48 protein-coding genes and 10 pseudogenes (2 of these 58 cut by a window edge) are annotated in these 57,671 nt (G+C 47.9%); 37 read left to right on the top strand and 21 right to left on the bottom strand.

The genetic code is table 11. The features are described from left to right. The 14 genes and pseudogenes from ADH66_RS12745 to ADH66_RS12680 all read left to right on the top strand — a co-directional run. Positions 1 to 1,067 carry the 3' portion of a recombinase family protein gene (locus ADH66_RS12745; protein WP_066540054.1) on the top strand. The gene continues 559 nt to the left of window position 1, outside the view, so only the last 1,067 of its 1,626 coding nucleotides appear in the window; the start codon falls outside the window, past its left edge; the stop codon is at positions 1,065 to 1,067. Between the two features lie 13 nt (positions 1,068 to 1,080). Continuing rightward, on the top strand, positions 1,081 to 2,217 hold the full coding sequence (locus ADH66_RS12740) for a hypothetical protein (protein ID WP_157130687.1): 1,137 nt from the start codon (positions 1,081 to 1,083) through the stop codon (positions 2,215 to 2,217). Then, positions 2,218 to 3,063 (top strand): hypothetical protein, encoded by an 846-nt coding sequence (locus tag ADH66_RS12735; protein WP_066540059.1) that lies wholly within the window; start codon positions 2,218 to 2,220, stop codon positions 3,061 to 3,063. After that, positions 3,063 to 3,947 (top strand): phosphoadenosine phosphosulfate reductase family protein, encoded by an 885-nt coding sequence (locus tag ADH66_RS12730; protein WP_084384490.1) that lies wholly within the window; start codon positions 3,063 to 3,065, stop codon positions 3,945 to 3,947. Before ADH66_RS12735 ends, ADH66_RS12730 begins: the two co-directional genes overlap by 1 nt. Then, positions 3,937 to 4,377, top strand: coding sequence for an XF1762 family protein (locus ADH66_RS12725; RefSeq protein WP_236757036.1), 441 nt, complete (start codon positions 3,937 to 3,939; stop codon positions 4,375 to 4,377). The genes ADH66_RS12730 and ADH66_RS12725 overlap by 11 nt, the downstream gene beginning before the upstream one ends. Positions 4,378 to 4,389: 12 nt before the next feature. Beyond that, positions 4,390 to 5,094 carry a DUF1281 family ferredoxin-like fold protein gene (locus ADH66_RS12720; protein WP_066540062.1) on the top strand — a complete coding sequence of 235 codons (705 nt, stop codon included), beginning with the start codon at positions 4,390 to 4,392 and terminating at the stop codon, positions 5,092 to 5,094. A gap of 15 nt (positions 5,095 to 5,109) precedes the next feature. Continuing rightward, entirely contained in the window at positions 5,110 to 5,808 is a 699-nt protein-coding gene (locus tag ADH66_RS12715; RefSeq protein ID WP_066540064.1) for a DUF3849 domain-containing protein, read from the top strand. A 9-nt stretch (positions 5,809 to 5,817) separates the two neighbouring features. Next, on the top strand, positions 5,818 to 6,477 hold the full coding sequence (locus ADH66_RS21085) for a DUF3846 domain-containing protein (protein WP_084384491.1): 660 nt from the start codon (positions 5,818 to 5,820) through the stop codon (positions 6,475 to 6,477). 44 nt (positions 6,478 to 6,521) lie between these two features. Continuing rightward, positions 6,522 to 6,749 carry a hypothetical protein gene (locus tag ADH66_RS12700; protein ID WP_066540067.1) on the top strand — a complete coding sequence of 76 codons (228 nt, stop codon included), beginning with the start codon at positions 6,522 to 6,524 and terminating at the stop codon, positions 6,747 to 6,749. Between the two features lie 67 nt (positions 6,750 to 6,816). Next, positions 6,817 to 7,620, top strand: coding sequence for a hypothetical protein (locus ADH66_RS12695; RefSeq protein ID WP_066540070.1), 804 nt, complete (start codon positions 6,817 to 6,819; stop codon positions 7,618 to 7,620). 478 nt (positions 7,621 to 8,098) lie between these two features. Beyond that, positions 8,099 to 8,545 (top strand): annotated as a pseudogene (locus ADH66_RS21080) (CHAP domain-containing protein); the annotation flags it as partial. A gap of 14 nt (positions 8,546 to 8,559) precedes the next feature. Continuing rightward, positions 8,560 to 9,609, top strand: a complete 1,050-nt coding sequence (locus tag ADH66_RS12685) for a hypothetical protein (protein WP_407922898.1) — start codon at positions 8,560 to 8,562, stop codon at positions 9,607 to 9,609. Between the two features lie 21 nt (positions 9,610 to 9,630). After that, on the top strand, positions 9,631 to 9,798 hold the full coding sequence (locus ADH66_RS20090) for a hypothetical protein (protein ID WP_157130688.1): 168 nt from the start codon (positions 9,631 to 9,633) through the stop codon (positions 9,796 to 9,798). 127 nt (positions 9,799 to 9,925) lie between these two features. Continuing rightward, entirely contained in the window at positions 9,926 to 10,774 is an 849-nt protein-coding gene (locus tag ADH66_RS12680) for an Rpn family recombination-promoting nuclease/putative transposase (RefSeq protein WP_066540083.1), read from the top strand. A gap of 274 nt (positions 10,775 to 11,048) precedes the next feature. Here ADH66_RS12680 and ADH66_RS12675 read toward each other — a convergent pair whose 3' ends face one another. Beyond that, positions 11,049 to 12,344, bottom strand: a complete 1,296-nt coding sequence (locus ADH66_RS12675; RefSeq protein ID WP_084384493.1) for a recombinase family protein — start codon at positions 12,342 to 12,344, stop codon at positions 11,049 to 11,051. Between the two features lie 188 nt (positions 12,345 to 12,532). Between ADH66_RS12675 and ADH66_RS12670 the strand changes: the two genes are divergently transcribed. The 4 genes and pseudogenes from ADH66_RS12670 to ADH66_RS21815 all read left to right on the top strand — a co-directional run bounded on the left by ADH66_RS12670 (position 12,533) and on the right by ADH66_RS21815 (position 15,405). Continuing rightward, the gene (locus ADH66_RS12670; RefSeq protein ID WP_066540086.1) at positions 12,533 to 13,354 is read left to right on the top strand and encodes a ParA family protein; all 822 of its coding nucleotides are present in this window, start codon (positions 12,533 to 12,535) and stop codon (positions 13,352 to 13,354) included. Continuing rightward, on the top strand, positions 13,311 to 14,240 hold the full coding sequence (locus tag ADH66_RS12665; protein ID WP_066540091.1) for a ParB/RepB/Spo0J family partition protein: 930 nt from the start codon (positions 13,311 to 13,313) through the stop codon (positions 14,238 to 14,240). Before ADH66_RS12670 ends, ADH66_RS12665 begins: the two co-directional genes overlap by 44 nt. A gap of 44 nt (positions 14,241 to 14,284) precedes the next feature. Then, positions 14,285 to 14,695: pseudogene (locus ADH66_RS21820) on the top strand (ArdC family protein); the annotation flags it as partial. Between the two features lie 26 nt (positions 14,696 to 14,721). Then, positions 14,722 to 15,405 carry a defense against restriction DarA-related protein gene (locus tag ADH66_RS21815; protein ID WP_066540096.1) on the top strand — a complete coding sequence of 228 codons (684 nt, stop codon included), beginning with the start codon at positions 14,722 to 14,724 and terminating at the stop codon, positions 15,403 to 15,405. Positions 15,406 to 15,429: 24 nt separating this feature from the next. On the opposite strand, the gene ADH66_RS20685 is transcribed toward ADH66_RS21815, so the two are convergent. Together ADH66_RS20685 and ADH66_RS20080 are read right to left on the bottom strand one after the other, a co-directional pair. Further along, positions 15,430 to 15,594 (bottom strand): hypothetical protein, encoded by a 165-nt coding sequence (locus ADH66_RS20685; protein ID WP_207652992.1) that lies wholly within the window; start codon positions 15,592 to 15,594, stop codon positions 15,430 to 15,432. Positions 15,595 to 15,628: 34 nt separating this feature from the next. Next, the gene (locus ADH66_RS20080) at positions 15,629 to 15,841 is read right to left on the bottom strand and encodes a hypothetical protein (protein ID WP_157767214.1); all 213 of its coding nucleotides are present in this window, start codon (positions 15,839 to 15,841) and stop codon (positions 15,629 to 15,631) included. Positions 15,842 to 15,995: 154 nt separating this feature from the next. Here ADH66_RS20080 and ADH66_RS12650 point away from each other — a divergent pair, with 154 nt between their 5' ends. The 9 genes and pseudogenes from ADH66_RS12650 to ADH66_RS12615 form a co-directional block, all read left to right on the top strand. Next, complete coding sequence (locus tag ADH66_RS12650) at positions 15,996 to 16,352, top strand: TnpV protein (RefSeq protein WP_084384494.1); 357 nt, start codon at positions 15,996 to 15,998, stop codon at positions 16,350 to 16,352. Positions 16,353 to 16,411: 59 nt separating this feature from the next. After that, positions 16,412 to 16,567, top strand: coding sequence for a hypothetical protein (locus ADH66_RS20075; RefSeq protein ID WP_157130691.1), 156 nt, complete (start codon positions 16,412 to 16,414; stop codon positions 16,565 to 16,567). Positions 16,568 to 17,708: 1,141 nt separating this feature from the next. Beyond that, positions 17,709 to 18,047: pseudogene (locus tag ADH66_RS19595) on the top strand (sensor histidine kinase); the annotation flags it as partial. 123 nt (positions 18,048 to 18,170) lie between these two features. Continuing rightward, positions 18,171 to 18,581: an ester cyclase gene (locus tag ADH66_RS12635; RefSeq protein WP_016316885.1), complete on the top strand. Its 411-nt coding sequence runs from the start codon at positions 18,171 to 18,173 to the stop codon at positions 18,579 to 18,581. Positions 18,582 to 18,593: 12 nt separating this feature from the next. Continuing rightward, the gene (locus ADH66_RS20345; RefSeq protein WP_162288734.1) at positions 18,594 to 18,797 is read left to right on the top strand and encodes a hypothetical protein; all 204 of its coding nucleotides are present in this window, start codon (positions 18,594 to 18,596) and stop codon (positions 18,795 to 18,797) included. A gap of 180 nt (positions 18,798 to 18,977) precedes the next feature. Continuing rightward, complete coding sequence (locus tag ADH66_RS12630) at positions 18,978 to 19,643, top strand: ABC transporter ATP-binding protein (RefSeq protein WP_066540107.1); 666 nt, start codon at positions 18,978 to 18,980, stop codon at positions 19,641 to 19,643. 14 nt (positions 19,644 to 19,657) lie between these two features. Beyond that, on the top strand, positions 19,658 to 22,024 hold the full coding sequence (locus ADH66_RS12625) for an ABC transporter permease (RefSeq protein WP_066540109.1): 2,367 nt from the start codon (positions 19,658 to 19,660) through the stop codon (positions 22,022 to 22,024). A gap of 187 nt (positions 22,025 to 22,211) precedes the next feature. Beyond that, a pseudogene (locus ADH66_RS12620) lies at positions 22,212 to 22,694 on the top strand (response regulator); the annotation flags it as partial. After that, positions 22,687 to 24,177 (top strand): annotated as a pseudogene (locus tag ADH66_RS12615) (recombinase family protein); the annotation flags it as partial. The pseudogenes ADH66_RS12620 and ADH66_RS12615, both read left to right, overlap by 8 nt. Positions 24,178 to 24,317: 140 nt before the next feature. Here ADH66_RS12615 and ADH66_RS12610 read toward each other — a convergent pair. Both ADH66_RS12610 and ADH66_RS12605 read right to left on the bottom strand, forming a co-directional pair. Next, positions 24,318 to 24,755: pseudogene (locus ADH66_RS12610) on the bottom strand (recombinase family protein); the annotation flags it as partial. Beyond that, a complete protein-coding gene (locus ADH66_RS12605; protein WP_066540115.1) occupies positions 24,756 to 24,953 on the bottom strand; it encodes a hypothetical protein in 198 nt (65 codons plus the stop codon). Between ADH66_RS12605 and ADH66_RS21510 the strand changes: the two genes are divergently transcribed. Next, positions 24,927 to 25,166: a tweety protein gene (locus tag ADH66_RS21510; protein ID WP_081645077.1), complete on the top strand. Its 240-nt coding sequence runs from the start codon at positions 24,927 to 24,929 to the stop codon at positions 25,164 to 25,166. The two genes, ADH66_RS12605 and ADH66_RS21510, sit on opposite strands and share 27 nt — an antisense overlap. Positions 25,167 to 25,194: 28 nt before the next feature. On the opposite strand, the gene ADH66_RS12595 is transcribed toward ADH66_RS21510, so the two are convergent. Beyond that, on the bottom strand, positions 25,195 to 26,310 hold the full coding sequence (locus ADH66_RS12595; protein ID WP_456236483.1) for a VapE domain-containing protein: 1,116 nt from the start codon (positions 26,308 to 26,310) through the stop codon (positions 25,195 to 25,197). A 14-nt stretch (positions 26,311 to 26,324) separates the two neighbouring features. On the opposite strand from ADH66_RS12595, the pseudogene ADH66_RS12590 reads away from it, so the two are divergent. Beyond that, a pseudogene (locus tag ADH66_RS12590) lies at positions 26,325 to 26,528 on the top strand (DUF4368 domain-containing protein); the annotation flags it as partial. A gap of 26 nt (positions 26,529 to 26,554) precedes the next feature. Here ADH66_RS12590 and ADH66_RS12585 read toward each other — a convergent pair. Together ADH66_RS12585 and ADH66_RS12580 are read right to left on the bottom strand one after the other, a co-directional pair. Further along, positions 26,555 to 27,283, bottom strand: coding sequence for a DUF6017 domain-containing protein (locus ADH66_RS12585; protein ID WP_066540120.1), 729 nt, complete (start codon positions 27,281 to 27,283; stop codon positions 26,555 to 26,557). Positions 27,284 to 28,042: 759 nt separating this feature from the next. Next, positions 28,043 to 28,800: pseudogene (locus ADH66_RS12580) on the bottom strand (IS5 family transposase). A 525-nt stretch (positions 28,801 to 29,325) separates the two neighbouring features. Here ADH66_RS12580 and dndB point away from each other — a divergent pair. Genes dndB through ADH66_RS12555 form a run of 5 tightly spaced genes read left to right on the top strand, consistent with a single transcriptional unit; the run spans position 29,326 to position 35,357 of the window. After that, positions 29,326 to 30,369, top strand: a complete 1,044-nt coding sequence (dndB, locus tag ADH66_RS12575) for a DNA sulfur modification protein DndB (protein WP_066540123.1) — start codon at positions 29,326 to 29,328, stop codon at positions 30,367 to 30,369. Beyond that, positions 30,362 to 31,834, top strand: a complete 1,473-nt coding sequence (dndC, locus tag ADH66_RS12570; protein ID WP_066540124.1) for a DNA phosphorothioation system sulfurtransferase DndC — start codon at positions 30,362 to 30,364, stop codon at positions 31,832 to 31,834. Before dndB ends, dndC begins: the two co-directional genes overlap by 8 nt. An 11-nt stretch (positions 31,835 to 31,845) precedes the next feature. After that, positions 31,846 to 33,831: a DNA sulfur modification protein DndD gene (gene dndD, locus ADH66_RS12565; RefSeq protein ID WP_066540130.1), complete on the top strand. Its 1,986-nt coding sequence runs from the start codon at positions 31,846 to 31,848 to the stop codon at positions 33,829 to 33,831. 3 nt (positions 33,832 to 33,834) lie between these two features. Then, the gene (gene dndE / locus ADH66_RS12560) at positions 33,835 to 34,224 is read left to right on the top strand and encodes a DNA sulfur modification protein DndE (RefSeq protein WP_066540131.1); all 390 of its coding nucleotides are present in this window, start codon (positions 33,835 to 33,837) and stop codon (positions 34,222 to 34,224) included. Continuing rightward, complete coding sequence (locus ADH66_RS12555) at positions 34,224 to 35,357, top strand: cysteine desulfurase family protein (protein WP_066540133.1); 1,134 nt, start codon at positions 34,224 to 34,226, stop codon at positions 35,355 to 35,357. Before dndE ends, ADH66_RS12555 begins: the two co-directional genes overlap by 1 nt. Before the next feature lie 211 nt (positions 35,358 to 35,568). Here the strand turns inward: ADH66_RS12555 and ADH66_RS12550 are convergent, their stop codons facing one another. The 13 genes and pseudogenes from ADH66_RS12550 to ADH66_RS12490 form a co-directional block, all read right to left on the bottom strand. Continuing rightward, positions 35,569 to 36,687 (bottom strand): hypothetical protein, encoded by a 1,119-nt coding sequence (locus ADH66_RS12550; protein ID WP_066540135.1) that lies wholly within the window; start codon positions 36,685 to 36,687, stop codon positions 35,569 to 35,571. Positions 36,688 to 36,718: 31 nt separating this feature from the next. After that, positions 36,719 to 37,036 (bottom strand): hypothetical protein, encoded by a 318-nt coding sequence (locus ADH66_RS12545; protein ID WP_066540137.1) that lies wholly within the window; start codon positions 37,034 to 37,036, stop codon positions 36,719 to 36,721. Positions 37,037 to 37,218: 182 nt separating this feature from the next. After that, entirely contained in the window at positions 37,219 to 37,884 is a 666-nt protein-coding gene (locus ADH66_RS12540) for a hypothetical protein (RefSeq protein ID WP_066540139.1), read from the bottom strand. Continuing rightward, positions 37,871 to 41,038 (bottom strand): hypothetical protein, encoded by a 3,168-nt coding sequence (locus ADH66_RS12535; protein WP_066540141.1) that lies wholly within the window; start codon positions 41,036 to 41,038, stop codon positions 37,871 to 37,873. The genes ADH66_RS12540 and ADH66_RS12535 overlap by 14 nt, the downstream gene beginning before the upstream one ends. Further along, a complete protein-coding gene (locus ADH66_RS12530; RefSeq protein WP_066540144.1) occupies positions 41,035 to 41,835 on the bottom strand; it encodes a hypothetical protein in 801 nt (266 codons plus the stop codon). Before ADH66_RS12530 ends, ADH66_RS12535 begins: the two co-directional genes overlap by 4 nt. A gap of 13 nt (positions 41,836 to 41,848) precedes the next feature. Next, positions 41,849 to 44,365: a helicase-related protein gene (locus ADH66_RS12525; RefSeq protein ID WP_066540146.1), complete on the bottom strand. Its 2,517-nt coding sequence runs from the start codon at positions 44,363 to 44,365 to the stop codon at positions 41,849 to 41,851. Beyond that, positions 44,358 to 47,582: an SNF2-related protein gene (locus tag ADH66_RS12520; RefSeq protein WP_066540149.1), complete on the bottom strand. Its 3,225-nt coding sequence runs from the start codon at positions 47,580 to 47,582 to the stop codon at positions 44,358 to 44,360. Before ADH66_RS12520 ends, ADH66_RS12525 begins: the two co-directional genes overlap by 8 nt. A gap of 161 nt (positions 47,583 to 47,743) precedes the next feature. Then, positions 47,744 to 50,644 (bottom strand): hypothetical protein, encoded by a 2,901-nt coding sequence (locus ADH66_RS12515; protein WP_066540151.1) that lies wholly within the window; start codon positions 50,642 to 50,644, stop codon positions 47,744 to 47,746. Between the two features lie 3 nt (positions 50,645 to 50,647). Then, positions 50,648 to 53,923 (bottom strand): UvrD-helicase domain-containing protein, encoded by a 3,276-nt coding sequence (locus tag ADH66_RS12510; RefSeq protein ID WP_066540155.1) that lies wholly within the window; start codon positions 53,921 to 53,923, stop codon positions 50,648 to 50,650. 83 nt (positions 53,924 to 54,006) lie between these two features. Beyond that, positions 54,007 to 54,252 carry a helix-turn-helix domain-containing protein gene (locus ADH66_RS12505; RefSeq protein ID WP_066540158.1) on the bottom strand — a complete coding sequence of 82 codons (246 nt, stop codon included), beginning with the start codon at positions 54,250 to 54,252 and terminating at the stop codon, positions 54,007 to 54,009. Positions 54,253 to 54,387: 135 nt separating this feature from the next. Next, positions 54,388 to 55,200: pseudogene (locus ADH66_RS12500) on the bottom strand (relaxase/mobilization nuclease domain-containing protein); the annotation flags it as partial. Positions 55,201 to 55,280: 80 nt separating this feature from the next. Further along, a pseudogene (locus tag ADH66_RS12495) lies at positions 55,281 to 55,606 on the bottom strand (DNA topoisomerase); the annotation flags it as partial. Further along, the gene (locus ADH66_RS12490) at positions 55,570 to 55,884 is read right to left on the bottom strand and encodes a CHAP domain-containing protein (RefSeq protein WP_407922897.1); all 315 of its coding nucleotides are present in this window, start codon (positions 55,882 to 55,884) and stop codon (positions 55,570 to 55,572) included. The gene ADH66_RS12490 and the pseudogene ADH66_RS12495, both read right to left, overlap by 37 nt. Between ADH66_RS12490 and ADH66_RS12485 the strand changes: the two genes are divergently transcribed. The 3 genes in view from ADH66_RS12485 to ADH66_RS12475 are tightly spaced (at most 32 nt apart) and all read left to right on the top strand, a layout consistent with a single transcriptional unit that may run on beyond the window. Next, positions 55,859 to 56,524, top strand: coding sequence for a hypothetical protein (locus ADH66_RS12485; RefSeq protein WP_066540165.1), 666 nt, complete (start codon positions 55,859 to 55,861; stop codon positions 56,522 to 56,524). The two genes, ADH66_RS12490 and ADH66_RS12485, sit on opposite strands and share 26 nt — an antisense overlap. Positions 56,525 to 56,556: 32 nt before the next feature. Beyond that, entirely contained in the window at positions 56,557 to 56,877 is a 321-nt protein-coding gene (locus ADH66_RS12480) for a DeoR family transcriptional regulator (protein ID WP_236757034.1), read from the top strand. Positions 56,878 to 56,894: 17 nt separating this feature from the next. Beyond that, positions 56,895 to 57,671: the 5' portion of a ParB N-terminal domain-containing protein gene (locus ADH66_RS12475; RefSeq protein WP_207652991.1), read on the top strand. The gene runs 72 nt beyond the window's last position; only the first 777 of its 849 coding nucleotides appear in the window; its start codon is at positions 56,895 to 56,897; its stop codon lies off the right edge, out of view.

The following is a 57,671-nucleotide window of genomic DNA, read 5'->3' as shown; positions in this document are numbered from 1 at the left end:
TGTTCGGTTTCACAAAAGACAGCAATGGTGAGATCGCTGTTGATGAGGAACAGGCCCAAGTTGTACGCATGATCTACAATGACTACCTGGACGGCATGACCCCCGGAGACATAAAGAAAAAGCTGGAACGCCTGCATATAAAGACATCCTTCGGCCGCGATACATGGAACACTACGGTGATCTTGAGCCTCCTGCAAAATGAGAAATACATGGGCGACGCTCTACGGCAAAAGACTTTCAAGCCCAGCCTGTTTTCTAATCGGAGCAAAGTCAACAACGGCGAGCTGCCCAAGTTTTACGTCAGCGACTGCCTACCGGTAATCGTCGAGCCTGACCTTTGGCAGCAGGTGCAGGAGGAAGTGGCCCGGCGCAGGGCAAAACGAGCGTCCACTGAGAAAGCCAAGAATCCGCTGGAGGGTCGGCACCGTGGGAAATATGCCCTGAGTGATATCCTCATCTGCGGCAAATGCGGCTCACCATACCGGCGCACTACCTGGGCAAAGAAAGGTAAGAAGAAAATCGTCTGGCGGTGCGGTACCCGGTTGGATTACGGTACTCAATTCTGTAACGAATCTCCTACTATAGAGGAAAGGTCGCTCCATACCGCCATCGTCAACGGCATCATGAACCAGTACATAAACGTCAGCGCCGATATGGAGCTGCTCAAGGCGAACCTTGACCGGGCGCTGGCCCCGCAGGTGCCGGGCGGAGAGGCGGATATCCGGACTAGGATATCCGAGCTGACCCAGCAAAAGCAGGACTTGGTAGCCCGGTGCATGGAAGAAAATGACATTACAAAATACGAACTGCTCCTAACGAAGATCGTCGAGGAACTGGAGCAGCTCAACCAGCGGCTGAAAGGTATAGAAAGCCAGCAAAAAGACCGGGCGGTCACGGAAACCCGTATGGCTGAGATCAGCGAACTGCTAAAGCAATTTGCCGACAGCGGCCTGCAATACGATGATGTCCTGACCCGCAGGCTGGTGTCTGCCATCCGTGTGAAGTCGGATGAAGAAATAGAGATCACATTTAAGGACGGCAAGACAAGAACCGAAATGATTGAGTAACATGGAGGTGGATATGGGAACTATTAACGTGCAAATCAGCACCTATGAGGGCAATACGTCACTGATTTTCCCTATGGAGGACAGTGTGCTGGCAGACAAGCTGCAGGCAATAGGCTGCGGTAGCGAGGTACCGATTTCCAGCGTTATCTGGCCATCGGGTCTGAATATGCTGAACGGTCTGATTGTCAGCGCCGATGAACTGAACTTTCTTGCGAAAAGCATAGAGCGTTTTGATGACAGCGAATACGACCAGTTCATGGCGTCTGCGAGCCTTGAGAAAAGCCCTGACCTGGAGAGGCTTATCAACCTGTCATTCAATATCAACCACTACACGGTTATCCGCGATGTTTCCGACCTGGCCGGGATAGGCGAGTACCATCTGATGAACATTCGGGGAAGCCTTTCTAAGATAGAACTGGAAACTATCAACTTCGCGCAAGTGGGCCGCGAGCTGCTGTCTTCCGGCAAGGGAATCCCCACAGAATACGGACTACTGTTTGAGAATGAGGAAGTACCGTTTCAGCAGGTATATGACGGCACCACATTCCCGCCATATCTCTATAGGGGCAACGAGGTCGCTGTCGTAAATATGCACTATCAGGGAAAAACTGAATACCTATACCTACCAGAGGAAGATATCTCCATTGAGAAAGCCCTGAAACGCTTGGGCGCACCCTGTCTCAGTGACTGCACCATGGAGATAGAAATGTTTAACTGCCCGGATAAGTGCTGGCGGGACAGACTGGAAACCAACTTTGAAATAGCGGGTCTGCGTGAGGCCAATTTCCTTGCTGAAGTTCTCGCCCGGCCTGACATAGACCTTTACAAGCTCCAGTGTGTTACGGATTATGCGGAGGTAGTCGCCGGAGATGAGATACAAAAGTTAGCAGACCATCTGGACGATTTCATTGTAATCAAGGGTGCGGAAACATATGTTGATGTTGGCGAATACATTACCCAGCATGAGTTGGAGTACGCGGTTGGCGAGAATATGCCGGACTTTGTGGATTACTCCAAGTTAGGAGAGTTCATCATGCAGGAGCGCAATGGAGAGTTTATGGGCGGCTGCTTTGTCTGCATGGAGGCTGGCTGCGATTATACACAAATTATGTGCGAAAATCCTCATGACATGGAAATGGAGGGAATATAGATGTTCAATGCAAAGCTGATAAACAAAAGCAGGGAATCCGGCACAATCCCCCTGCCCCAAGACCAATCTATATTGTGCTCGGCAATCGCCTCGCTGGGCGCAAAATTGTGGCCGGAGTACATCCCGATGGCTGGTACAGCCGATAAGGTGTGGGGGGAGCTTATCCCCAACAGCGAAATCGGTAAACACATGATGCACCTGTTCCCGGAGGAGTACACCCTGGACGATGCCAACGACATGGCGCATATCGTCACCCAGGCAAGTGACCTTATCAAGAATGAATTGGAGCAGAATATCATTCATGACCAGTACCGCAACGCCACGGAACTGCGCGCCGATATTCACCAAATGACTTACGATGCTGGTACCGTCAGCAAGACCTATTACTTTCCCCTCACCGGGAAGATTTGGGATAACGAATACGAGGAAGAGCTCCCTGCCGGGAAACGCTTCCTGCTGGGCCAGGAGGATGAAATTCGGGATAGCTTTTCCCGGTATACCCACCGTGATATTGACAATATGTCCGCGTACTACAACGACGCTGGCGCGGACAAGCTGCTCCTGGCTGATTGGGGCTTTGAGGTGCTGGACGATGAGTTGTACGGCAAGGTAGATGTCCGACTGACCGAGCCTATGACAGAGGAAGAAGAAAACGAACTGCGGGAATGGATCCATGGCCAGAACAGCGACGGCCTAGGGGAAGGGTATGAGCAGCAGGAGATCCCTACCGACCGGGGGAACCTTTACGTTTCATTTTGGGACAGCGGCACCGGCTATTTTATCAGGGACAGCGAGGAGATGGACGAGTACCTGGGGCATAGCGGCCTGCAGTTTGGGGGAATGTGATGGAACACCTTGACCCGGAGCAGGCAGCTATCCAACGTCTCAAGATGGCGGCAGAATTGAGTGAGAAATACTACCAGGAGCCAATGACTGTCTGCTACAGCGGCGGGAAGGACTCGGAGGTATTGCTAGAGCTGTGCAGACGGGCCGAGGTGCCTTTCCATGTAGTCCACAACCTGACTACCGCCGACGCTCCGGAAACGATATATCACGTCCGAAAGGTTTTCTACAGGCTGGAACTGGCAGGTATCTCCTGCACGATTAGTAAACCATTTTATAGAGGCCAGCGCACCAGTATGTGGCAGCTCATACCCCTCAAGGGAATCGCTCCGACAAGGCGAGTTCGCTACTGTTGTCAAATCTTGAAAGAAAACAGCAATCAGAATCAATGTGTTATTCTTGGTGTTCGCAAGCAGGAGAGCAGCGCCAGGTCGGATTCCGCGGTGGCCGAACTTCCCGGCAGAAACCGAAGTGAGCGTGTTACCTTCGACATGGACAACGGAGATACCAGGATCATCGCTCCCTGTCAGATGAAGGCCACAATAAAGATACATCCCATCGTTGACTGGACTGATTCCGAGGTATGGCAATTCCTGCGGGATGCGAAGGTGGATGTCAATCCTGTGTACGCCATGGGCTTCAGCAGGGTGGGCTGTGTAGGCTGTCCGATGGCCGGGAAGAACCGCTACACAGAATTTCAGCGGTGGCCCAAATATGAAATGCTGTATCGCCGGGCCTTTGCCAGAATGGTGGAGGCCCGGCGCAGCATAGGCAAGGATGGGCCATGGAATAGTGCGGACGAAGTGTTCCGGTGGTGGATGGAGGATAGGAACTTGGATGGACAGATGGACATCTTTGGCGGGGAGGTGGGAGCGTTTGAGCCTTGATATCGTCCCCATCACATTGAAAGAAGCCAACCAGTTTGTCGCTGACCACCACCGGCACCATGGGCCGGTCACGGGCCACAAATTCTCCATAGCCGTGTCAGACGGTGTAGGAATAGTAGGGGTAGCCATTGTTGGCCGCCCGGTTTCCCGCTATCTGGATGACGGCTGGACGCTGGAGGTCACACGCCTCTGCACAGACGCCACAAAAAACGCCTGCTCCATGTTATACGCAGCGGCATGGAGAGCAGCCCATTCAATGGGCTACAAAAAGCTGATAACATATATATTGGAAAGCGAAACCGGAGCCAGTCTCCGGGCCGCAGGATGGAAGTGTGTAGGTCAGGCAGGAGGTTTGCGCTGGACGGGTAAGCGCAGGCCGGAGGTCGACCTTTATCCGGCACAGATGAAACTGCGGTTTGAAAAAGAATAAGGAGGGCGTAATATGCCAAATTACGTTGCAAATATCGTTACCTTCGATGGCGACGAAAAGAGGATAAAGGATATGCTGCTGGCGGTGCAGAACGATGAGTTCGGTACCGGCAGCATTTCTTTTAACAAGATCATCCCCATGCCTCCGGAGCTGGATATGGAGTCCAGCAACAGGAGCAAGGCTGGTTTGCGGGCCTATCAGGACTTTGTCGCGGCTTATTCCTTGGGCCGTGACTTCTCCAAGGAGGATCTTCTTCATATCCCAGGAAAGGCCGAAGATGCTTACCTTCGTAGGCACTCCGGCATAGACAGGGAAACCTGGAATTTGGGCCGTCAGGCTTTCCAGAACATTCAGAAATACGGTTCGCCGGATTGGTACGATTGGCGCTGGGAACACTGGAACACCAAGTGGGATGCCGGCGGTTATGAGGAAGGCAAAGACTACAGCCAATGTGATAAACTGGCCTTTCGGACGGCCTGGCGGGAGCCTGCCCCTGTCATACAGAAATTATCGGAAATGTACCCTGACATCGAGTTTACCCACCAGTGGGCGGAGGAACAGATGGTTGTAAACTGTGGCACGGCTAAATATAAGGCAGGGGTGCAGACCGAGTGTGAGCAAGTAGAGGGGTATGATGAAAGGATGGATTTCTCGGTGGAAGTCTGGTACCAGTATGAACACAATGGACTTCCCCAGGAGCAGGAGCAGACAATGTGATCAGGAGGTCAGAAAATGTACATATATCCATACTCGCTGGAATACGCAATCAAGTATAACGAGCGCGACCTGTGGCGGGAAAGCTACCAAGCAAACTGCGACTGCGCCCGAGCTATTGAGAGCGCCATCAATGAAAACTATGACGGTTCCCGGCTGGCAGACGACTGCAGAAAGGCCGTCCTCGGAGAGTACGGCCTAGACCGTGTGAACTGGGTGCTGGCCAATACCATTCACGAAAAAGAGCAGGACGGACGTATCTCCCGGGGAAATAAAGAATGGGCCAAGGGTTTCCATATTCCGCAGGACACAACACAGTATCAGTTTGTGGTGGACAGCCATCCGGGGCTTCTCAACATTTTTGTAAATGAAGTGCGCCGCGACTGGCAGGCGCTGGGGCTGTTTGATGAAAGCCATTGCACCGGCAAGACCGAGGACTATACCGGCAAGCTGCTGGTATTGAAACCCACGGTACTCAAGGACGAGTACAAGACACCGGACTTCCAACTGTTTCTTGCCGATGGAGGTTTCGGCTGTTCGCCCACGGCCAGGGGCCGCAAGGTTTATGGGCGATTTTTGAAAGATGGCGAAGAAACGCACTATGACCGTCAGGATTTCCTGGGTGTACTGAAGGACGAGCATCTGCCCGATTGGGCCAGGGAGAAGCTGACCGAGTTGCAGGAGCAGATCCAAGAGGATGTACCCCAAATGACATAGGAGGGTAATGTGAGAATCAAAATCTATCAAATCAATTTTGACCGTGACACTGCCAGGGCGAAGTTTATGGGCTTGAGTCAGTTAAAGGACGATGTGGACTCCAGCAGCTACGACGAGGTGTTCAGCGGCGATGTGGACTGCGGGAATCTGGAGGATGTGTTTGCTAGATTCAATACTGAGGGCCACCCTCTGCACCGGGGCCATTCGCTTTCCGTTTCTGATGTAGTGCTGACGGAAAACGGCGCGTTCTTCTGCGACACCATCGGCTTTAAGGAGATCGACTTTGACGAGAGTAAGACCCACAAGCCGGACGGCCTGCTGAAGATAGTCTATGTGGAGACGAACCGCCCTCCCTTTGTCAGCGAGGTAAGCAATGACTTGAAGTCCTTGCAGCGGGCTGTAGACGGGCACATAGCACCAGTCTATTTGGGTGACGGCACAATCCTAATGTGCAACGATGAGGCCAAGCTGATAGGCATGGATGGGAACCGTAGGCTGGGTGATTCCACCATAGCCGGGCCATTCTTCATTGTGGGCGAGGACGGCGAGGACTTTCGATCTCTGACGGACGATGAGATCCAGCGGTACATGAAGCGTTTTGCGGAACCGGAACAAATCAGCCAGCAGGAGGTGGAGGGCGATATGGGCTTCATTAGCTGCACATATTAAAATGGTCAAAAATGAAGTGCTGAACGCAAGCGGGGTGATGCGTATTGTCTGAATATGAAGAATATCAGCTTCGATGGATGATCGACCACGGATATTCTCTGCAAGACCTAATGAATGAGTTGGATAAATATCAACTTCAAGACCGGACAATGTCCGTATCAGAACTCTTTGGTGACTGGGAATATGAATCAGGATTTCAGTCAGAGATTTGGGCTTGCGAAGATGAATGGCTTGAGTGCGAAGGTGCAAATGAGATGGAACAGTCAATGTAACATGAAATGACAAGGCAGTGCTTTCGCGGCACTGCCTTTCATAATAATAAAGCAGAGGAGGACAAACATGCCCAATCCAAACAGCAAAGGCATAAGCGTTCACGTTGACCGTGAGCTTCATGCCGAAATCACAGCGTATCTGCAAGAAAACAACATGAAGATGGGGGATTTCATCGCCCTGGCAGCGCAGAATCTGCTGCGGCCTCCGTCCATGGATATTGACCCCGAACTCCAGTCTGAGATCGACGCATATCTGGAGGATCACGACATGGCTATGGATGAATTTATTGCCATGGCCGTGGAGGATAAGTTACACCCAAAAACACCGGAAGTGGAGGTAAAAACAGTGGGCAACACAAGAACGCTGGCATTTCAAGTGCCGGAGGAACTTTTCCAGCGCATCAAGGACTACTTGAAGCGCACTGGTATGACCCAGAGGGCTTTCGTCATCGGCTTGATCGAGGAAGAACTCGAGCGCGACGAGGAACTGCTGAGAAAGCAGCAGGAGGACGTTCAACAAGACGAGGAAGAACAACAAGACGAGGGGCTTTCCGAGGGCGGTGAGGCCCCTGTGAGCGAGGATTTCTCGGAGAAAGGGTACGGGGACGAGCCGGAGGAAAGCCCCATCGTGGGCGATTCTGAGGGCAGTTTTGAACCGGAGGATGAGGAAGATTATGAGGAAATAGAGGATGCGGAATTCCCCGAAGAAACAGAGCAGGACACGCCCGCTCCCGGATACATAGAGGGCGAGTTGGGCGCTGCGGTTGAGGTCGCGCCCGACTTCGATTACAGTCAGGATGAGTCCTCCGGCTTTCCTGAACCCGATGAGGAAGAAGAAAATGAGGACTATGGTATGAACATGGCGATGTAAAGGGGGACAGCCTATGAGCGCAACAATCGGCGCGGCGCTAAAAAAGGTAGCGGTCGCGCTTCTCTTGGACAAGAAAAATTGGGAGAAAATCGCCTGCCTGCTGCTGGCGGTTTTCATGATTGTGTTCTTCCCGGCAGTAGCACTGGCGGCGGTTACCAGCATGGAGGATGTGGACTTCACCAGCCCGGAGGTGCAGACAAAGGTCATTCTCAGTCTGACCGAGGAACAGATCGACGAGCTGACGCTGGTCGAGGATACTGTGAAGGCCCTGCATACTGCGATGTCGGGCAGGACACCGGAGCAAATCAAGGCGGCAGAGGTGCTATATGTTCTGGCTTTATCTGAGTATGCAAAGGAACCCGGCTTTGTGGCAAAACTGGCAGGCTGCTTTGCAGACGATCAGACGGATGAGCAGCTGATAGCTGAAGTCAATGCGGCTTTTGGTACCAATCTCGACCCGGAGGACTTCTCAGCCATCATGAACTACGCCAACCACCAGCTGGTAGAGGTTGCAAAATCTCAGCTTGGCAACGTGGGGGGCGAGCCATACTGGAGCTGGTATGGGTATGGTGGCCGGGTCGAGTGGTGTGCTTGCTTTGTGAGCTGGTGTGCTGATCAGTGCGGGTATATAGACCGTGGGATCATTCCAAAGTTCGCTGGCTGCGGAACAGGCGTGGACTGGTTCAAGGCCAGGGGCCAATGGCTGGACGGCAGCGCTACCCCCGCGCCAGGGAATATCATCTTCTTTGACTGGCCGGATGATTACGGCGTCATGGACGGCAACTCAGACCATGTTGGCATCGTGGAGAAGGTCGAGGGCGGCAGGGTGTACACCATTGAAGGGAACTCCGGCGACGCCTGCCAACGCAACAGCTACCCGGTAGGTAATTACCAGATCCTTGGATATGGAACGCCGATGCTATAAGACTTGGAGGAAAAATGCCGGAAGGAAAACATAGAACAATGTACTATCCCATAAATGAAGATTCTGCCAGGCGCGCCAAGGAGATGAATAGTTTCTCAGACTACAGGCCCGGTAGTGCCACAGAGGAATACCGCCACTCTGTAGATGAGGCCGCCGCTCTTGCAGAACGCCAAAAAGCTCGGGTCGACCCCATGTACCATGAGAAAATCGACCGCCTTTTGGACACATACGCCCGGAAACTGGCAGAGAATATGAATGAGGGTTTCGCAATAGACGCTCGTGTCCCCTCCATTCTGATTGCTGGGGGCAGCAACTTCCCGGTCAGGAAGAAGGAAAAGCAGAACGCCGCCCGGGATCGCAATATGGACGAGTGGCGGCAGGTGCAGGGGTTGTTGGACAAGATCCGCAGCACCGGCATGGGCGGCATCAGCGCCGACGATCCCCGGGCCATTGCGAAACTGGAGAGCAAGCTGGCCAGCTTGGAAAGCACCCAGGAGAAGATGAAGGCGGTGAACGCCTACTATTGCAAGCACAAGACCTTGGACGGTTGTCCTGACATCTCTGAGGATGTGATCCGCAAACTGGAGTCTGGCATGGCGAGTTCCTGGCACTATGAGGACAAGCCCTATCCCTCCTGGGCGCTGTCCAATAACAATGCGGAGATCCGGCGAGTAAAAGAACGCATTGCCTTGCTGACTCGTCAAAAAGAGGAAGGGTTTACCGGCTGGGGTTTTGACGGCGGCAGGGTAGAGGCTAACACGGCTGACAACCGCCTGCAAATCTTCTTCGATGAAAAGCCGGACGAGGAAGCACGCTTGGCGTTGAAAAGCAACGGTTTTCGATGGGCTCCCAGCGTGGGGGCTTGGCAGCGCCAGCTGAACGATAATGCCATTTACGCGGCGGACAAGCTTGACTGTATCCGGCCATTGACTGGTGAAAGCCCGTCTGAGCTGCAAAGACGTGTGAGAGTGGAGCAGCAGACAGACGTTAGTGAGCCGGAGCCTATTCCTGACAAGGACAACGTCGAGGAAGTGGAGCAGGATGGCGGGATGCAAATGTACTGAGAATAATAGGAGGTTCAAGCCATGGATAATATGAAGACAATGACAATTCAGCTGCCCGAGGAAACCTACCAGCGCATGAAGGACTACCTCAAACGGCACCAGGTTAGGCAAAAGGACTTTGTCACCCGGTTGATGGCAGCGGCGCTGGAAAACGAACCCGGCCCTGCGCGGGAGGCATACAATGAGTAAACAAAAACAGTTGCTTTTTTCGCCGGATTCGGGTATAATGTACACAGCAGGAATCAGCTGCAAAAGGCAACGCTTTGCGGCTGTGTATACGTTCGAGATATAATATAGTGGAAAGAAGGTGGTTCCCGTGAGCGTCAGCATAGCAGATATCAATCTCTCCAATGACCTGGTCTTTGGGGAAGTAATGCGTCAGCCGGAGAACGTCAAGCCCTTCCTGGAGGCGGTGCTGGAAAAGAAAATCGCGGAGATCACCTACATTGAAAAACAGCAGGACATCAAGGACGGTATCCATCTGCACGGCATCCGGCTGGACGTGTCGCTTGCTGACGGGGCCGGAACGCAGTACGATGTGGAGATGCAGACAGGCCGAGCCTATGATCTAGAGCGGCGCATCCGGTTTTACCAGAGCAGCATAGACCGTAAGACCCTGGAGCCAGCAGAGAGTTACCGGCAGCTCAGAGAGAGCTATGTGATCTTCGTCTGCACCGACGACTACTATGGCCGGGGTTTGGCGCTTTATAAGCGCAAGAGCGTTATCGAGGGTGCGGAAGATTTGGCATACAAAGACGGTTCCCACGCTTACATTTTGAATGCGGCGTTTACCGTCAAGAATCTTAGTGAGCCGGCGCTGGAATTTTTGCGGTATATCAACGCGAGATATCGTAATTTGCCGATAGATATTTCAGATTCAGACTATCTGACAAGGATAGACCGGGCGGTAGAGGACATAAAGGCCGACAAAGGGAAGGTGGAGAGGCTTATGACGTTGGCGGCGAAGCTGGAGGATGTGCGGATTGACGCCCGCAGGGAAGGATTCGAAGCTGGTGTAGAAAAAGGTATAGAAAAAGGCTCACACGATGCCCAGATTGGTATGGCGAAAAGATTGCTCACCAAAGGCGGTATGACCCTTGCTGAGATAGCGGATATCTGTGTCCTTGATTTGGATGAAGTCAAAAAAATCGCGGAAGATGAATAGATCATCATCCTGCGAAACGATTGGTCACATAAGGGGCATCTTTTAAGGCAGAGTTAATATGACGGTTTTTCATAACGGTGCAAACCCGCATAAATACTGGCTTTTTTACCTTCGAAACGGCGTTTGGCATCTTTTAAGCATGGTAAAGCCATGTCGAGTGTTCATAACGCAACTGAACACTCCTATGTAAAGGAACAGTCGAAAGGCTGTTCCTTTACTATTTCTATGAGGCGGTGTGCCCCGGTGGAGCGGCTTTCGGGCTGCTTCGTTTTCTTTACCCGGCCTTGCCAACAAGATACTCAATCGCCATACCCTGGCGGCTGTCCAGCACCACGTTTTCCGGGTATTCCTCTACCTCCGGTAAATCCAAGGTGCCGATAAAATTATAGTGGATTACGATTCTCTGTGTCCTATCCTTACCCTTTCCCTGAATGTGGTACACGTCAATCCTCTCCACAAGCTCATGCAGGATAACGGGTGTCAGCGTCCTCATCTCCATGAACTTCCGCACCGCTCTCAGAAACTGCTCCTTGCAGAAAGCCCGGTCATCTTCCTTGTCGCACTGGCGCTGCAATTCTGCAATGTCCTTTTTGAGCTGCTGCTGTTCCTCATCGTATCGCTGGGACATTTTCATGAAACGGTCATCAGATAGCTTACCCGCCACATTATCCTCGTAGATATGCTCAAAAAGCCGGTCAACCTCTTGGTTCCGGGCAATCAGCTCCTGGAGATGCTGCCGCCTGTTGCGGCTCTCCCGCTCGTAATCCTTGGTGGTTTTCTGAGCCAGGAGTTCGGCAAATTCATCCTCATGGTTTTTCAGATAGCTGACCATCCGGTTAAGTTCCAGTAGTACCACCTGCTCCAACGAATCGGCCCGGATATAGTGGGTTTCATTGCAAGTACCCCTGTTGCCCCGGTAATTGGAACAATTAAAATACTCAATAGCGCTGTTGGGGTGGTTGACGTTGAAGTGCAGCTTATGGCCACAGTCGGCACAGTACAGCAGGCCGGCAAACATATTCTTCTCGGCGTTCTTGGGTTGGCGGCGCTTCGTCCCTTCCCGGATTTTTTGCACCTGTTCCCATGTAGCTGGGTCGATAATGGCTTCATGATGATTCTCAAAAACAGCCCGGTTTTCTTCCGGATTTATCAAGCGGCGCTTGTTTTTGAATGACCTGGAGTAGGTCTTGAAGTTGATCAGCGTACCGGTATACTCCCGGAGGGTGAGGATTTTTGTCACAGTCGATTTGCACCACTTGCAGAGGGTTTCCTGGCTATTTTTGCCGCCCTTGCGGATACCTTTGCTCGCCCAATACTGAGCAGGGGTCAAAATGCCATCCTCCTGCAATAACCGGGCCGTGGTTTCAATCCCCTTTCCCTCGATGCAGAGCCGGTATATCCTTCGGACTATCTCGGCGGCTTCGTCGTCAATAATCCACTTCCGGGGGTTATCCGGGTCTTTCTTGTAGCCGTAGGGCGGTGGGCACATGGGGTCGCCAGCGTTGCCACGCAGCTTCTTGGAACTGCGTACTTTGCGGCTGATGTCTTTGGCATACCACTCGTTGAACACAGGTTATTGGGGAAAGGGAAAGCAAACAGGCAAAAATCCAGTATTCATGCGGGTTTGCGGCGAGATGGCTCTCAAAAGCTAACCTCACAAAAGACAGATTATTGCACAATCACATATCGTTTCTAAGGGAGAATGTTGATTCCGGTCACATTCTCCCTTTTTTCATACCAAGAAACGAGGTGATTATCTTGAACACGCAAATCATCGCCATCGCCAACCAAAAGGGAGGTGTGGGCAAGACCACAACCTGTGCCAACTTAGGGATTGGACTGGCGCAGGCCGGAAAGAAAGTGCTACTCATTGACGGGGACCCGCAAGGGAGCCTGACCATCAGCCTGGGCAATCCCCAGCCGGATAAGCTGCCTTTTACCCTCTCCGACGCGATGGGCCGTATCCTGACCGATCAGCCGGTCCGCCCCGGCGAGGGGATTCTGCGCCACCCGGAGGGCGTGGACCTGATGCCGGCGGATATTCAGCTGTCCGGCATGGAGGTGTCGCTGGTAAACGCTATGAGCCGGGAAACGATTCTGCGGCAATACCTGGACACCGTAAAGGGGCAGTATTCCCATATCCTCATAGACTGCCAGCCCTCCCTGGGTATGCTCACCGTCAACGCCCTGGCCGCTGCCAACAGGATTATAATTCCCGTCCAGGCGGAGTACCTGCCCGCCAAAGGGCTGGAACAGCTGCTCTCTACGGTGAACAAGGTCAAGCGGCAGATCAACCCGAAACTGCAAATAGACGGTATTCTGCTGACAATGGTGGACAACCGCACAAACTTCGCCAAAGAGATTGCCGCCCTGCTGCGGGAAACCTACGGCAGCAAAATCAAGGTGTTCGGAACCGAGATTCCCCATTCTGTCCGGGCAAAGGAAATCAGCGCAGAGGGCAAGAGCATTTTCGCCCATGACCCAGGCGGCAAAGTAGCCGAAGGCTACGCAAATCTGACCAAGGAGGTGTTGAAACTTGAAAAGCAGCGCGAAAAAAGTAGAGCTGGCATCGGTCGATGATCTGTTTACCACCGAGGAAAGCCGCACCGACGCGGGGCGGGAAAAGGTGGTAGAAATCCCTTTAAGCGAGCTGCACCCGTTCAAGGGACACCCCTTCAAGGTCAAAGATGATGATGCCATGATGGAAACAGCGGACAGCATCCGGCAGTACGGCGTTCTTGTTCCTGCTATCGCCCGTCCTGACCCCAGCGGCGGCTATGAGCTGGTAGCCGGACACAGGCGGCATCGGGCCAGTGAACTGGCAGAGAAAGAAACCATGCCGGTGATTGTCCGGGATTTGGACGATGACGCAGCCACGATTATCATGGTTGACAGCAATTTACAACGGGAAAGCCTGCTCCCCAGCGAGAGGGCTTTTGCCTACAAAATGAAGTTAGACGCTATGAAGCGGCAAGCGGGCAGACCAAGCAAAGAAAATCTGTCCCAAGTTGGGACACAAAAACGCTCTGACCAGTTGCTTGCAGATCAGGTGGGGCAAAGCCGCAATCAAATTCAACGCTATATCCGCCTGACCGAGTTGATTCCCGAACTGCTGAACATGGTGGACGAAAAGAAAATTGCCCTGAACCCGGCCTATGAGCTGTCCTTTCTCAAAAAAGAAGAACAGACACAGCTTTTGGACGCGATGGACAGCGAACAGGCCACCCCCTCCCTTTCCCAAGCCCAGCGGCTCAAGAAATTCAGCCAAGAGGGGCGTTTATCCATAGACGTAATGCGGGCGATTATGGGCGAGGAAAAGAAAAGCGATCTGGACAAGGTGACGTTTACCTCCGACACCCTGCGGAAGTATTTTCCCAAAAGCTATACCCCTGCCCGGATGCAGGAAACCATCATCAAACTGCTGGAACAGTGGCAGAAAAAGCGTCAGAGAGATCAGGAACGCTGAAAGGAGCGCCTATGAGAGATCACGTTGCCAGGGAGTTAAAGGGCCACAACATGCTGATCTATATGCAGAAGCCGGACGCGACCCTTGTGGCTGGCTATAACAAGTGGAAGAACCAGTTTGAGCGCCATGTGAAGAAGGGCGAGCGCGGCATCACCATCATCGCGCCCACCCCCTATAAGAAGAAAATCGAGGAACAGAAGCTGGACCCGGACACCCATGCACCGGTGCTGGACGCAAACGGCAGGGTGGTCATGGAGGAAAAAGAGGTGGAAATCCCGCTGTTCCGTCCGGTCAAGGTCTTTGATGTGAGCCAGACGGACGGAAAGCCCCTGCCCTCCCTGGCGGCGGACCTGTTCGGGAATGTCCGGCACTTTGGGGCGTTTATGGAGGCGCTGAAACGCTCCGCCCCGGTTCCCCTTGCGTTTGAGGAAATGGACGCAGATACGGACGGATATCTCTGAATGTGGGAACCTATCCTTTGATGGACGGGAAAACCATCACTGAACTGGCCGCGCCGGTAAAGGTGGAACAGGATTCCATCACTGCCTTTGGCTGTATCGACTACCCCCAGCCGCTGACCGCCGAACAGGAACGGGAATACGCCCTTTTGCCCGCCAGCCAAAACCTGCGGGCGCTGGATTCCATCGGCCATGCCGCAGAAGCCGCCCAGCTGCCCGACGCGCCGGAGCAGGCGCTGGATGAATACCCGATGCCGGACCCTTTGCTGCGGGAGGACGATCTGAAAAACTGCGGCTATCAGGACGGGGACTTGCTGCCCCTCTCCAAAGAGCGGGCGCTGGAACTGTTTGAGCAGGATTTGACGGTGTACGCGGTGGTGGACGGGGGCGGCGCGGAAATGCTCTTTGACCGGGAGGAATTTGAATCCCAGCTGCCCGGTACGGTGTTCGCCCTTTCCCGCGAGGAATGGGAGGAAAGCCCAGCCTTTGACGCACTGGTGCAGGAACGGCTGAACCGCCAGCAGGAACGGGAGCAGGCGTTTCTTTCCCATGAGGGGGACTGCTTCGCCATTTATCAGGTCAGCCGGGAGGACCCGCAGAATGTGCGGTTTTCTCGACACAGCCTCCAGGCTTTACAAATACCCCTTCCACGACCAGCTGATGATCTACGCCCAGCGCCCGGACGCTACCGCCTGCGCGGAGTATGACCTGTGGAATGACAAGATGGGCCGCTATGTCCGGCGCGGTTCCAAGGGCATCGCCCTGGTGGACGATTCCGGGGACCGGACCCGGCTGCGGTATGTCTTTGACATCTCCGACACCGGAACCCGCCCGCACTCCCGCACTCCCTGGCTCTGGAAGATGGAGGAACGGCATATAGATTCCATCTCCGCCATGCTGGAAAACCGGTATGGGGTGGGCGGCGATGATTTAGGCGGGCAGCTGACCGAGATCGCCCGCAGGCTGGCCGGGGAATACTGGGCGGACAACGGGCGGGACTTCCTTTATATCGTTGACGATTCCTTTTTGGAGGAGTACGATGAACTTAACATCGAAGTCCAATTCAAAGCCGCCGCCACCGTCAGCATCGCCTATTCCCTGATGTCCCGCTGCGGGCTGGCCCCGGAGCAGTATTTCACCCACGAGGATTTCATGCCGGTTTTTGATTTCAACACACCGGCCACCGTTGGGGCGCTGGGAACGGCGGTCAGCCAGATCAACCAGCAGGTGCTGCGGCAGATCGGCGTAACCATTCTAAACGCGGAGCGAGAGGCCAACAAAGAAAGGAGCCAGCAAAATGAACAACACCTTAACTTACATTCAGAACGGGGATTATCTGATTCCCAACCTGCAACTGACAGAACAGCCCGAAACGCCCCTGGGCAAGTACGGCAGGATGCGGAAAACCTACTTGAAGGATCACCGGCCCATCCTTTACAACCGTCTGCTGATGAGCGAGAAGCTGTACCCGCACCTGTTGGAGATCGACCGGACCGCGAACAGCCGATTGGAGCAGCTGATGCCAAAACTGGCGCAGGCGGCGGGCGTGACCGAGGAACTGAAAGCCCGCGATATGATGCAGTGGGTGGGCCTGATGAACAGCTGCAAGGCCCAGGCGGAGGAGATTCTGCTGGCGGAACTTATCAACAGCTGACCTTAAACCTGTTTCTTTCCGAAACGGAACAGATTCAGAATATTGATGAAGCAGAGAATGTGAAAGCGTCCTCTGCTTTTTCTTTTGCCCAAAAGGACATTGACCATGTACTGCGGCTGGGCGGCAATACCGACCGTCTGCGGGAGCGCGTGACAGCTGAATTTGAAAAGCAGAAGCCTGTCCCGGAAATAGCCGCCGCCCTGCAATCCCTCTAACTTGCTGCGTTTCCATTACCACAAGCCAAAGGAGATTTGGGAAAACCTGAAAGACCTGTCACTGCCCCGCAAAGCCTTTTCATCTGAAATGGCAGAGGTTCCTGCGGTTAAGCAGTTTATTACGGAGGATGAGATCGGCGCGGCCCTTTCTGGCGGCAGCGGTTTTGCCGGGGGCAAAGGGCGCATTTATGCCTTTTTCCAGCAGCCCCATACCGACAAGGAAAAAACCGCGTTTCTCCGGCAGGAATACGGAACCGGCGGACGCTCCCACGCACTGTCCGGTGCAACGCACAGTGGCGAAGATCACGATGGAAAGGGCCTGCGCTACCAGAAAAACGGCTGTGACGATGTACGCCTGACCTGGGATAAGGTCGTGAAGCTGGTTGCCGGCCTGATCCAAAAGGACCGTTATCTGACCGAAGCAGAACGGGAACAGTATGAGAAAATCCAGGCAGAAAAGGAACTGGCAGAGGCGGGCATTGTAGAATCACAGAGCCAGCCTGCTCCTGTCCATGAAACCGAAACAGAACTGCCCCAGCCCGCACTGGAAGATGTGCTGGAACAGTACAAGCCGGTTGTGACCGCCGCCATCATGGAGGATACGGCATACCGCAACGCCTGCGGCCATACTGACCATGAAAACGCTGTGATTGAGGGCAACGCCGCTGTGCGCCGCGCGGTTCTTGGCTCCGGTAATATGCAGCTTCTCAAACAGTATTCGGATGTGCCGGAGTTCCGCCACCGCCTGCATCAAGAGGTGATTGCCGAAACCTATCCAAAGCTCCATGAGCTTCTGCGCCCTCTCTCCCAGGACGATATTGACGAAGCCCTCTGTGCATGGAACGGCGATATGGACAGCAAACGGGCCGTAGTCCGCTATATGAAGGAGCATGGGCGGGAAAAAGATACTGCCGCATGGCTGTCCAGGGAGTACGGCGGTCCTGAACATACAAACCTGTTCATTGTCCGCGCCGGAAACCCCGAAGAAATGGAACTGCCCTGGCCCAAGGTACAGCGCCGGATCGCCCAGCTTATCAAAGAGGACCGCTTTTTTACAGAGGCAGAACGGGATAATCTGGACGATATAGACCCTATCGCAATCCGGGAAAATCTGGCCCAGCGCGGCATTGTAAACGGGCAGGTAGTGGAACCGGAGAAGTGGACATCCGAAGCCCTCTTTAACTTGCTGGACAATGCGGTGAAGTACACCCCGGCAGGCGGGGAAATCGCTGTGTCGGTGGTACTGTGGGAAATGTATGTGGAGATCAAAGTGGCCGACACCGGCAAGGGCATTTCGGAAAGCAATCAGGCCGCCATCTTCCGGCGCTTCTATCGTGAGGAAGAAGTACACGAACAACAGGGGGTTGGCATTGGCCTTTATCTGGCCCGCGAGATCATAACGCGGCAGGGCGGCTATATCAAAGTGGTTTCGGAGCCAGGCAGAGGTTCGGAATTTTCCATTATGTTGCCTACAAAATGAAAGTAAATGAGCGAGGTGTCTGTATTATGAATAAACGAGAAAAAGCAATCCAACTGTGGTTTGAATTGATAATATTTTTACAGAAGATGCACTGCAATTCAAAAATGGAGGATTAGGATATAGATGGAAAACAAACAAATTGTAAAGAATTTCTATGAATTGGTTGTATCAAAAAACTCGTTGCAAGAACTCTACCAGTATATATCGAAAGACTGCCGCCTTAATATTGGTAATGAAAAAATACCATTTGGATTAGAAGGTATGAGAGAACATCTTGTTGCTATAAAAAAGACTTACCCGGATTATACGATAAAAATATTACGGCAATTTTCTGATGGCGATTATGTAATATCTGAAATTCTTATGGAAGGTACACATGAAGGGGAATGGATGGGAATAAAGCCGACACATAAAAAACTGGTATTTACTGGTGTTAATATTGACAAAGTAATAAACGGCAAAATAGTAGAGCATGGCGGCTCCGTTAATACATTTGAAACATTGCTTGAGCATGACTTAATTAGGCCCGTATAAGGACGTAAAAATATGATGTATCGTACAGAATCATTAGAAAAAATTACCGTTAAAAATGTAATTAAGAGAATCAACACAAAAATAGAGGAAATGGAAAAACAAAGTTATCGGCTTGTTACAATATTGTTTTGGGGCACAGAAAAACCGTATTGTTTTCAAAAAGGGGTTGGAAGGCAGCTTGCCTTGAACTGCTGCTGTCTTTCAAGTTCAGTATAATAGAATGCGGCGGACGGCCATTCCCGGCTGCCCGCCGAAAATTTTTTTGAAATGTCCGAGTATTGTAACATTTCACCCAGATTTTCAATGAAATTTTTTGGCCGCTGTAACATTTCGCGGACATTTGGGTTTTACAATAACCTTATCAACAGGCAGAAAGCCTTGAAAGGGGTTTTGAGTATGAGCATTTTACAGACGATTGATCTGAAAAAGTATTACGGCACAGAGCCGAACATTACCCGCGCCCTTGATGGCGTGAACTTCTCTGTGAACGAGGGCGCGTTTGTGGCCGTTGTGGGAACTTCCGGCAGCGGCAAGTCCACCCTGCTTCACATGATGGGCGGGCTGGACACCCCCACCAGCGGAACCGTGACTGTCCGGGACAAAGAGCTGTCGAAAATGAACGACGAACAGCTCACCATCTTCCGCCGTCGCAACATCGGTTTTATCTTCCAGAACTATAACCTTGTTCCCATTCTGAATGTGTATGAGAACATTGTCCTGCCGGTGGAACTGGACGGGGATACGGTGGATCAGAAGTTTTTGGACGAGATCGTTCACCTGCTGGGGCTGGAAGATAAACTGAAAAATATGCCCAACAATCTTTCCGGCGGCCAGCAACAGCGTGTGGCTATCGCCCGCGCCTTGATTACCAAACCGGCTATTGTGCTGGCCGACGAACCAACCGGCAACCTTGACAGCAAGACCAGCGCCGAGGTGCTGGGACTTATCAAGCGTACCAGTGCGGAGTTCCGGCAAACTGTTGTGATGATTACCCACAATGACGACATTGCCCGCCTTGCAGATCGGATTGTCCGCATTGAGGACGGAAAGATTGTGGAGTAAGGAGGTGGCAGACTGTGACATGGCCTTTTGAAAATGATACCAGCGCCATTACAAAGAAACTGGCAAATAAAAGTTTGAAAAGCGAGAAGCGCCGGAATCTGATGGTGGTGATCGCCGTTGCGCTGGCGGCGTTTCTGATCTGCTTTACGGGAATTGTGTCTACCTCCCTGACACAAATGCAGCGCAATCAGGTTGTCGATACTTATGAGGCGGTCTGGCTGGGCGTGGAGGAAAACGACATTGAAACCCTGAAAGGACTGCCGGAGTTTGAGCGCGTAGGCGGCTACTATATGCTGGGTGAGGAACTTTCGGAACAAGGCTATCATGCGTCCTATGTGTATTGCGACGCGCAAATGATGGAGATTACCAAGGCACAGATGAAGTTGTTAGAGGGCCGGGTTCCTGAAAAAGCAAATGAAGTTGTCGTAAGCGAATACTTTCTTTCCACCTATGGAAACAATGCCAAGATCGGGGACACTGTGACCTTAGATACCGAGAGTTTTCATGGTGATTATGTCGTTACCGGCATTATGGACAGCGTAAATGAAAAAGAAGCGAATACCTGCGCTATCATTCTTTCCAACGCTGCCCTGACAGAATGGAAAGGGTTTGACCCGACTGGCTATCGCGCCTATGTCCATTTCAAAAACAGCGACCAGTTAGGCGAAGAACTGATAACCTCTTATTGCAGGGAGATTGCAGAGGAATATCAGCTTCCTATGCCCAAAATGAACAGCAAGTATTTTGCCTATACTTCTAAATCCTTTGATTTTGCACTGATGGCTGGCGTGATTGCCATTGTTCTGATCGGCGGCTATATTGTGATCCAGAGTATCTTCCGTATCTCCATCAATGACAAAATCAGGAGCTACGGACAGCTTCGGACGATTGGTGCAACGCCAAAGCAAATCAAGCGGATTGTAAAGCGAGAGGGACGCAAACTCGGCAGTATCGGAATTTTGATCGGTACAGTGCTGGGCGTATGCGCTGGTTTTCTCCTGTTTTCCAAGGGATTTAACGCTGTTTCCTATGTGATTATGATTTCCCTGACACTCATAAGCTGCTGGTTTATGGTGTCTATTTCCATCCGTAAGCCAGTAAAGATTGCGGCAGGAATTTCCCCTATTGAAGCCGTCCGTTTTACCCCGGTGCAAAAGGACATCCGCAGCCGGAAAAAGAATATCAAGCTCAATCCTGTTTCAATGGGAATTGCGAATTTTAAGCGTGACCGAAAAAAGACCGTTGCTATTGTAACCTCATTGAGTTTGGGCGGAATTATTCTGCTTGTGGTATCCTCCATTGTTTTGCTGCGCTCCCCAGAGGCGCTTGCAAGACAAGAGTTCCCGGATGGTGACTATAAGGTTTATCTGGATTCAAAGTTGTCAGAACAAGAAGTCATGGCAGCAGGAAATCCACTGAATGAGGAACTCAAACAGGAAATTTTGTCTATTGACGGTGTAACCGATGTGATTGCAAAAAGGCAAAGCCTTCATATAAATTATAACGTCAACGGAATTGAATATGGTGGTATGTGTGATATACTGACTGATCAAAATTATTCTAAGGTTGAAGCTTCATTGATAGAGGGCACTATGCCGACGGATACACACAGCATCCTAATTGATTCGGCAACAAGTAACCGTGAACATATAGGTGTCGGAGAAACAGCTGAACTTATCTCCGGGAAATCAACCATTCCGGTTACTATATCCGGGGTGTTTAACAATAATCTGGATAATGGACATGGAACACATCACTTTGACGGTGTATTGGAATTTGCACCGGAAGCATTGTTCCATGAACTGCACCCGGAAATCACCTCTTTCGATTATTCATGGAGCATTGTAAGTGATCCCCAAAAAGCGGATCATGTGAGGGATGAATTAAAAAATATTATATCCGCTCATACGGATATTGCATTAGATGATATTAACACTGTAATTGAGTATGAAAAAAATATAAATTCTTTTGTATTTGGCAGTATGGAGGTACTTTCATGGCTGGTATTCCTCTTTGGCGTTATCAACCTAATTAACACGACCCTCTCTAATCAAATGTCCAGAAAACAGGAAAACAGTATTTTGCGTTCCATCGGACTGACCCAAAAGCAGCTATGTAAAATGAATATCTGCGAGGGGCTGTGCTATGCATTCTTTGCAACATTGGCGACGCTGATCGTTGGGCTTCCGGCTTCCATCTTTGCTTGCAGCAAATTTAGTGTAGGAGCTTTTGCCGGAAAAGTAGTGCCTTACAAATTCCCGGTTTTGGAAATGGGTCTGTTCATTCTGGTATTGTTCGGAATGGAGCTGATTTTGTCTGTATGGACAGTCCGCAGACAGAAAAAACAATCTCTGATTGAACAAATGCGGGCGATGGAATGACCTTTTGAGATCGGCGGGGCGGCGTGTGCTGCTCCGCCTTTTTCGCCTTTTCTCAAAAAAATTTTTGAAATGTCCGAGCGTTGTAACAATTCAGCCTGTTTTTTTGTCGAAATCAAAGGCACCTCGGACATTTGTGTAACATTTGTAGTTTATGCTTGTGGTAAATCAATATTGGGGGTGAGGACACATGAAAAAGATACTGCTGATCGACGACAGCGACACCTATACATGGTGTCTGCAAAAATACTTACAGCACCGGGGCTACCCGGTGAAAACGGCTTGTACACTGAAAGAAGCGCGGGCCGCCATCCAAGAGGAAATGCCGCTGGTGGTCTGCTGTAATCTCGATCTGCCGGATGGTTCCGGCATGGACTTTCTGAACGAGGTGCGGGCCGCAGATAAGGAGCTGCCTTTTATTCTGGCGTCCTGCCATGACAAGGACGACTACGAACAAGAGGCTATGCGCCGGGGCGCGACGCTGTGCATGGACAAAATGAAAGGACTGCTGCTGCAAGATAAGCTGGTGGAATACGCCTACCGGCAGTTATCCGGCGAACCAGATTCAACTTTTCATAAGCTGCTCTTTGTCCATGCGGAAGATACCAGCGCCGGAGTGCTGCGGGCTGCTATGCTGCAAAAGGGCCTTGACCTGATTCTGGTTCAACGGCTGGATCGAGGTCAAGACCTATCAGGACGATGGGTACAGCGGGGGCAACTTCCAGCGGCCCGGATTTTTGGAAATGCTGGAGGACGCAAGGCATGGCCTGATTAACCTGATTCTGGTAAAGGACCTTTCCCGTTTAGGCAGGGATTTTGTGGAGGTGGGCCGTTATACGGACATCATTTTCCCTTCCCTCGGATGCCGGTTCGTGTCGGTTCTGGACTGCCTGGACAGCGAGGGGGACAACACCGATATGCTGCACTTCCGCAGTCTGATGAATGACTACCATCTCAAGGACCTGTCCAGCAAGGTCAAGTCGGTGCTTCATGCCAAGAAGAAAAGCGGCCAGTATCTTGCCGCCTACGCTCCCTACGGATACCGCAAGAGCGAGGAGGACAGACACAAGCTGGTCATTGACGGGGAATCCGCCGCTGTTGTGCGGCAGATATTCCAGATGCGTCAGTCCGGCATGGCCTATGGGAAAATCGCCGCCGCCCTGAATGAGAAAGGGATTCTCCCTCCCCGCTGGTACTGGGCGGTCCATTACGGAAATGGCAGCTGCAAGTATTCCCGGCTGTGGGCTTACGCAACCGTCCGAAGCCTTCTGAACGATGATATTTATGTCGGTACGCTCACACAGAATTGCACCGGTTCCCGTTCCTATAAAGACAAGACCATGATAAGGAAACCAGAATCAGAATGGATTTCCCATGAGGGCGCACACGAGGCGATTATCGGGCCGGAGCTGTGGGAGGCTGTTCAGAAAATCAATCAGGCGGCAAAACAGATTTCCGCTAACAATACGCCGCCCCAAGCATCTCTGTTTACCGGAAAGCTGGTCTGCGCGGACTGCGGGCATCCTCTGGTTGCCGCCCGCGAAACACAGCGCCGGAAAAATGGCACTGTCAAGCACTATACTTCTTATTTCTGCTCCCGGTTTGCCACTACCGGACATAGCGTTTGCTCATGGCACCGGATTTTTGAGATCAGCTTGAAAAACCTGGTGCTGAGTGAAATCCGGGCGCATGGAAAAGCGGTTGCAGCCGATGAAGCCGCTGTACTGGATAAGCTGAAGCAGCACATACAATCCGCAAGCGCCGCTCAACAAGAGGACTGCCGACAGGAAATCAGCCGTTTGCGGCGGCGTTTGGAGGAACTGGAACAGATCACCGCAAAACTTTATGAAGATAAGGTAAGCGGGGCAATCAGCGGCGATTCCTTCTCGGTTCTGATTCAAAAGAACGAGCAGGAACGCATCCAGAAATCGGAACGCCTGGACAGTCTGTTAGCCGGGGAACGAAAAGCCCAGCAGGACATCGCCAATATCCACCAGTGGGCCGGAACCATCCGGCAGTATCTGGACTTGCAGGAACTGAACCGGGAAATCATTGAGGAACTGATTGACCGCATTGAAGTTGGAGAACGAACCGTCATAGACGGTCAAAGACACCAGGACATTAAAATTTACTACCGCTTTGTTGGGCTGGTATGATCGGGCAAAAAAAGCGCCTGACCGCATCAGCAGCCAGACGGAAACATTCTGTAACAGCAGCGATATTTGATTGTTGCACACTGATTTGTCGAATTGGAGAGAAATTAGCAGTTTACCCCTCCCAAATACCTCGTGTTCTTCAGGATATTTTTGAACGGGGCGATGTCGTTGTTATCCCGCAGGGTGTCGATACCATCATTCATGGCGATATAGCGGACACCGTTTCTTGGGAAAAAGTCCTCAATCAAATGCCCGGTTTGCAGATAGTTCCGCCCCAGTCGGCTGAGGTCTTTCGTGATAACAAGGTTGATTTGCCTGCGCTCAATGGCTCTCAACATCCTCTGTAAATCAGGACGCTCCATGTTAAGACCTGTGAAGCCATCGTCCTGATAGACTGCCACAACCTCCCATCCCTGCTTTTCGCAGTATTTTTCCAGCATATCACGCTGGTTTGCGATACTGGCACTTTCGCCTTGCAGGTCATCGTCCTTTGACAGCCTGCAATAGACCGCCGCACGATAGCCCCCGGCAAGTGCCTTTCCGATTGTTCTGTATTCCATTTCGTTCATCATAGCCATTTACCCACACAATCCAGACGGTATCTGGCTCTTTTGAACCTCATCTTCATTATAGCCCATATCTTTCTTTTTAGCAAGATATTCTTTCGCATTTATCTTTCCGTATTTCTGGGAAATCAGGCTGACGAACACATCAGTGGCGTCCAGTTCTCCGTCAAACACAGTAGTCACATGAATCTCTGTTTTGTTTTTTGCCATAGGCAGTTATCCTCCATACATGAAAATAGCCAGACAGAGGGTGTCGGCAACGAAGTCCGGCAACGGGCTTCAAAAGACCTTGCAAACAATCTCAATCTGGCACTACTTACTATTTATACTTTTCTTTTATTTTTCTGTTGTTTTGGTTGTTATAAGGGAGAAAAGCCCGGAAATAAGGGATTTTCCCCGGCAACCGGCTCGGCAACGGGATAGCAACAGGAGGTGCAACGGGCTGTCATTCTCAGAATGGAAGCTCCATCTGTTCTGTGACCTCCACAAAACCGTCCATCGTTTTTTCAGACGGGTTGCCGGAGTCCGTTGCCGGGTTTTCACGCTCCCAGCCCTTTTGTCTGCCATATTCTGAAAACATTCTTGGGTTCGGGAAGTACCGCCAGCCGGAAATGCACTGGTTCATAATCTCGTTGATTTCCCGGATTTCCCATTGCTTCGGCTCGTCAAAGGCATGGTTCAAGGCTTCCTTGTAAAGCTGCTTGGAGCAGACCATGCTCCCGGTGTACTTATCAAGATACGCCTGTATCATTCCGGCTTTGGTGTCCTCCGGCATAAAATCCCGCTGGTGTTCTTTGAGATACCGCTGCATGGCGGGGCTGAAAGCCAGCTTGAACCTGCCGCTTCGGTAAATCTCCATCGCTTCCGCCCACATCTGCCCGATATAGGCTCTGGAAGCAGTTTCGTCCTCCAAAATGTGAACCTCGGCTTGCTCCGGGTACACCATGACCGGGATAAAGCGGCGGTTGCCGGAACGGTCAAGGGGCAGGAAGTCAAGGGCATTGGAAGTGCCGCCAAACACGCACTGACGGGGGCGGTCTGCCGGGTGGGTTTCATAGGGTATCTTGTAAACCTCTTTCTGCCGGCTTAAAAACGACTTGATTTCCTCAATGCTCTTGGCGTTGGCGGTTGCCATCATTTCCGACATTTCGATAATCCAGTGACCTTGCAGCTTACGGTACACATTGTCATCGTCCAGCTTCCGCAAATCATCGGAGAACCACTCGTCCCGGACTGCCAGCAGACGGAAGAAGGTGGACTTGCCAGCCCCCTGACCTCCGACCAGACAGAGCATGATTTCAAACTTGCACCCCGGCTGAAAGGCTCGTGAGATAGCGCCCATCAGGAACAGCTTCAACGCTTCATAGGTGTAATCATCTGCGTCAGCTCCCAGAAAGTGCCGTAGGCAGAAGCGGATTCGTTCCTTCCCGTCCCACACAAGGGAACTTAAATAATCCCGGATGGGATGATACTTGTTTTCATTCGCCACAATCCCGATGGCGTTATCAATCTTTTTCTCATTGGTAAGCCCGTAGGTTTCTTCCAGATAGAGAAGCAGATACTTCATGTCCGTATCGTTCAGCCGGGGAACGGAAAGCCCAGCAGGACATCGCCAATATCCACCAGTGGGCCGGAACCATCCGGCAGTATCTGGACTTGCAGGAACTGAACCGGGAAATCATTGAGGAACTGATTGACCGCATTGAAGTTGGAGAACGAACCGTCATAGACGGTCAAAGACACCAGGACATTAAAATTTACTACCGCTTTGTTGGGCTGGTGTGATCGGGCAAAAAAAGCGCCTGACCGCATCAGCAGCCAGACGGAAACATTCTGTAACAGCAGCGATTGATGTTACGCACCTCGCTGGTGTTGGCGTGAAAGCAATCAGCAACATACTCGATATGTTCGGCGGTCAACTTCAGAAACTTACTCTTGACCATCTCCTCCGGGTAATCGTCGCTGGCGATACGCACTACCTTTCGCTGAGTGCATACAGTTTCCACTATGATGTCCACAAGCTCGTCCAGCAGAGACTTGTCCACCACATCTACCAGGTGGTCGTACTCAATGTTTTCTTTTACCAACCGCTCATAACTGGCATAACCCGTTTCAAATCCAATCCCATCCTCTCGGGAAAGGATGGGATTGGATATATCTATATTTATTTTATCTTTACTTTGTTTATCTTTATTTAGTTGCGTGTTGTTTTCCGTTAGTGGATTATCCGTTGTCGGTTTTTTGCACAACGGCTGTTCGTAGACATTGTAGATGATGTTCGCCAGCTTGCCGCCGCTGCCGCGCCCCTGTACTCGTTGCAGGTAGCCAGCCCGTTCCAACTCGTTTATGGCTGAACGGATAGCCCCTACGCCCTCGCGGTTAATGTAGGCCAGCCCCGCGACGGAATAGTCCCAATCATCCGGCAGGGCCAGCATTTGCGAGAGCAGTCCCTTTGCTTTGAGGGAGAGCGCTGGGTCGCGCAGGTGGTGATTACTCATTACTGTGTAGTCCTTGTCGTGCCGTATTCTGAAAATTGCCATAGCATCACTCCTTGAAAGTATTCTATGTGATAGGGCAAAGCCCCTAGTCACCCAAAATGGGCATGAAAAAAGCGGCGTTCAGCCGGAGCCAATACGACGCTTTGCGGAGGGGGGGGGGAGTACCAAGTCTACTCCCCTCTAATTATCTTACCACTAATATTATACACTTGACAAAATTCAAAATTTCACTTTTTTTCTACTCGCTGTTGGTGAAATAAATATTTTTTGACTATATCAAATTAAAATTATATAAAAATAAACCGAGTTCACAAAAAATTCACATTTGAGGGAATGGCCATGACCTCCACACACAGATATGCAAAATGCACATCTGCTTTTCTGACTTGAGGTAGTGGCGGATTTTACTGTAATCTCAAAGTTGGCCACCGAAAATTTTTCGCCCACCAAAACGACAATTTGTCGGTTTTAGACGCAGGAAATCAAAATTGCAAAATGCAATTCTGATTTGAAAAAGGTGCCGGTCAAAATGTCCGCCACCTCTTTATAACGTGAAGTGCATTTTGCGCTCCACGTTTCAAACGACAAAATGCTGCTCGAAAATCAGAACGGCATTTTTGCGTTCTCACTTTCATGCAACGTGGCGGTAATTTTGTCCTCCACGTTATATTATCACCAGGTCAACAGCATTTTGCGGTCATGTGCAAAAAACCTGTGACCTCGGAAATCAAATGGGTATATTTTTTCACGTACTTCTGATATTTGTAGTAACGGCAGATGACCTTTAACTAGAGTCTGTTCTCACAAAACAGCATCACAAATCATGACGACATAAATAAAGCCGCAGAAAAGGATGTCCAACTTATCGTATCGGGTAAATATTCTGCGAAAACGCTTTAGCCGCAGGAAATATCGCTCAATTTCATTGCGGCGCTTGTAGCGCTCCTTATCGTAGCCCCATGGGTCCTTGCGGTTTCTCTTCGGCGGAACCACAGGCACAAAGCCCATCTCCACCGCCGCCACACGCACGTTTTCGCCCTCATAGGCCCGATCCATCAGTAAGTATTTTTGCTCCTCTGCCCGACTGATCTCCGAGAGCAACGCTATTCCTTCCGGCGCATCGTGGGCCTGGCCGCCAGACAAGGAAAAGCCGACTACAGCCCGGTCAGACGCGGTGACCATATGAATTTTTGTGGTGAGTCCCCCTCTGGAGCGTCCGATAGATTGCCGGCCACTTGCTTTAAAGCACCCGTCCCATCCGGGTGCACTTTCACTGCAGTGCTGTCCAGGCACACGTTTTCCATCTTGATCCTGATGATGCCTTCTGCCTGCAGTCCTTCAAACACCCGCTGAAGCACACCGTTTTTACTCCACCTGTTCATCCGCTCATATACTGTATGCCATTTCCCATACCGTTCCGGCAGCGCCCTCCATTTGCACCCATTTTCGGCCACATACAGGATCGCATTTATCAGTTGGAGATTCTCAATTTTCACGTTTCCTCTCTGTTTCGGCAGATATTTCTCTATTTTCCTGTATTGCTCTTTTGTGATTTCCATATTCCTATTTTATCACTTTTTCCTTGAGTTGTCTATAGTGAGAACAGAATCTAGTTGGCTTTTTTTAATAACTCAATGAGTTCTTTATGTATCCTAATCATAAATTCCCCCATTTCCCCGACAATTAGCCTTATATTCCTTAAAACACTATAATTTCTTCTAATTTCATAGTATCACAACAATAAGAACGATTACTGTCAAATTATGTTGCTACTTATAGAAAAGTGGTACAAACGATATTCCTGCGGGAAAAGAGGCAGGCAATGCATGTGGCTATCCAATGCCACATGCTGCTTGTTGAGGGCTATGCCCCCAAACCCCATTGAACGCAGAATTCTATTCTGCGGCTACGCGTTCTTTGAACGCTTTTTTGTTTCTCCAGAGGTGACGATTTTTTGTTTGTGATTGTTTGTTCTAATAAAACAAACATAAGATATCCAAACATCGTTTACAAGACTTCCATTTTGGTGTATAATAAAAATATCGTGCTATAAGCAGACACCAAAATAGAAAGGAACCATCGGTATGCGTAGTGCCGCTTTTGTCTTTCCAGCTGTAAAAGGAATTCAAGCGCAAAGAGAATATTACGTCTCAATGGTACCCTTGGAAGTGATAGCAAAAATCTTTCAATTTGCTGATGAGGAACTTCCTCCTGAAGTTAGATCGCAGCGTATATTGAACAAATCTCGTATTCCAGAAATCCGAGATTATATACTGTCCAATCCAGACAGCTATGTGTTCTCTGCGCTAACTGTTTCAGTGGATGGAAGTATGGATTTTCAATCTGTTTCTGATATTACGCCTCAAGTGGGTACAATCAGCATTTCTATGACATCAAGATTTTTGATAAATGATGGACAACACCGGCGTGCGGCCATAGCCGAGGCGTTGAAAATTGATCCGTCATTGAAAAATGAACATATCTCTGTTGTGTTCTATCGTGACGAAGGGTTGGTTCGTTCTCAGCAAATGTTTTCAGACTTGAACAGATATGCAATTAAGCCCACGAGATCAATCGATATTCTTTTCAATTCACGCGAGGAATCGTCAATAGTCGCAAAGAAAATAATTGAAGATGTTGATGTATTCAAAGGCCTTGTTGAAAAAGAACGGACTGCAATTTCGAATCGCTCCAAGGCTCTATTCACTTTAAGCGCTATCTGTACTGCAACCAATGAATTGCTCAGCGGGATTGATCTACCTCTACAAAAGAAAATAAGTCTTGCAGAAAAGTATTGGAATGCAGTTGGAACACATATTCCCGAGTGGCAGAAGGTAAAGGCTGGAGAATTGAAGTCCTCCGATGTTCGAAGAGATTATATTTGCTCCCTTAGTCTTACGCTGGTTGCGTTAGGTTTTGCAGGAAATGCACTCGTTCAAATGCCCCCGGACAAATGGGAAAACCATTTGAAAAACCTTGACTCCATAGATTGGAGAAAAACAAATCCGGTATGGGAAAACCTTGTGTTTGTTAATGGTAGAGTAGCGGCCAACAGATCAACACAACGCACTATGTCCTGCTACATGAAAAATGTATTACTTGAAACGGTAGGTATGGAAAATGGCTAATCTGACAAAAGAAGATATAAGATCAGTGATAGAGATAATCAAGGAATTGTATCTTGAAGATATGATTCCTTGGATTTGTGGTTACAGTGGAGGTAAAGATTCTACCGCCGTTGTTCAGCTTGTTTGGTATGCACTCCAAGAGTTGTCAAGAGAGAAGCTCAAAAAAACCGTACATGTTATCAGTACAGATACTTTGGTTGAGTCTCCTGTGGTGGCAATTTGGGCAACCGAATCTCTTAAAAAGATGGAGCAATCTGCAAAAGAACAGGGGCTTCCCATTGTTCCTCATAGACTGACTCCTGCAACGACAAACACATTTTGGGTCAATCTGATTGGACGCGGATATCCCTATCCTCGCCGTGACTTTCGCTGGTGTACCGACAGAATGAAGATTGATGCCTCCAATCGCTTTATCAAGAGTATACTTGATGCAGAAAGCGAAGCAATCATGGTCCTTGGCTCTCGCAAAGCAGAAAGTGCTGTCCGCAAAGCTGTTTTGGAAGGGTATGAGAAGAAGCGTTACAGAGCACATCTCAGCCCAAATGGTTCTTTTCCTAACTCCTATGTATTCACACCTATCGAGAATTGGTTGAACGACAATGTTTGGCAGTATCTTGTGCAGGTTCCAAATCCTTGGGGGCACTCCAACAAGGATCTGCTGGCTATGTATAGCGGTGCCTCTGCTGACGGTGAGTGTCCCCTTGTGATTGATTCCTCCACGCCCAGCTGCGGCAACAGCCGCTTTGGTTGCTGGGTTTGCACAATGGTTACTGAAGATAAGTCGATGGCTGCCATGATTCAAAACGATGAGGAAAAGGCATGGATGCTTCCCATGCTTGAGTTCCGCAACGATATTGCAGGACACGGTGATTGGCAGACAGACCGTGACCGCCGTGACTTCCGCAAGAGAGATGGCCGTCTGCAATGGCATAATAATCGCCTTGTTCATGGTCCTTATACAAAGGAAACCCGTGAGTATTTTCTCCGCAGATTGCTTGAAGTTGAACTTCTGGTTCATGAGATTGGACCGAATGAAATCAAAGATGTCCCGCTGATTACTATGGAAGAACTCAAATTTATCCGGCAGCTTTGGCTTGATGAGTTCCACGAGTTTGACGATTCTCTGCCAAGGATTTACGAAGAAGTTACTGGTAAGAAATACTCTGACGGCATCATTAGCAAAAACAAATATTTTGGTGCACCGGAAGCTGAACTTCTTAAAGAAGTCTGTGCTGAAATGTATCCAGACGAACAGCTACTCGCAGAAATGCAGAGGGCACTTCTGGATACGGAGGCCAAGGCTGCGGCCATATCAAATAAGCGTAATGTTATTCTAAATTTTGAAAAGGAAATCAAAAAGGCATTTTATCGTGACGAAGCTGATGCAGAGGCTATTGCATCTGCCCGCGCTCATAGAATCTCTGGTATTACGGATGAGGCAAGCCCGGAAGATTTCGTGGATTGAGGTGAGTGGGAATGTATTTTACTAAAGTTGAACTTCATAATTTCGGTATATACAAGGGCACTCACGAAATGTGTCTTACAGATCAAATTGGCAATCGCAACATTACACTGGTTGGTGGTCTGAATGGTAGAGGAAAAACCACATTTCATGACAGTATTTTGATTGCTCTCTATGGCAAACAGGCTCTAAAATATATTCGGGAAAAAGCTCGGTCATACGACAAGATCTTACTTGAACACATCAACAAGCATGCTACTGATGATGAGACCTATGTTGCGGTTTCCTTATGCCTGGATGATGGAACATCTTTGCGTGTAAAACGCTCATGGACAGCCAAAGGCAAAAAAGTAGAGCAACAGATTATCGTTGAGAAAGATGGCGTTGTCGATAAGTATTTAGGTGAAAGTTGGAGCTACTATATTGAAGAAATTCTGCCCTTTGGTATTGCCCGTTTCTTCTTTTTCAACAACGAGAAAATCACGCAGCTGGCCGATGATACATCTTTTGAGCAGATTAAAAGTTCCATCAAATCTGCGATTGGTGTTTCTTCCATCGAGAAGGCCATTGAGCACACCGATGAGGTAATTCGACGCAAAAAAAATGCTCTTGCCGCTTTTGAAAGTAGCGAAGAGAATGTAGGGTATCAAGAGGTAGAGAAGCAAATTGCTGATATTGATACTCGCCTTGCTGAATCCACAAGACAGGCAAATACATTGGAACGCAGATGCGAGACTTTGGCTGCTGCACTTGAAGCGAAAGAAAAAGAGTTCTGGTCTTCAGGCGGAGATCTCAGTCGTAACCGTGATGCAATTAAAGCGGAGATGCAGAAAATATCCTCAGAAGTTGAAAGAGTTCAAGAGGAAATCATGCAGTTGACCGTGGATGCTTCTACTCCGCTATTTATGTGCCGCAACTTGGTTACTCAGTCTTACGAAAATGAACTTTCTTCTCAGCAATCAGAAGTAAAGCTCTATTCGGACAGGATTATTGTAAATTTGCATCAGCAAATTCTTGAGCGGCTTGCTGCATGTGGCCTCAGCAAGTCGGATCTCAGAACCGTTCAAAACATTGTTAATGAAGTTTTGGTTGGACACATCCCTAAAGGCGCAACGAAAGAACCTGTAAAGAATATGTCTGCAACCAGTATGATGCTCTATCAGCGGTTGATTGCAGAAGTATTTCAGAATATTACGCAACGGATTGATACGCTTGTAAATCGCGTGGATGCTCAGGAAAGCGAGCTGATGAGCCTTGATGCACACTTAGGTGCTGCGGATGAAAAGACTTTGGCCATGCAGCTCTTTGATGCCCTGAAAACTGTTGAAGCGGAAAAAGCCCTTGCAGACGCTGAGTATCAGCGTCAACAGGAGGCTATCGAGAGCTTAAAGCGGCAGAGAGAAGCACTTGTATCAAAGCGTATTCAGCTAATCAAAGCTATTGCTGAAAAGGAACACACAAATGATGACAATGCGCGTATCGTAAAGTATGCTGCAATGTCCATCGAAGTTCTTCGTGAGTTCAAGGTGCGTTTACAGCGTGAAAAAGTCGAAAAGTTATCCAGTACGGCAACAAACTGTTTCCTTGAACTTGTTGAAAAAGATTCTTTGGTAAGTGAAATCAAGATTGATTCCAAAACCCTGGACGTCACTATCCTCGATTTAGATGGCAACGAGCTTTTGAAGAGCCAGCTCTCTGCCGGTGAACAGCAGATGTTTGCAGTTGCTATCGTTTGGGCACTGGCCTTGACTTCCGGTTACAAAGCCCCCGTTATCATCGACACTCCTATGGCTCGTTTGGATTCTTCTCATAGAGCTAATTTTGTAACCAAGTACCTGCCGGCGGCAAGTTCGCAGGTAATGGTTCTCTCTACGGACGAAGAAGTATATGGCCGCTATCTCGATCTTGTTCGAGATAACGTAGTCGATTATTATACACTCCTCTACCGTGAAGAGGAACAGTGTACTGCGATTGTTCACGGGTATTTTGAGGAGGTGTAGCCCATGATTGTAAAGCATTTCAAATTATCACACCCCGAAAAGGACAGGCTTATCCGCATCAAAGCAAAAACTGGAGTCCAGAACTGGAATGTCCTTTGCCGTTGGGCGCTTTGCTGGTCATTGGCTGAGCCGTCTGTTCCAGGTGGCGTTGATCCGTTGTCCGACAGTAATGTGGAAATGGATTGGTCTACCTTTGCTGGTGAGTATTCCGAAATCTACGAAGCTATCATCCGACAGCGTTGCATTAACGATGGACTTGGTGACGATGAAAAGACCCTCGCAAAGTATTTTAGACTTCATTTGAACAGGGGCATCAACCATTACAGCACAAGAGATGTTCTGGAAAATTGCTCCGATCTGCTCAAATCTGCTCTTCCGAAGGAGGAAGCATAATGGCTGTTTATCTTGACTACAACGCTTCTGCTCCGATAGATGAAAGAGTTCTGGAGAGAATGATTGAAGTGTATCGCACTCATTATGGCAACGCAGATAGTAGAACTCACATCTTTGGTACAGATGCCAAGGAAATTGTTTCCTCCGCAAGAAAATCCATTGCGGAGATCTTGACTGTGGATAGTACGGATGTTTTCTTTACCAGCGGTTCCACCGAGAGTAATAACATGGCGATTCTTGGACTGCTGGACTATGCTCTTGAGAGTGGACGTAATCACTTCATTACCACATCTATCGAGCACAAGTCTGTTTTGGAAGCAATGAAACACCTGCAAGAAAAAGGTTGTGTCGTTGATTTTGTTTCGCCTGATGCGTCTGGCCGAATTAAGCCGGAACAGATTCTCAGCCTTGTCACGGACAAGACTCTGCTTGTTTCTATGATGCAGGTCAACAGTGAAACCGGCGTGATACAGCCTATTGAAGAGGTCGGTGCAGCATTGGCAGGAAGCAAGACATATTTTCATGTTGATGCCACACAAGGTTTTGGTAAGCTGAATGACAGCTTGCGGAACACAAAATACAATATGCTCAGTATCACCGCCCATAAGATCAGCGGTCCCCAGGGGATTGGCGCATTTATCATGCGGCGTGACCGCACATATAGACGGCCTCCTATAAAACAGCTTATGTATGGCGGTCAGCAAGAACGCGGATACCGCCCAGGAACTACACCGGTGGCTTTGGTTGCAGGCTTCGCTCTCGCAGCACAGCTAAGCGACAAGGAGTCCGCTGCCCACATGGAAAGCTGTAGAGCAATCAAGCAAAGATTCCTAAAGGCTGTGGAAGGTCTGAACTATACTTTGAACGGAGATCAGGAACACTGCCTGCCGTCCACTGTAAACATTAGTTTCCACGGTGTTGATGCAGAGGGTATTTTCCTTGCTGTAAAGGAGGATTATGCGTTCTCCAATGGTTCAGCCTGTAACTCAGGTAGCCACGCCCCAAGCTATGTATTAACAGCTATGGGCCTGGATGAAGCACGAGTGAGTGAGGCTATCCGTCTTTCGTGGAACTATGATACAGAAGTTGACTTTTCGGCCCTTACGGACTATGTGAAAGCTATGGCTGAATAAGGCTAAAGGCTCTCGATTAGGTGTCTAATCGAGAGCCTTTTATGGTAGTGTGTACACTGGTATGGAGAAATCACTTCAACCAGCACAAATGTAAATATTGAGCTGACGAGAAACGATCACTTTTTGGTATAGTAAGCATATAAAATCGGTCGTTTTGGTCTTTACTCTAGATGATGTATCATACTAATAATAAAAGTTGCGCTATTGCATCCTATACGTCTAAAATGAAACCCATATTTAACTGTCCATCAACATCTTTTAAAGCAGAATGTATATTATCTGCCCGCTGTTCTAATTCTGCAAAGCATTCCAGCATGGGATTCGTTATTCTTTCCTCATAACGGAGTACTGTTTCTTCCAACATGCTGTTAAAAAGCTCGCCGTTTTCTTCAAAATAAAGGTGTGCATAATTACGCAGAAACCCTAGCCGTACAGAGGTCGAAGATTCAAAAGATTCCTCCACCACAGCCATATGTTGCATAGCCAATAAGTGAAGATTCATCATTTCTAAAAATAAAGATTGTCCAGCAAGGAGCAGTCGTTCTTTATTGTTTGGGTACTTGATTTGGACATACGCAAAAACGATTGCATATGCAACCGCATCAGCAAAACACTCCCCCAAAATACCATCGTTTTTGAGGACTAGCTCCTTCTGCTCGTGAATTAATTTGACATACTCTTTCTTTTCAAATAACTTTTCATACGCTTTATATAGCTCAGATAATAACTCTTTTATGTCAGTCAAAAGCATGTAAGGGTCTTCACAAAAGCCTATATTTGCGATACTACTTATATCAGTATTGGCTAATACTTTATAAATCCAGTGACCAAGCTCGTGCCCGATAATATATCGCTCTTGAATATCTAAAATGAAGTTTAAGTCAGCTTGACTGTTCTCAGCGATTTCAAATGAACCTAATGCAGCTTTATTTAATCCAAAATAAGATAATAGAACCTCATCTTCTTCCAATAACGAGTCTTCTGCAAATAACTGATAAGATAATTTCCAGATATCATGCCCGGAATCTTGATCGCTGAAATAAATAGCATTTAATAGGCGATTAATCCTATTCAAGTGAATATCATATAGTAAATAGTATTTATACTCGTTTCGTTTAAACCTTACTGGAAGAACGGCGCTATATTTGTTGTAGGTATCGCAAAGAATAAAGGTGGGAATAAGAGCTTTATTATGATGATTTGCAACTAAAGACAGACAATCATCAAATAGTGCCTTTAGCCTAGCTTCTTCCGTTTCTGAGAGGTTATTAGTGTGAACACTGTATCGGGCATTTCTTATGAACTCTAATACTACGTCATCAATATTCATGAGATTTTCTTTCCAGACAACAAATCACTTATTATTTTTTTGCCTTGACATCCTGGTTGAGACTAATCAGTTCTTTTGCCAACTGCAGTGCTGTTTCTTCTTCTCCTTCAATCTCAAAGCTATCATCAGTTACTTTAATCTTGATTTTCTTTCTGTTTTTAATCAATTCGATAATAATTAATGTAACCCCTGTAATAGCATAAGGCGCTAATGTTACACCAAGTTGGATCACTGAATTAAGCTCACTGCTAAATGATCTGGATTCGTCGATAATAATTGACATGTCGGCTAAATCGCTAATGCGCTCAGCATATTCTATATCTTCTTTATCGAGTTCAAAGATGATCATCAACATACACCTCTTTTAAAGTACAAACCATTTGCATAACAATGGTATTATATTAGTTTTTTATGGGAATCAACCCAGCATCATTGTAAGAGCGCATACAGTTGTTTTTCTGCGCTCTTACAATCAACATTGATTAAAGTAACCAGTTTCTAAACATCCCAGCTTACTTTTATCATACGCCCCTAAAACTTTATTCTTAGCTTACTAGTAAGATTTTTTTCTTTGAGCCATACCATGACATTGGGAGTCAAGTCCAACACTGTAGCTCGCTGAGAAGAGACCTTTTTTAAGAAGTCTTCGATTTCAGGGTTCAAAGAGAATTGATCGATAATTTGCTCTGCTTCCGCCACATAGGAAACCAGGCTGTTTACTGCTTTGATGGATGGATTTCCAGCAACCGTTTGAGTGATGCTATCTGTCAAGTCCTTTGCCCGTTTGGGGTCATTTGATAGACCACCAATCATAGACAAATAGCCTTTTGGACCATCAGAATATTTCTGAGCAGCATCACGCCATACGATTTTAATTTGTGCTGCAATAGCATCTCCCTTGGATTTCAGCAGCCTAACCGTTTCCAAGGTCAACTGCATTTCAGAAACACCGTTGCCGCAATCGTCGATGCAAGCCAGCAATTCGTTGCGAGTAGGTTCATCCATAAGTGAAGTGCTGACAATTCCTTTTTCTTTCATGGCAGCAGCACAATCAAGGGTATCTTTAATACTCTCAGTGGCCTGGGCAAGCTGTGCCAACGCCTTTGCGTAAGTTTCGGCATGCTGCTTGCTTTCGATTGTTACTCGGCGTTTTTTGATAGCGGAGGTGCAATTTTTGATTGTCTCAGTTAACAGCATTTTCGTACACCTCTATATTCTCAAGCTGAGCGTAAAGTGCCTCCATAGAGGACAAGGCAGCTTCAGACAATGCTTCTGTACCAGCAAAACCGCCAGTAGCAGCTATGTCTTTTTGGGCCTTCGCCCCTTCCTGGTCAGCCTTTTGAGCAATCGCCTGAATATCTCTAAGGAAATCATACAGCACATGTAGCGAGTTGCCAGAGTATGCCGTCAGTTGCTTTACTGCTTGTACAGAGGCCGCATCGTTAATTAGCTTGACATGTCCCATTACCGTTTTGGCTGTCTCAATGGGAGGTTTTTCATACTTGACCCGCAACTCTGTACTTCCGATGATTCCATTCGCAGAAAACACAGAAAACAGCTCTTGAATAGCAGACAGCGTATCAATGAGATTCTTCTGGTTGAGTTCACCAATATACTCTTCGAGTTTGCCTACCACCTTTACAGCTTCCTGAGTATCCGCAGTCATGGCTTTTTTAAGGCTGGGATAGAGCGCTTTCAACAGCGTGGCAGGATTATAGAGAAGATGCTTCTGTGGGATGCTACCAGGTAATGTTGCTTCAATATCCCAGTCGGCAGCCATAAGTTTTTCAACAGCGAGCACCAGCTCGTCTGTTCTGTAACAGGATTTCGTGTTGGGATCAACTGCAAAATGGACCGCACCCATTGCGGTTGCAGAAGCTTGCTTTAAGAAGGTCAATGCACTATCAAAATCAGCTTTGCGATTAAGAATGAACTGAATCATGTCATTCCACTCACGGGTATCTCTCCTGATGCTATCGTCTTTTTTGAAATCCTTAAACAGAGATTTGATTACTGAATAGGGCGAACTCGTATCAACCTTCTGGCCCAAGATACACGCTTTGAGATACTGGATCGCAAGGCACCACTCCAATACCGGGAGAGAATCTTCTCCCTGCTTAGTAGCGGCAACTTTTTCGATGATTTCAGCTTTTCTGCGTTCCAACCAAGTAATCAATCTCTGCTGGTAATAAGCTGCGCCCTCGAAATCCCAACCTTTTGCGTAGTTCAGTTCATTTAAGGCCATCAGAACATCGCGGCTTTCGGAACTTCTGTCCATGTAAACAATGGCTCTATCCGTATTTGTGGGAGAACTCTGATCGTCAATGTAGTAGCAGCTCAGGTCGGAAAGACGCTCTGCTGCAATATAGGCTGGGATACCAATATCCTGCCAGTTGATTGCACCACATTGCCTGGAGTCTCCTCGAATAAGAGTACGAAGCCAGCCACGATAGTCGGGATCGTATTTCAATGTTTCACCCTTGGTAAACCATGCCGTGATATCATCCTTAAACTTACGATAATTCTTTGTGGCACCATCGACAGGGGGCTTGGCCTTGGGAGGTTCTGGAGTAGTAGGATGATGAACAGAATTGCTTCCACTGGTTGTCACTGGTTTGGATGTGATAGCTGGGGATACAGCTTTGCCAGTGGATTTATCCACGATTTCACCGATGCCAGTAAAGGTATTCAGCCCCACATCTGCAAGGAAAGCTTGATTAAGGCCACCAAAACGCAGCGTTCCGTCGATGTCTTTCACGCCGGATGCAGAACCATCACCCCAAATGGCAAACACCGCTTTCAGTCGGTTCTTATCATCTAAACTCATGCTTTCCAAACGGTCAATAGAAGAACTATGGGGATCATTGGACATCTGAGCATTGCTGGGGTTAAGCGGGAAATACCAACCATCCCCATACTGCTTGCCATCAAAGTATTCTTTTAACTGGGCGCGAATAACATTCTTTAAGAACATTCTCGGGCTTTTTGTCGCAAGAGATTCATACAGAGTCAATAGTGCATGGCGGTTAAAGGGATATAGCGTTACTTTCTTTTCTCCGATGGTTGTGGTATCCCATTCACAAGGAGGCGTGAAATCACTGATTGGCAGTTCACTCAAATCTGCACCGGAGTCAGTCCAATGATGGAGTTGTGTGGGGTCACAGTAAATTGCGTTCAAATACCGGCCAGCCATCTGAATGATAAACTCGTCAGTCCCATAGGAGCGTTCTGTGACCTCAATTTGGTGTGTTACACGGTCTTTGAAATTGCCTCGAAACGCATAATAATAGTCGTTGGTGATGCCGATTACCGAAGTAACACGACACAGATCTGCGTAATCGCCGCCATGCTCATAAGAAAGCGCCGTAATGAGTTCCTGGTCAATTCCGGTGAAGCCGGTGAAGTCTTCGATAAAGATCGTTAGGTTTTTGCCTTGCTTTTTCAAATCTCGTCTCAGCTGAGCAAAAATCGTTTCCGCATTTTCACTGGAAATGTCTGCACAACGCTGAATGACCTCTCTCGTAAACCTGTTAATATAGTTGATGAGTTTGGTAATCTCAAAGTCATCGCCTTTCAAGGAGGCCGCAAAGAGGGACGCTTGAGGATCGCCCTGTTTCATTACAGCTCGGATGATTTTAGATACATTAAAATCTTCTTCTGTAAAAATTGTGGTATCTTGAAGAATCTGATTGCTCGGAGCCGTGATGACATTATAGCATCTGGATATTGCGCCACCTTCACGCAATAGATGTTCACTTACACGACTGTCAGCAAGGTAGCTGGCAATGTCACGGCACTTAACCGCTTTGTAGGTTTCACCGGACACATCGTTTCGTACAGCTGCAATATAGGCATACAAAATCTCTGTCTTGAAAGAATCTTCATCTTTGGAATCGGAAGAGATCACAAACTTACGGAGTTTCTCCGCAACATCAGGGTCTTTAATGGCCCCCTGTTCCAACAACTGAGAAAAAGCACCACGGACAGAGTTATTCAAACGACGCAGGAAAACCAACTGCTCCGTTGCAGGATTGTATATAGTAGAGGGGCTTCTTTCAAACTTGCCTTTTAGATAGCGGATGAGATGAGATTTACCAGTGCCGTGATTGCCTCGAACAATGACCATACGATGCTCATTGTCAGGGTTATAGATTAGTTGCTCGAAAACCTCATCTTCGCTCATCAACTTTGCAGGGGCAGGCATTTTTCCTTCTTCATAATAGCCACCACGGAAAAGCTCAAGAGACGAGAACGGCATGTGAGTAGACATGAAATAGGCATCTTCAGTGGCCATATCATCTGTTTTAATCGCATACCGTTCCATTACAGAACGATACTGTTCCCATTTCATGAGGCCATCGCCTCCTTCACCGAAATATGTGTGAAACCATTGATAGGATCACCATCTACATAGTAGAGCATGACTGGAGTGGAGTCAGACCATGTTTCAAGTTTAATGAGACCAATTTCATGCAGTGTGCGAAGACCAGCAGAAAGAGCCAGAGGAAGATTACTGCCAATCTCAACTTCGGGGATTTTTGTGCTCAACCAAAGTATGAAGTCCTGGGTAAGAACAGTCTCGTTATATTTGAACTTTTCTGTGTATGTAGTTGCCAATACATCTTCTAACCGCAGCTTCATATTGGGGATTATCATTGTTCCGCTCAAATAGCCAAGTCCTAAAAAAGCCGCCCAAAAGCGCCATCCCAGGACAGCGTTTTCATTCAGTGCAGCCAGCTCTTTCACTTCGGAAGCACAGGTCTTAGCCATACCTTCCCAAGACTTCAGCGCAAAGATTCGCTCATTTTGAGCAATCAGCCATTTGGTGAACATGTGAAATGTGGTGTCTTTCGCAGAGAAGACCCGAGCACTCACATACCGCCGAAAAGCTTTAGATGAAGCGATTATATTGGGATCAACAGCTAAGACCAAATTGTCAGCATCAGCTTTGATGAGGGCAAGTTCTTCGAGGGCCACATTGATTGACTTGTTGATTTGGTCGAGTTCTTTTTCATCATTGATACCCAATGTCATGCACTGACGCACTTCATCACGGCTCATGCTTTTATGGGAAACCAGGCGGCAAACAGAGAGAACTCGCTCCGGTGTCGGCTCCATTCGCATGCCGTCTGGATTGACTTTGAACATACGAATACCTCCTTTAGAATTTTTGAATCGGAATAGGATAACCGTCGCTATACTCTCTTATCGTTTTACCACCATTGGCAACGATGGTGTTCTCGTTGCAGTAGAGTATCTTACGATAGCCAAAGGCATCCAGTTTTCCAAGGTTCTTGTACAGAGTAAAGTTTGTGGCGGTGTCGCCGTCAAAAATACAGACAACACCTTTAGCGAAGAGATAGGGGCAATGGACAACCGCATAATAGAACTCTTCGTAATTTAAGAGAATGCCATTGTAAACAATCTCATCGGCCAGACGGCTTGGAACAACAAATGCACCGATATTGTTTTGGTAAGCCTTTTCTGCAATCACAGCAACTTCTTCAGTGCTGCAAGGTCCGGTTGATGGCCTGCTGATAATCATTTCATTAAAGGACCCCATATTTCGCCCCAAGCGTGGAGCCGGAGGTGCAGTTGGAAGCTTAATCTCAGGATCGGTTCGCAACTTGTAAGTATCATCACTTGTGATGCGGCCTTCAGGATCTGCTGGACAGCCATTGCATACTTCCCGTGAAAGCGGGAAAAGGTGTCTGAAAACACGTCCCCAACACAATGCTTTAGGAGAGGATACAAGCTCACTCATGATTCTATATCCAACCATTTGTGCTTCATATTCTCTGGCGCGGGGTTCTGTCAGTGCAGCTGTGAGGCTGTCATCATCGCTGAGGATATCCGGTTGTAGTAGCTTAATCGTGACCGTATAGTATTTTTTTGGTGGATTCGATTTTTTGTCGAATACATAGTTTGCATCAAGAAGGTCAATAAATCCGGTGCGATGCAGGAACAGCAGTAAGTTTACATTCCATGCAACATTTCTGTTTCCTGCATACTCGGCCTCCTCGACTGTCATCGTGGAAGGTGTGGCAGAAGTGTTCAAAACACATTCATCAGAATCAATCATTGCTGCAGGGTTAGAAAGCATCCCCTTCCAGCGAATAACCGCGCGGTCAACGGTGAGAACTCTTTTGCTGACAAGGCCCAGCGCCCGACGCACATCACCGTCGCTATCGTATCTGCTCTGATAAGGAATAAACAGGCTAAGCGATGGAAGCCTATCACGACCACCACGACCTACCTCCTGGTAAAATCTGCTCAGATTTTCAGGACAACAAGCATGGACGATCGTTCTGACATCGGGTTTGTCAACACCAATACCAAAGGCAGAGGTAGCAATCACAACATCAAAGTCGTGATTTTTCCAGCCGGTTAATATAGTGTTTCGGTCTGTTTCCGTGGTTTCTCCGGTAAAAACGGGGATATTTTTGTATCCAAATTCACGAAGCTTTTTTTGCAGTTCCTTAGCTTCTCTTGGTTCAAGCACATAGACAACCATCGGCTTTGGAAGCAATTTGATGGCCTCGATAGTCTTATCAACTTGTTCTTTTCGAGACTTTGCAGAGTGGAAATAGAATCGTGGCTCTTGCCGAAGTGCATCACAACGAACCTGAGCATTTTTACCGTCTGAACCAAACAGTGCAAACAAGGTGTCAACTACATCATCAGACAGCGTGGCCGAAAGCAGAAATGTACGGATGAACCCTTCCGATTCATATTTCCACTTCTTCAGAAGGATAGAGAAAATCTGAAAGTCGGGTCTAAAAAACACGCCCCAATCTGGAACAACATGGGCTTCATCAACCACAACATTGGTCAAATAGTGACTTTTTGCTGCATTGTCCAATATGCGGTGAAGCTCTGAGTTCTTCAAAATTGCCTCTGGAGAAGTAAACAGCATACGTGCCTTTTTATCTTTCAGAGCTTTGATGATTTCAACTCTTTCAATTTCAGATTGTTCGCCTCGATAACAATAAATCTCGGTTGCGTTTGTCAAGTTTTGCTGGGCTGCATAATACTGATCTAAAGCCAAGGCCACAGTGGGTACAATTACAACAGTTAACCCGTCAGAAGAACTTGCCAACAGCTGCGTAACCAAGCTCTTGCCACCGCCAGTAGGTAGCGAAATAAGAAGTGTATGGCCATTGGGTAAATTCAAAGCGGTATGAACGGCTACCTTTTGTTCAAAGCTTTTATAGGCGTTAAAGCCAGTATGTGTTGCCAGTATCGCATCACCGGAAGATTCAGTTTCAAGCTCAATACCATCGTCATGGCGAAGGGCGTACACATCCTTGATGTATTGATGAGGTTCAAGCCATTCTGGAATATGGTGTAAACAAGACACTTGCAGGTCATTTTCACACACGAGATCGAACTCTGTACCGTACTCTTTTACAACCGTGTAAAGTTTTTCAGTAAGCTTCACACGACCAAGAACTAAGATAAGGTCACGAATATTTAGGCATATATCCTTTGCTGATGCTTCTTCTCGTTTGAACTGAACGACGCGTCGGATAAATCCAATTACATAGCGTGATCTTGCTGCCTCCTGTATTTTCAAAAAATCAGATGTATCGACAAGATTTTTCTCTAATTCCGCAATGGCACTTTGGGACTTCATGGCTCCCACTATGTATTGCTGTAATACTTCTTTACTATCCATTACTTCTCACCCTCAAGAAACAGACTGCATCTAACTCCGGTTTTGCATTTTTGAGCGCCCGAAGTGTCACATCAAACAGATGTGCTCTTTCATCAACGCCGGACATATCTCGTTCAAAGTAGATACATTCTGCTCTATAACCATTCAAAACGCGCTGCATTTCTTTCTCAGCAGCTTCAAAATCAGAGCGCTTTTCAAGTCTGGCACAGGCCCGTTTGTAGGCTGTTGCAGAAGCTTTATCAATCAGAGGTTCCCATGTGCTGGGAGGGGTTCGACTGATAAAGTGCTCCAAAGGCGAAATTGACATTTTGCTGCCGCCACGCCGCCCAAGGTGGTTGACGCTATTGGGGCGCAGAGCAAGCAGAGTATTGATTATCTCCTTTTCGGGAACTTCTTTGCTTCGGGCTGTTAAGGGAACAGTAACAATAATCTGTTTGAGTGGGAGGTACATTCTATATTGCGCCAATGTTTGTAGGGTCATCCCATTTTCAAGCAACTCATCAAGTTTTGGTGCGATATTGTAGATGAATACAAGGCCATCATAGTTGTATGCTGCAACCGTTTCGATACCAGTGCATCTGCCTCTGTTACAGCCCACTGCATTTGAGATGATAGAATCGTAAACAGGGTCTCCCGGTGCAAAGAAAAGAATATCCTCTCGGGTTGCAGCAGTCCGGCGGTCAAAGGAACCTAGGAGCCTGCCTTCTCTTCTCATAATGGAGGAATTGGTATATTTATCCCACTCGGGAGGAATGAAAAGAGACTGCCTTGCCGCATTTACGCTGAAAGTGCTTTCTCTGAACTCAATCAAGCCAGAACTGGTAGGCTTTTCCGGGGAAAGACCAGCCTGTTTGCCCCAGCCCATCATGGCTGTGGCAAACAGATTGTCATCTTCCGATGCGTAGATACCGAGAACATTATCAATTCCCTGGGACAAGGGACGATACAAAGTGGCTCCAAGGTCAAAATCCTGCTCGTCCTCAACGCTTTCCCGCATTTCTTCTGCTTGATCCAGAATATCATCAAACGCATTGGTAAGGCCGGTATAGTAATCATCCAGCAGAGCATCAACAATCAATTCATTTAGTTCCCCGGTGATGATTTCAAGACCACTCAGAGACTGCTCAAACAGCTTCATGCCGTCTTTCCAAATGTGGAAGAGCTGCTCCTCAACAGAAGTATCTGCATAAAGTACAACAGACAAAACATCCATGTTGGGGGCACGCCCCAACCGGTCTAAGCGGCCAATACGCTGTTCAAGTGCATTGGCATTCCACGGCAAATCAAGATGAATAATCTGGGAGGCGTTCTGGAGGTTTCGGCCTTCACCACCGGTTTCGTCACAGATGATTACCCGACACGCAGGATTATTTTGAAAGGCATATACACTGTCTTCAAGTTCATCCCGATCCATGTGTTTGCCAAACGCTACCGCATGAATCCCCATATCGGCATATCGCGTGTTGAACAATTTCAGAAATTGAACAAGTGTAGCGTTATGCGCTGTAAATACGACCAGTTTGCAGGTTTCATCGTCCAAGATATCTGTCTCCTGGTCAATGTAGTTCATGGCAGTCATTAAGCGGCCTTTGATGAGATCAGGATCTTCATCAAGAGCGATATTCACTAAACTATGCTCATTCTCCGCTTGGCGCCTCCACGCAGCTGCGCTGTCCAACAATATTCCATCATCAATTTGGAGCTTATGGAGGGCATCTTCAAAGGCCCACGGGCTGCTGAACAACGCAGAAAGAAGAGGAATTGCAGTTTGGGTCACATATTCTTCATCATCTTCGCCGTTATCAGCAAGATAGGTGAGAGTGTTCTGAATTGCCCCTATCTCATTATAGTTTTCGTTAAGAGACAGCGGTGAGTACGGGATAGCACACAAGGTCCGTCGAGCCATTTTTTCAGAAATTAACTGCCGACGATTACGGATTACTCTTCGCTCAATTCTGTAATTCTCACAAATATACGCTAAAGCTTGCTTGACATTGGAAAGTCCCTGATCTTCTGTACTGATGTCAATATCCTTAACCATCTTCTCCAAAGCTGCATCTTCAAGTGTTTCCACAATGCTATTCAAATCATCTAAGACAATTTCTGTATACTCGTCATAGCGTTCCAGATATCCCAAAAGAAGATTAGCAGACTTTTGGATACGTTTTTGGCGCTTTACCATCCAGGAAAAGCGTTCAGCAGACATGGTCTCATATTGCTCTGGATTGAGTAGCGCAAGCAGACGGCGATACTCTTCATTTCTGTCCTGTATAGGGGTTGCAGACAAAAGCAGAATATGTGTTACTTTCCTGCTGAGATTCTGCACTTGGCTGTACCAAGTATCGTTGGCAAGAAGTCTATGTGTTTCGTCTACAATAGCAAGATCCCAGGGCATAGAAAGAGTCAGCAAAGATTTACCGATATCCTCCATAGGGAGTAGACAAATTGGGGCACGAGGAGAGGCAATAACAGCATCAAAACCATATTTGTAGTGTAGCTCATTTTTCCACTGGCTGGCCAATGCACCAGGCACAATAATGAGTACCCGGAGATCTTTCTTTTCGCTGGCTAATATACTGAGAATAGAACACGCTTCGACGGTCTTACCCAAGCCAACTTCATCAGCCAGCATATAGCGGACAGGCGTGGTTTCAAAGCAGCGAGCCACAGTGCTTATCTGGTGTGGGAGCAGAAAAGCACGGCAACCGGCAAGCACACGGAAACCATAGGTAGCGTTATTCACAAGGCGAAGATTCTTGCTTACCTTGAGATGATTGATGAACCATGTAGGGTGCTGGAACTCATAGTCCCGGAGTTGCTTGTCAGGGGCAAAGTTCATCTGCGAGTAATCAAACTTAAGTTCTGTTTCGCACTCTTTGATATGCTTTCCGTTTGGAAGTTTAATCCAATACCAAAAGGGTTCGTCCTCGGAATTGGGTTCAGAGACACGAGACACGATTGTGCCTCGCCCCCAACGTCCTTCAACAACACCACCTGGACAGGCTTCGCAGCGTGTCACCGCTTGAGCAAAAAACACATTGTACTGAAATAAATCCCCATAGTATTGCCTGCTTCCCAACAGATCGTGCATTTCGACCTTGACTGCATCGGCAATCTCGTTATACTCGACAAGCTGAGCAAGGACATAAAACCTGGGATGATCTCTGTCACCTTCTTCAACAACGATAGGACAGCGATAGTAACATCCTACCAACATACGCAGCTCTCCTTTCCCAGCTTAAGCAAGAAACTAATGCTGCATTGTAGCTTCTTGCGGTATTATAGGACTTTCAAATGTGTGTTTGATGTGCCTTTGTTCTTTCAAAAACTAAGCTTAGTCTGAAACTTAAAATCAGCGAGAGTTTTGATGCTGTTTCTTCAAGGTTCATCTCTGGAACTGGACATGCTAATTTCGCTACGCAGGAAAGATTCCATGCAGTTTCCTCTGTGAACACAATAGGTACACCAGTCAGAAGAAATGGCAGCTTTGTCTTTTCCACAAGTTTGGTTGAGATACTCTTTGGCTTCATCACAGAGGGAATCAGCCAACGCCTGGTTGTCTGGCTTGGGTAGCTTAGGGAGAGAATAGATTTTTTTCCATCCTTCTCGCTTAGTGAGTGCTTCAAACTGGCCGTAAGGATTTTTCTTTTCCACCTCGGAAATATCAATAGAAAACAAAGCGGCTCCAAATAGCTTTCGCATCTGCATATGTGAAGGCGCATAGAACCTCACAGTTGTCCCATAACCATTTGTGATAACTTCATGGACAAGATAGTTTTTGGCTCTTAGTTTAAGGTCAATAATCTCTGTTCGTTTCCAAAACTTAAAGTACGGTTCCAGCTTTTGCGTTTCCTGATCCATAATTTGGGACAAATATTTCATTGCGTCAGCGCGACTTCGCTTTCCAATTCTCTTCCATACCGCTTCAATCAGCAAATTCTCGAAATACTTTTGATACAGGAAGTTTCCTTGTACCACAGGACCATCTTCCATTACATAATCCAGGAAAAAACGATAAGGACACAAAAACATGTCCATCATCTGGTAACGGTCATATTTAACACCCTTGGTAATTTCTTTTCCAACAGATATAGAAAATGGTATAGATTTATGAACACTCTCTACTAACTTGGCCTTGGGAGCCAATCCCAGAATAGCCAACAGAGTATAAGGCTCGGTTGTTTCGTCACCGTATTGCTTAACATAGCTGAGGCGAACATCACACCGGTTGTAGCACAGCCCGTAGAATAGAGCATACCTCAGAAAATTGCTGCGTTCACCCAAGGAGGTGTAGTACACTTGGAACTGTAGGTCAATGGGTGAATAAGCCGCATGAATAAATTCATCCGTAAGGGGCCACGGGAGCTGATCGTTGACGGTCATATTCATGTCACGATCTGATACGCAAGCAAAATGATAGACCTTGCGCTGTTCCTTCTCAAATTGCCGTTTACTTTGCAGGATATCGCCATCAATCTGCTCGAAATTTTTTACAATCCAGTCTACGTCCTGGTCTTCGTCATTTTTCTGCTTCAGATAGTAATATAGACCCTGTTGCAAGTCTTTGAATGTACCAGAGAAAGTGGAGTTTTCCGGCTTGATTTTATCCAACCGCAGCTGTAAAGCCGTAATCAAAGCTCGTTCCTGCTCATTAGCCAGAGCCAATTCACGTTGCTTAAGGAACTCTTCAAGGTTGTGGAAATGCTTACCGAAATTGATGAGGTCCTCACGAGAATTGTCCAGGGCAAACAGATAGGTTGCAATCTCGTTAATCTCCTCAATCGCCCGGATGAGCGCAAGTATGTCTTTCTTGGTGACTTTATACTTGCTATAAACAGACAGATTTTTAAGTTCGGAGAGCGCATCCGTACCTGGTGTTGCAGCCAGCTTATCATAGTTTTTGGCATAGCCCTCAACGATTTCGCTTTGGAATTCCTCATATGTTGTCACATTCTCGAAGAGAATTGCGACGTTATAGAAAGTCCGAAGCAGCACTTCACCGGGAGCTACACTTAGGATATTGGAAGACAAGCACTCTTTGATGGCATTAACATCGAAGATGATATGTCGGCTCTCATAATCCCATAGACGGTAGATTGCAGAAAAAAACTGTCCGATGGGATAAGAAAGAAAGTGCCGATCTTTGGCATATTCGGGATAGTAAATTTTGAGCAAGGTATGTACATCCCTATTGGCCGTGTATACTTGCTCGTCTAAATGCCTGAGAACAGCAGCATTACTCCATACATTATTGCCTCTCTCCATGACGCTACGAGAGTCAGAATAGCTCTGGATAGCGGCATCAAAGTGGTTGGAGACAAAATGTGCATATTCGGTAATGTTTGCAAACTCCATAAGCTGAATACTCTCGTACAGCTTATACCATTTTCTAAGCAACGGGCTGCCTACTGCATTTCTATCTTCGCAAATTTCACCTAAGGCGCAGGCCAGAGCGTTGCTTGGATTTTGCATTGTGGGCGACTCATATTCACGAACAACGGTGTCATGGTGAATTGGAACTTCAAAGCACCCGTAGATTTCATTCCAAGAGGAATAAATCTTAGAGTATTTTTTGTGATAGTTGAACAGGAAGATGATGGTCATTCCCATCTTTTCCATTGCAAGCAAAAGGCGGAGCTGCACCGGTGTGAACTGATGCACGCCATGAATCACAATGCTATTAAAAGGCTGCTCTTTGGTGACTCCCACAGCCCTTTCGCAACGCTTTACCTCCTGCGGGGTACCAGTACATTCTTCAACTTCCTTCTTCGCAAGAGCGACAACAATTTCTTTGAGCTTTTCACGAGAAGGGGTCTTGGGGAACTGGAAAAGCGAACTTTTCTGCGCTTGTTTCAGCATATAGACAAACAGCTGCTGCTCTTTGTTGCCTTTGCTTCCATCAATCGCAGAGGCATTGATATCCAATTCTATGAATAAGCGGACAGCTTCCAGGAAATGGTTTTGATTTTTATCCAATGCCATGTAAAAAGGTTTGCTGATTTTTTCCTTTTCTAACAGCTGCTTGAACTTTGCAGAAAAAACACTGTACTGCTGAATCCGCAGGCTGATATTATCTGTCCATTGCATATAGACATCTTCATGCTCGACCAGATCATCCAACGGACAAATCAAGCCCTCAATTTTATCGCCTAAAACATCCTTAAAACCGTTTACCAGAGTCCTTGCACTGCAGAAGTGAGGCAAGGCAGAAATCTCATTCCAGAAATCCGCTTTATCTAACTTATAAGGATCTTCATATGTGTAGATCTTAAACGGCATTTCTTATACCTCCGTTTCTATGAGATTCTGCAAGGACAGATTCTGTTTGCCTTGGATTTCAATCCATGAAAACGAGCGGATTGCTCTTGTCATAGCAACATAGAGAATTCGAGTTTCCTCACGGGCTTTTTCAGACTTTTCTATAATTTCGTCGTAGAAATCGTTTTGAATGGTCTCGCCTGAATTGCCTACACTCATACTATATCCTATCCGATAACGGCCTTCGGACTTGGCGGTACTAATGTGGAGCTGCGTCCTCTTAATAAAGTTAATCGACGCAGAGCAGAAAGGCATGATTACATGACCATACTCAAGGCCCTTTGATTTATGTACCGTGATACACTGAATGGCAGTATCGTCCTCATTGCTTGTCGGTGTCCGGCTGTCAACAGAGACTTGGGAGATAATACTATTGTAAAGATGTTCCTGTAGCGTGTTAATTGTAAGCCTATCCACATTGTAAGCATTGATAAGCTGCTCAAACAGCAAGTCCACATTCAGCTGATAGTAGTGCTGTTTCCAAGGATCATCACTAAAGTGTTTCCAAGGTTCCAAAGTGCTGTATATTTTGCGAACGGCTTGCAGAATAGGTTGTGTCCTTAAACTCGCTACAATAGTTTCCCAAGTGTTGAATTTCTTATCAACGGTGTTGGCAAGCAATAGGTTCATATATCTAATCAGATAATTGACCTGTTCCTTTTCATCCACCTTAGCTCTCCACTTTCCAGTTCGGATCTTCATCCGAAGTTCATAGAGATTGGATTTAGGAATATCCAAATTGAAAAAATTGGAGGTCACAAGATTATACAGATAATCAGCTTCATCAAAGTGAACCAAGGCGTTAACCAAAGTGAGCATATCCATGGCAGGCTGGGACATATACAAGTCACCACCTGTGTTGGTATGTACGCTGATTCCCAAGCGGGCACAATCAGTACGAATCATATCAGCCTGCCAGTTTTCTCGCACCAAAATGGCAATGCTTTTTTCCTTTGCAGAGAGTTTTATACCGTGACTCTCTTCATACTGGATACGTCGCTGGATTCTTTTAATTTCCTCAACGAGAACAGGGATACGCATTTCCTCATTTGCAGCCGGAAGCCGCCGATAAAAACGATTTTTGGAGGACAAGTAATCTCCGTTGTAGTCCCTTGTGCCGATGAGCTTATCTTTGGCTGCATCGTAGGTAAGCAGCTCTTCGTCCATTTCTCCCCAAGCAGTGAAGGAACGGTCAAAGATATCCAGCAAGTGCTTGTCGGTGCGGTAGTTCCGCTGCAAAGAAAACTCCAACCACTTCTCGGGGGCATTGTCAATGACCAACTGGTCAAAGGCTTTTTCTTTTGCGCCACGGAAACGGTAAATGCACTGCTTAATATCACCCACAAGAAACAGATTATAGTCAAGCAGCTGAGCTATTCGTAACAGGGATTCAATTTGAGAGTCATCGGTATCCTGAAACTCATCAACAAACATAAACTGTTGAGCATTCTTATCCGTTTTCAATTCTCTGATTCTACTTTCACTATCCGGCTTACTAATGAAACGGTTAAGAATGGACATCATGGAACTGAGATGGATTTTGTTGTTTTCCAAAAGTTCCTCGAAATATTCTCGTTCAACAGATGGAATTACGCTGGCCAGCAGCTCGTGCAGTTCCCCGTGGGATTCGTCATTCAAAAGAGTTCCAAAGTCTTGGGGTTCAATATCCTGGATATCGACACTCTTATTGTGCAGCTTCCCAATGAAGTCAAGAATACTCTCTCGGATAGCATAAACAGGCATGCCAAGTTTGTCTGTATAATTCTTTCCGTATTCAATTCCTTTTTGATGGATATACGCATCAAGTAAATCAGAAATCTTCTTACGGCGGTAAAATTCGCTGGAGGTTGTACCTAAGTCAATCCCATAGCCAAAAGAAGTTCCCATTTGAGCAATTAGATTCTTTGCATAGGAATGAATGGTACTGATCTGCATGTGGTCGATTCTGGAGATCATCTCCAAGTAGTCCGGGTTAGAGGTCAGGAGATAACAATTTCTAAAGTATGTTTTGAGCTTTTCTTCCATTTGATCCGCAGCTTCATTTGTGAATGTAATCATCACAATGCGGTCAGCCATTTTTTGCAGAGGGGCATTTTGCGTGTAGCAAATAAAACCAATACGGGAAATCATGGTGTAGGTTTTGCCAGTACCAGCACCAGCGCGAATCACAATATTTTTTTCCGGCGAAGCGTGCTCAACTTCATACTGCTCAAAATTAAACTGGCTCTGCTCACTTAGCTTCTTGAGAATAAGCTTTTGGGCAGGGCTATATTGACCATTTGAAATCACAAAGGAATTTGTATTATTGTCGAAAGGCTCGCTCAATACGCTCATAGAGCAATGGAAGCCCATGAGCATATCATCAACAGAAGTCACCGAGGGAGTATGGCTTTTTTCCTCATCAAATGCAATTTCAATGTTTTCACGATTCCGTACTAACCCCCTTTGTGTAAGTGCTATATCAAGAGCATTAAGCACGGACATCATCTGCGATTTCTTAGAGAAAACACAATATAGTTTGCAGCCATGCAGATACTGAGCGGTCATATCGTTGATGATATCGCCATGCAAGCCATCGGATTCATCGAAATAATAGAATCGAGAATAATCGTGTTGATGGTAGACTGAGGACAGTTCTTTTTCTACTTCAGATTCACCATCTTCATCTATGTTGATATCAGTTTCGTATAAATTACGAACTTCCAACATAGTTCTTCGATCAAAAGGGTCTCTATTCCAGTTACTTACTTCCCGGAGAGCCTGGTCTAATTTATTGAAAAATGCTGTGTTGTCGACCAAGTTCTCCTTGAGAATGGTGAACTTCTCTTCCATGACTACATCCAGACGATGGGATCTAAAAAATGCCCTGGAGACTTGAGGTAAACAAACCATTTGGTATACAAGAGGAAATTTGCCGATGGTTTTCCGAAGGTGCCGTTCAATAGAAAAACGGTATCCGCGAGCTTGCTTTTGCGGGGAAGCCGCTACCTCTCCATCTGCGGTGCGAATGATAACAGCTTCATTGTTTTCAACGCGTAGAATATTTTCCTCACGCCATCCTTTAAGTTCGACTACCAGGATACCTTTTCCGGGCATAAGAATACAAACATCAAATTCTCGTCCAAAGATTTGACGGTTCCAATAGATGATGTTTGTGTCATCAAGATATTCCTGTGCTTTGTCGATAAATATTTTCTCGCCAAAGTTTTCAGTATTGCCCGAGCCAATCAGTTTTCCCATCGAACGTCACCTCGTTGATCACGGGGGGTACACCAAGCCACCCTATTCTAATATTAAAATGTTTTGTGTCCGATAAAAAGGACTTAATTATTTGTGTCAAGAGAAGAAGCATCTGGAGATATATCCTCGTCCTTGATAAAGCCCATCATGTCTCTAGCATTGCAGTTCAAAACATCTGCAATTTTAAGCATAACGGCTAATGTTACTTCCTGGTTTTTACGGAGCTTGGTGAAGGTTGCTGAAGATAATCCAGCCTGTTTTCTTAATGTTGCTTTGCTAATTTCTCGTTCGGACAGCATAACCCAAAGCTTCTTGTAACTAACTTTCATAGTGCCACTCCTTGTTTTGTTTCCAGGAAAATAGTGTTAATTTTATTATAACATATCGAATTTAAGTTTTCAATACACTTTGATGAAAACGCGATAAGAAGAATGAAAATACGCTGTTTTTGTTGAGAATCTAAATCAAATTGACTCTTTAGCGAAAGTTCTATTGGATTCCTGTTCAAAGCTATGCTCTATCTCCATACTCATGAGTCTGTCCACATTGGCCTTTGCCGCCAGTAGCTCCCGCATTTCCTCACGGGAGTGCCGGTACTCGGCGTAGGTCTTTTTCTTTTCCTCCAGCAGCCGAGCATATTCAGCTTGCAGTTCTTTAACTTTGGGCAGCTTCTTGACTCCCATATCATCAAAGGCATTTTTTGCCGCCTGATGAAGCAGAATTTCTTCCTCATGTTCCTCGCGGAATTTCTTTGAATAGCCAGCTTTTCGGTAGGCTACATAGGTGTCACGAGTCTTGGCATAGTTGATGATGTGGGTTCGCAAGACGGCGATCTCCGCCATGCGTTTCTCCGCTGCTTTGATTTTTGCAGATAATTCATTGTGGTAGGCAGTAACTGCCGCAGCTTTTTCTTCCAGCACCGCGTACTCCAATAGGTTATGTTCGGTGAGATAATTCACGGTCTGCGCCATCTGTTTCAAATTAAAAATCTTGGCCCATCGAGCATAGCCAGCACCTTTTCCAGTTTGGAGCTTTGCTTGGATGTCAACCAGCAGATTGACCTTTGGCGGATCTGCTTGCTTGATTGACTTCTGACGGGGCGTATGCTCCTTTTGACCGGTGAGAACAGCCAACAGGTCTACCAGGGTGTAGCCTTTGCCCAGGCTGTCAAGGCGGGATACTTTGCTCCAGCCGGGGAGCTTCAAACGGTAAGATTTCCCGCGCTTGGATACTTCACAGCCGGATTCTCGGAGTAGCTTCAGTAGCTCATCCAGGTCAGGGGTATTGAAATCGAAAATCGGCACGAAGTCCTCATGCTGGAAATATTGTTCCGTATCCAGCCCACAGCGAGACATCAGGGCATGAGCTGCACTTGCTTTTTGCCTTTTTGCGCTCCAGAAATCCGGTGGATACCAGCTTTTCCAAAATCTCGGCGCGGGTGGCCGGGGTCCCCAGGCCTTTGCGCTCGGCGTCCTCCGGCATATCGCCCTTTCCGGCAGTCTCCATCGCAGAAAGCAGCGTATCTTCGGTGAAGTGCTTGGGCGGGGTGGTCTTGCCCTCCTTGACGGCAGCACCAGAAAGGGGCAGCGTCTGACCCTCAGACAGCTTCGGCAGGGCCTTGTCCTCGGTTTCCGGCTCCGCATTTTTTAATCCGGCGCGGTAGGCAGCGTCCAGCGCCCGCCATAGCTTCTGATTTTGCAGGCATCGCCGCTGTTGCCTTCCACGGTGTAGACCCGACTGCCGTCCGTGCCAATGACAAGGTCCACATGGTCGGCGCTGCCATCCAGGTCCCAATCGAAGAAAATAGCGTCGCCAGGTGCAAGGTTTTCATAGCCCCGTGCGCCCCATTGCCCGTGAGACTGGAACCAGGGAACGCCCTGGGACTGACAACCTGCAAAAGGGAACATCAATCGCCAAATTGCCGCAGATAACAAATTGCTGAAGGAACTCAAGGCTCGCATCACCCGGATTTACAACTGGACGAAGGAGCAGGCCCAGGCCGAACAGCCCCAGGACAGCGGCAGCCTTGTAGCCCGGTTATACGAAGCCCAGGCGGAGGTCAACAGGAACAAAGCCCGCTACCGCTCCGGCAAGATTAAGGCTCTCCAAGAGAACGCTAAACTGCTGGCATTCTTGCAGGGAAACGGCATTACTTCCATGGAGCAGCTTTATGAAAAAGTCTCCGACATGAATGATGCCTATTACGATTTGCGCGGCAAAATTGTCAAGGCCGAGCGCCGTCTTGCTGTCTTGGATGAACGGCTGGAAATGTGGGCGCAGTATGAGAAGTACAAGCCCATTCGCCAAAAGCTGGATAAGGTGAAACCGGGTAAGCGGGAGAAGTACCAGCAGGAGCATAGGGCCGAGTTAGCCGACTTTGACACCGCTGCTGATTTTCTCAAACGGCTAAAGGAATCCGGCGAGGCGATCACGCCCAAGGCATGGCGGGCCGAGGTTGCGAAGCTGACCGCGCAGAAGGATTTCGATTATCAGAAAATGAGGGATATGCGGGATGAAATCAAAGCCGTTGAAAATCTCCGCAAGGCCGCTGATCGGCTGGCCCATGAGGGACAGCACCAGCAGAAGGAGACTGAACGATAACACTATAATTTTGAAGAAAGGATTTTGCAGTTATGGATATGAACCCGTGGGAGCGCCGCCAAAAGATTTTGGAGGTCTTATGCCTCCGGCGACATGATACTCACAGAAATCTGGCACATGAGTTTAACGTCAGCACCGGGACAATTCGCCGGGACATTGTGGTACTGACCTGCTCCTATCCGGTCGAAACCGTCAAAGGCCACCATGGCGGCGTCAGAGTTGCCGAATGGCTCCACCTTGACCGCCGTTCTCTGAACTCTGCGGAGGTCAGTTTTCTCCGCAGGCTGGGGGAATCCTTGGACGGCCCCGACCTGGAAATGCTCAACCGGATTATCGCTATCTTTTCACATTGAGGGCAACCACCATGCGAATGAAAATCAGCGAAATCAAAATCAATCCTGGGCGGCGCGACACCCAGCAGAGGAATGTGGAGGAACTGGCCCGGAGCATCGCCGCCGTGGGCCTGATGAACCCGATCACCGTCACCCAGGACAACACGCTTATCGCTGGCCTGCATCGCCTGGAGGCGGTGAAGCTGCTGGGCTGGACGGAGATCGAGTGCGTTGTCAGTGAGGCGGACGGCCTGCAAGCGGAGTTGGCCGAGATTGACGAGAACTTTGTCCGGGCTGGCCTGTCCCACCGTGAGCTGGGCGATCTGCTTCTGCGCCGAAAAGAACTCTATGAGGCCATCCACCCGGAGACACGCCAGGGCCAGCGCAACGGGCAGACAGCTAAAAACGAAAATTTTTCGCTTTTAGAAACGAAGTCATTTTCTCAGGACACCGCCGACAAGCTGGGTGTCAGTAAACGTACCGTTGAGCAGCTTGTCCAGACCGCCCGCGACTTGACCCCGGAGGCCAAGAAAACCATCCGGGATGCTGGCGATAAGATCACCAAGGGGGCCGCGCTGAAAATTTCCAGACTGCCCCCTGACCAGCAGGAGGAAGCCGCTGCCGTTTTGACCATAGCGCCGCCTACACCGAAGCGGCAGGGGATGATGGACAGTGAATCGGCGTTGAGCGAGTTTAAGACCCTCTGTGCCCGCTATGTTTCCGGCATTGAATCCCTCCACCATCGGGCGGAAATTTTCGCCGGAATGACAATTTCCCAATTTGATGAGCTTGGAGACAGTGCATATTCGGTCACG

The organism is Acutalibacter muris, from assembly GCF_002201475.1.
Taxonomy (GTDB): domain Bacteria; phylum Bacillota; class Clostridia; order Oscillospirales; family Acutalibacteraceae; genus Acutalibacter; species Acutalibacter muris.
The sequence above is the reverse complement of the archived record's forward strand: the minus strand, read 5'-3'. Positions and strand labels throughout refer to the sequence as shown.

Excerpts from the sequence above, each read along its gene's own strand:
- ADH66_RS12740 (WP_157130687.1), top strand. The coding sequence starts at position 1,081 with ATGGGAACTATTAACGTGCAAATCAGCACCTATGAGGGCAATACGTCA.
- ADH66_RS12735 (WP_066540059.1), top strand. The coding sequence starts at position 2,218 with ATGTTCAATGCAAAGCTGATAAACAAAAGCAGGGAATCCGGCACAATC.
- ADH66_RS12730 (WP_084384490.1), top strand. The coding sequence starts at position 3,063 with ATGGAACACCTTGACCCGGAGCAGGCAGCTATCCAACGTCTCAAGATG.
- ADH66_RS12720 (WP_066540062.1), top strand. The coding sequence starts at position 4,390 with ATGCCAAATTACGTTGCAAATATCGTTACCTTCGATGGCGACGAAAAG.
- ADH66_RS12715 (WP_066540064.1), top strand. The coding sequence starts at position 5,110 with ATGTACATATATCCATACTCGCTGGAATACGCAATCAAGTATAACGAG.
- ADH66_RS12695 (WP_066540070.1), top strand. The coding sequence starts at position 6,817 with ATGCCCAATCCAAACAGCAAAGGCATAAGCGTTCACGTTGACCGTGAG.
- ADH66_RS12685 (WP_407922898.1), top strand. The coding sequence starts at position 8,560 with ATGCCGGAAGGAAAACATAGAACAATGTACTATCCCATAAATGAAGAT.
- ADH66_RS20090 (WP_157130688.1), top strand. The coding sequence starts at position 9,631 with ATGGATAATATGAAGACAATGACAATTCAGCTGCCCGAGGAAACCTAC.
- ADH66_RS21815 (WP_066540096.1), top strand. The coding sequence starts at position 14,722 with ATGGACGGGAAAACCATCACTGAACTGGCCGCGCCGGTAAAGGTGGAA.
- ADH66_RS20685 (WP_207652992.1), bottom strand. The coding sequence starts at position 15,594 with ATGGCGGAGATGGAATCTATATGCCGTTCCTCCATCTTCCAGAGCCAG.
- ADH66_RS12650 (WP_084384494.1), top strand. The coding sequence starts at position 15,996 with ATGAACAACACCTTAACTTACATTCAGAACGGGGATTATCTGATTCCC.
- ADH66_RS12635 (WP_016316885.1), top strand. The coding sequence starts at position 18,171 with ATGGAAAACAAACAAATTGTAAAGAATTTCTATGAATTGGTTGTATCA.
- ADH66_RS20345 (WP_162288734.1), top strand. The coding sequence starts at position 18,594 with ATGATGTATCGTACAGAATCATTAGAAAAAATTACCGTTAAAAATGTA.
- ADH66_RS12630 (WP_066540107.1), top strand. The coding sequence starts at position 18,978 with ATGAGCATTTTACAGACGATTGATCTGAAAAAGTATTACGGCACAGAG.
- ADH66_RS21510 (WP_081645077.1), top strand. The coding sequence starts at position 24,927 with ATGAATCTCTGTTTTGTTTTTTGCCATAGGCAGTTATCCTCCATACAT.
- ADH66_RS12605 (WP_066540115.1), bottom strand. The coding sequence starts at position 24,953 with ATGGCAAAAAACAAAACAGAGATTCATGTGACTACTGTGTTTGACGGA.
- ADH66_RS12595 (WP_456236483.1), bottom strand. The coding sequence starts at position 26,310 with ATGAAGTATCTGCTTCTCTATCTGGAAGAAACCTACGGGCTTACCAAT.
- ADH66_RS12585 (WP_066540120.1), bottom strand. The coding sequence starts at position 27,283 with ATGGCAATTTTCAGAATACGGCACGACAAGGACTACACAGTAATGAGT.
- dndB (WP_066540123.1), top strand. The coding sequence starts at position 29,326 with ATGCGTAGTGCCGCTTTTGTCTTTCCAGCTGTAAAAGGAATTCAAGCG.
- dndC (WP_066540124.1), top strand. The coding sequence starts at position 30,362 with ATGGCTAATCTGACAAAAGAAGATATAAGATCAGTGATAGAGATAATC.
- dndD (WP_066540130.1), top strand. The coding sequence starts at position 31,846 with ATGTATTTTACTAAAGTTGAACTTCATAATTTCGGTATATACAAGGGC.
- dndE (WP_066540131.1), top strand. The coding sequence starts at position 33,835 with ATGATTGTAAAGCATTTCAAATTATCACACCCCGAAAAGGACAGGCTT.
- ADH66_RS12555 (WP_066540133.1), top strand. The coding sequence starts at position 34,224 with ATGGCTGTTTATCTTGACTACAACGCTTCTGCTCCGATAGATGAAAGA.
- ADH66_RS12550 (WP_066540135.1), bottom strand. The coding sequence starts at position 36,687 with ATGAATATTGATGACGTAGTATTAGAGTTCATAAGAAATGCCCGATAC.
- ADH66_RS12545 (WP_066540137.1), bottom strand. The coding sequence starts at position 37,036 with ATGATCATCTTTGAACTCGATAAAGAAGATATAGAATATGCTGAGCGC.
- ADH66_RS12540 (WP_066540139.1), bottom strand. The coding sequence starts at position 37,884 with ATGCTGTTAACTGAGACAATCAAAAATTGCACCTCCGCTATCAAAAAA.
- ADH66_RS12535 (WP_066540141.1), bottom strand. The coding sequence starts at position 41,038 with ATGAAATGGGAACAGTATCGTTCTGTAATGGAACGGTATGCGATTAAA.
- ADH66_RS12530 (WP_066540144.1), bottom strand. The coding sequence starts at position 41,835 with ATGTTCAAAGTCAATCCAGACGGCATGCGAATGGAGCCGACACCGGAG.
- ADH66_RS12525 (WP_066540146.1), bottom strand. The coding sequence starts at position 44,365 with ATGGATAGTAAAGAAGTATTACAGCAATACATAGTGGGAGCCATGAAG.
- ADH66_RS12520 (WP_066540149.1), bottom strand. The coding sequence starts at position 47,582 with ATGTTGGTAGGATGTTACTATCGCTGTCCTATCGTTGTTGAAGAAGGT.
- ADH66_RS12515 (WP_066540151.1), bottom strand. The coding sequence starts at position 50,644 with ATGCCGTTTAAGATCTACACATATGAAGATCCTTATAAGTTAGATAAA.
- ADH66_RS12510 (WP_066540155.1), bottom strand. The coding sequence starts at position 53,923 with ATGGGAAAACTGATTGGCTCGGGCAATACTGAAAACTTTGGCGAGAAA.
- ADH66_RS12505 (WP_066540158.1), bottom strand. The coding sequence starts at position 54,252 with ATGAAAGTTAGTTACAAGAAGCTTTGGGTTATGCTGTCCGAACGAGAA.
- ADH66_RS12490 (WP_407922897.1), bottom strand. The coding sequence starts at position 55,884 with ATGCGAGCCTTGAGTTCCTTCAGCAATTTGTTATCTGCGGCAATTTGG.
- ADH66_RS12480 (WP_236757034.1), top strand. The coding sequence starts at position 56,557 with ATGGATATGAACCCGTGGGAGCGCCGCCAAAAGATTTTGGAGGTCTTA.